The organism is Neolewinella agarilytica (assembly GCF_900110645.1).
In the GTDB taxonomy this organism is placed as follows: Bacteria; Bacteroidota; Bacteroidia; order Chitinophagales; family Saprospiraceae; genus Neolewinella; species Neolewinella agarilytica.
The window spans coordinates 57,672-115,137 of the sequence record NZ_FOFB01000021.1 but is presented as its reverse complement, the minus strand read 5'-3'; the positions used below and the strand labels follow the sequence as shown (position 1 = coordinate 115,137).

44 protein-coding genes (1 of these 44 running past the window's edge) are annotated in these 57,466 nt (G+C 52.5%); 19 read left to right on the top strand and 25 right to left on the bottom strand.

Annotation, left to right across the window (positions count from 1 at the left end; all coding sequences use genetic code 11):
- Window positions 1-521 precede the first annotated feature (521 nt).
- Window positions 522-1,775, top strand: a complete 1,254-nt coding sequence (locus tag BM123_RS17450; protein ID WP_090171072.1) for a proline dehydrogenase family protein — start codon at window positions 522-524, stop codon at window positions 1,773-1,775.
- A gap of 40 nt (window positions 1,776-1,815) precedes the next feature.
- Here the strand turns inward: BM123_RS17450 and BM123_RS17445 are convergent, their stop codons facing one another.
- The 4 genes from BM123_RS17445 to BM123_RS17430 all read right to left on the bottom strand — a co-directional run bounded on the left by BM123_RS17445 (window position 1,816) and on the right by BM123_RS17430 (window position 7,150).
- The gene (locus BM123_RS17445; protein WP_090171069.1) at window positions 1,816-2,400 is read right to left on the bottom strand and encodes a hypothetical protein; all 585 of its coding nucleotides are present in this window, start codon (window positions 2,398-2,400) and stop codon (window positions 1,816-1,818) included.
- A gap of 180 nt (window positions 2,401-2,580) precedes the next feature.
- Window positions 2,581-5,298 carry a TonB-dependent receptor gene (locus BM123_RS17440; protein ID WP_090171066.1) on the bottom strand — a complete coding sequence of 906 codons (2,718 nt, stop codon included), beginning with the start codon at window positions 5,296-5,298 and terminating at the stop codon, window positions 2,581-2,583.
- 133 nt (window positions 5,299-5,431) lie between these two features.
- The gene (locus tag BM123_RS17435; RefSeq protein WP_090171064.1) at window positions 5,432-6,184 is read right to left on the bottom strand and encodes a GLPGLI family protein; all 753 of its coding nucleotides are present in this window, start codon (window positions 6,182-6,184) and stop codon (window positions 5,432-5,434) included.
- A 183-nt stretch (window positions 6,185-6,367) separates the two neighbouring features.
- Window positions 6,368-7,150, bottom strand: coding sequence for a GLPGLI family protein (locus tag BM123_RS17430; RefSeq protein ID WP_090171061.1), 783 nt, complete (start codon window positions 7,148-7,150; stop codon window positions 6,368-6,370).
- A gap of 304 nt (window positions 7,151-7,454) precedes the next feature.
- Here BM123_RS17430 and BM123_RS17425 point away from each other — a divergent pair, with 304 nt between their 5' ends.
- From BM123_RS17425 to BM123_RS17405, 5 genes are all read left to right on the top strand, one after another.
- Window positions 7,455-8,819 (top strand): sensor histidine kinase, encoded by a 1,365-nt coding sequence (locus tag BM123_RS17425; RefSeq protein WP_175489443.1) that lies wholly within the window; start codon window positions 7,455-7,457, stop codon window positions 8,817-8,819.
- Window positions 8,820-9,072: 253 nt separating this feature from the next.
- The gene (locus BM123_RS17420) at window positions 9,073-9,810 is read left to right on the top strand and encodes a response regulator transcription factor (protein ID WP_090171055.1); all 738 of its coding nucleotides are present in this window, start codon (window positions 9,073-9,075) and stop codon (window positions 9,808-9,810) included.
- A 272-nt stretch (window positions 9,811-10,082) separates the two neighbouring features.
- On the top strand, window positions 10,083-10,331 hold the full coding sequence (locus tag BM123_RS17415; protein ID WP_090171052.1) for a NifU family protein: 249 nt from the start codon (window positions 10,083-10,085) through the stop codon (window positions 10,329-10,331).
- Between the two features lie 25 nt (window positions 10,332-10,356).
- Entirely contained in the window at window positions 10,357-11,061 is a 705-nt protein-coding gene (locus BM123_RS17410) for an RsmE family RNA methyltransferase (RefSeq protein WP_090171049.1), read from the top strand.
- A 4-nt stretch (window positions 11,062-11,065) separates the two neighbouring features.
- The gene (locus BM123_RS17405; protein WP_090171046.1) at window positions 11,066-11,731 is read left to right on the top strand and encodes a DUF4159 domain-containing protein; all 666 of its coding nucleotides are present in this window, start codon (window positions 11,066-11,068) and stop codon (window positions 11,729-11,731) included.
- Window positions 11,732-11,803: 72 nt separating this feature from the next.
- Here BM123_RS17405 and BM123_RS17400 read toward each other — a convergent pair whose 3' ends face one another.
- Together BM123_RS17400 and BM123_RS17395 are read right to left on the bottom strand one after the other, a co-directional pair.
- The gene (locus tag BM123_RS17400) at window positions 11,804-12,802 is read right to left on the bottom strand and encodes a CotH family protein (RefSeq protein ID WP_090171042.1); all 999 of its coding nucleotides are present in this window, start codon (window positions 12,800-12,802) and stop codon (window positions 11,804-11,806) included.
- Window positions 12,803-12,828: 26 nt separating this feature from the next.
- The gene (locus BM123_RS17395; RefSeq protein ID WP_175489442.1) at window positions 12,829-13,431 is read right to left on the bottom strand and encodes a hypothetical protein; all 603 of its coding nucleotides are present in this window, start codon (window positions 13,429-13,431) and stop codon (window positions 12,829-12,831) included.
- Window positions 13,432-13,926: 495 nt separating this feature from the next.
- Here BM123_RS17395 and BM123_RS17390 point away from each other — a divergent pair, with 495 nt between their 5' ends.
- The 3 genes from BM123_RS17390 to BM123_RS17385 all read left to right on the top strand — a co-directional run bounded on the left by BM123_RS17390 (window position 13,927) and on the right by BM123_RS17385 (window position 17,828).
- The gene (locus tag BM123_RS17390) at window positions 13,927-16,437 is read left to right on the top strand and encodes a T9SS type B sorting domain-containing protein (protein WP_090171036.1); all 2,511 of its coding nucleotides are present in this window, start codon (window positions 13,927-13,929) and stop codon (window positions 16,435-16,437) included.
- Between the two features lie 247 nt (window positions 16,438-16,684).
- Window positions 16,685-16,852 (top strand): transposase, encoded by a 168-nt coding sequence (locus tag BM123_RS24035; RefSeq protein WP_139211929.1) that lies wholly within the window; start codon window positions 16,685-16,687, stop codon window positions 16,850-16,852.
- Window positions 16,853-16,964: 112 nt separating this feature from the next.
- The gene (locus BM123_RS17385) at window positions 16,965-17,828 is read left to right on the top strand and encodes a class I SAM-dependent methyltransferase (RefSeq protein ID WP_090171033.1); all 864 of its coding nucleotides are present in this window, start codon (window positions 16,965-16,967) and stop codon (window positions 17,826-17,828) included.
- A 310-nt stretch (window positions 17,829-18,138) separates the two neighbouring features.
- Here the strand turns inward: BM123_RS17385 and BM123_RS24755 are convergent, their stop codons facing one another.
- The 8 genes from BM123_RS24755 to BM123_RS17345 form a co-directional block, all read right to left on the bottom strand.
- Window positions 18,139-18,270, bottom strand: coding sequence for a hypothetical protein (locus BM123_RS24755; RefSeq protein ID WP_262490481.1), 132 nt, complete (start codon window positions 18,268-18,270; stop codon window positions 18,139-18,141).
- A 1,405-nt stretch (window positions 18,271-19,675) separates the two neighbouring features.
- Window positions 19,676-20,119 carry a hypothetical protein gene (locus tag BM123_RS17380; protein WP_090171030.1) on the bottom strand — a complete coding sequence of 148 codons (444 nt, stop codon included), beginning with the start codon at window positions 20,117-20,119 and terminating at the stop codon, window positions 19,676-19,678.
- Window positions 20,120-20,188: 69 nt separating this feature from the next.
- The gene (locus BM123_RS17375) at window positions 20,189-20,875 is read right to left on the bottom strand and encodes a YceI family protein (RefSeq protein WP_090171027.1); all 687 of its coding nucleotides are present in this window, start codon (window positions 20,873-20,875) and stop codon (window positions 20,189-20,191) included.
- A gap of 42 nt (window positions 20,876-20,917) precedes the next feature.
- Entirely contained in the window at window positions 20,918-23,296 is a 2,379-nt protein-coding gene (locus BM123_RS17370; protein ID WP_175489441.1) for a serine hydrolase, read from the bottom strand.
- Between the two features lie 81 nt (window positions 23,297-23,377).
- Window positions 23,378-24,628 carry a helix-turn-helix domain-containing protein gene (locus BM123_RS17365; protein ID WP_090171020.1) on the bottom strand — a complete coding sequence of 417 codons (1,251 nt, stop codon included), beginning with the start codon at window positions 24,626-24,628 and terminating at the stop codon, window positions 23,378-23,380.
- A gap of 68 nt (window positions 24,629-24,696) precedes the next feature.
- Window positions 24,697-26,631 (bottom strand): tetratricopeptide repeat-containing sensor histidine kinase, encoded by a 1,935-nt coding sequence (locus tag BM123_RS17360; RefSeq protein WP_139211928.1) that lies wholly within the window; start codon window positions 26,629-26,631, stop codon window positions 24,697-24,699.
- Window positions 26,632-27,155: 524 nt separating this feature from the next.
- The gene (locus BM123_RS17350; protein ID WP_139211927.1) at window positions 27,156-29,381 is read right to left on the bottom strand and encodes a glycoside hydrolase family 113; all 2,226 of its coding nucleotides are present in this window, start codon (window positions 29,379-29,381) and stop codon (window positions 27,156-27,158) included.
- 187 nt (window positions 29,382-29,568) lie between these two features.
- Window positions 29,569-30,405 carry a glycerophosphodiester phosphodiesterase family protein gene (locus BM123_RS17345; protein WP_175489440.1) on the bottom strand — a complete coding sequence of 279 codons (837 nt, stop codon included), beginning with the start codon at window positions 30,403-30,405 and terminating at the stop codon, window positions 29,569-29,571.
- 302 nt (window positions 30,406-30,707) lie between these two features.
- Here BM123_RS17345 and BM123_RS17340 point away from each other — a divergent pair, with 302 nt between their 5' ends.
- Complete coding sequence (locus tag BM123_RS17340; protein ID WP_090171005.1) at window positions 30,708-31,169, top strand: DUF2059 domain-containing protein; 462 nt, start codon at window positions 30,708-30,710, stop codon at window positions 31,167-31,169.
- 186 nt (window positions 31,170-31,355) lie between these two features.
- Here the strand turns inward: BM123_RS17340 and BM123_RS17335 are convergent, their stop codons facing one another.
- Window positions 31,356-32,981, bottom strand: coding sequence for a S8 family peptidase (locus tag BM123_RS17335; RefSeq protein WP_090171003.1), 1,626 nt, complete (start codon window positions 32,979-32,981; stop codon window positions 31,356-31,358).
- Window positions 32,982-33,292: 311 nt separating this feature from the next.
- Between BM123_RS17335 and BM123_RS17330 the strand changes: the two genes are divergently transcribed.
- The 4 genes from BM123_RS17330 (at window position 33,293) to BM123_RS17315 (ending at window position 41,409) form a co-directional block, all read left to right on the top strand.
- The gene (locus tag BM123_RS17330; RefSeq protein WP_090171001.1) at window positions 33,293-34,591 is read left to right on the top strand and encodes an amidohydrolase; all 1,299 of its coding nucleotides are present in this window, start codon (window positions 33,293-33,295) and stop codon (window positions 34,589-34,591) included.
- A gap of 87 nt (window positions 34,592-34,678) precedes the next feature.
- The gene (prmA, locus tag BM123_RS17325) at window positions 34,679-35,500 is read left to right on the top strand and encodes a 50S ribosomal protein L11 methyltransferase (RefSeq protein WP_090170998.1); all 822 of its coding nucleotides are present in this window, start codon (window positions 34,679-34,681) and stop codon (window positions 35,498-35,500) included.
- Window positions 35,501-35,509: 9 nt separating this feature from the next.
- The gene (locus BM123_RS17320; protein ID WP_090170995.1) at window positions 35,510-40,189 is read left to right on the top strand and encodes a hypothetical protein; all 4,680 of its coding nucleotides are present in this window, start codon (window positions 35,510-35,512) and stop codon (window positions 40,187-40,189) included.
- Window positions 40,190-40,353: 164 nt separating this feature from the next.
- Entirely contained in the window at window positions 40,354-41,409 is a 1,056-nt protein-coding gene (locus BM123_RS17315) for a hypothetical protein (protein WP_090170992.1), read from the top strand.
- A gap of 67 nt (window positions 41,410-41,476) precedes the next feature.
- Here BM123_RS17315 and BM123_RS17310 read toward each other — a convergent pair whose 3' ends face one another.
- The 3 genes from BM123_RS17310 to BM123_RS17300 are packed head-to-tail and all read right to left on the bottom strand — an operon-like array spanning window position 41,477 to window position 43,770.
- Window positions 41,477-42,361 (bottom strand): glycosyltransferase family 2 protein, encoded by an 885-nt coding sequence (locus tag BM123_RS17310; RefSeq protein WP_090170989.1) that lies wholly within the window; start codon window positions 42,359-42,361, stop codon window positions 41,477-41,479.
- 5 nt (window positions 42,362-42,366) lie between these two features.
- Window positions 42,367-43,092: a 5-oxoprolinase subunit PxpA gene (locus BM123_RS17305; protein WP_090170987.1), complete on the bottom strand. Its 726-nt coding sequence runs from the start codon at window positions 43,090-43,092 to the stop codon at window positions 42,367-42,369.
- A 30-nt stretch (window positions 43,093-43,122) separates the two neighbouring features.
- A complete protein-coding gene (locus BM123_RS17300) occupies window positions 43,123-43,770 on the bottom strand; it encodes a deoxynucleoside kinase (RefSeq protein ID WP_090170984.1) in 648 nt (215 codons plus the stop codon).
- A 142-nt stretch (window positions 43,771-43,912) separates the two neighbouring features.
- Here BM123_RS17300 and BM123_RS17295 point away from each other — a divergent pair, with 142 nt between their 5' ends.
- Both BM123_RS17295 and BM123_RS17290 read left to right on the top strand, forming a co-directional pair.
- A complete protein-coding gene (locus tag BM123_RS17295) occupies window positions 43,913-44,707 on the top strand; it encodes an Fpg/Nei family DNA glycosylase (RefSeq protein WP_090170981.1) in 795 nt (264 codons plus the stop codon).
- Window positions 44,708-44,734: 27 nt separating this feature from the next.
- A complete protein-coding gene (locus BM123_RS17290) occupies window positions 44,735-45,484 on the top strand; it encodes an FkbM family methyltransferase (protein WP_090170978.1) in 750 nt (249 codons plus the stop codon).
- On the opposite strand, the gene BM123_RS17285 is transcribed toward BM123_RS17290, so the two are convergent.
- The 3 genes from BM123_RS17285 to BM123_RS17275 are packed head-to-tail and all read right to left on the bottom strand — an operon-like array spanning window position 45,448 to window position 47,639.
- Window positions 45,448-46,347 (bottom strand): hypothetical protein, encoded by a 900-nt coding sequence (locus BM123_RS17285; RefSeq protein WP_090170975.1) that lies wholly within the window; start codon window positions 46,345-46,347, stop codon window positions 45,448-45,450. The genes BM123_RS17290 and BM123_RS17285 overlap by 37 nt on opposite strands.
- Window positions 46,344-47,216: a hypothetical protein gene (locus BM123_RS17280; protein ID WP_090170972.1), complete on the bottom strand. Its 873-nt coding sequence runs from the start codon at window positions 47,214-47,216 to the stop codon at window positions 46,344-46,346. Before BM123_RS17280 ends, BM123_RS17285 begins: the two co-directional genes overlap by 4 nt.
- A gap of 3 nt (window positions 47,217-47,219) precedes the next feature.
- Complete coding sequence (locus BM123_RS17275; RefSeq protein WP_090170969.1) at window positions 47,220-47,639, bottom strand: UPF0158 family protein; 420 nt, start codon at window positions 47,637-47,639, stop codon at window positions 47,220-47,222.
- Between the two features lie 469 nt (window positions 47,640-48,108).
- Between BM123_RS17275 and BM123_RS17270 the strand changes: the two genes are divergently transcribed.
- Together BM123_RS17270 and BM123_RS17265 are read left to right on the top strand one after the other, a co-directional pair.
- Window positions 48,109-49,872: a sodium:solute symporter gene (locus BM123_RS17270; protein WP_090170966.1), complete on the top strand. Its 1,764-nt coding sequence runs from the start codon at window positions 48,109-48,111 to the stop codon at window positions 49,870-49,872.
- A 205-nt stretch (window positions 49,873-50,077) separates the two neighbouring features.
- On the top strand, window positions 50,078-50,833 hold the full coding sequence (locus BM123_RS17265; protein ID WP_090170963.1) for a PPK2 family polyphosphate kinase: 756 nt from the start codon (window positions 50,078-50,080) through the stop codon (window positions 50,831-50,833).
- Window positions 50,834-50,949: 116 nt separating this feature from the next.
- On the opposite strand, the gene BM123_RS17260 is transcribed toward BM123_RS17265, so the two are convergent.
- From BM123_RS17260 to BM123_RS17245, 4 genes are all read right to left on the bottom strand, one after another.
- Complete coding sequence (locus tag BM123_RS17260; RefSeq protein ID WP_090170960.1) at window positions 50,950-54,177, bottom strand: TonB-dependent receptor; 3,228 nt, start codon at window positions 54,175-54,177, stop codon at window positions 50,950-50,952.
- Window positions 54,178-54,320: 143 nt separating this feature from the next.
- Window positions 54,321-55,061 (bottom strand): DUF4197 domain-containing protein, encoded by a 741-nt coding sequence (locus tag BM123_RS17255; protein ID WP_090170957.1) that lies wholly within the window; start codon window positions 55,059-55,061, stop codon window positions 54,321-54,323.
- 179 nt (window positions 55,062-55,240) lie between these two features.
- On the bottom strand, window positions 55,241-55,936 hold the full coding sequence (locus BM123_RS17250) for a DUF2490 domain-containing protein (protein WP_090170954.1): 696 nt from the start codon (window positions 55,934-55,936) through the stop codon (window positions 55,241-55,243).
- Window positions 55,937-55,944: 8 nt separating this feature from the next.
- A complete protein-coding gene (locus BM123_RS17245; RefSeq protein ID WP_090170952.1) occupies window positions 55,945-56,709 on the bottom strand; it encodes a DUF2520 domain-containing protein in 765 nt (254 codons plus the stop codon).
- Window positions 56,710-56,823: 114 nt separating this feature from the next.
- On the opposite strand from BM123_RS17245, the gene selD reads away from it, so the two are divergent.
- Window positions 56,824-57,466, top strand: partial view of a selenide, water dikinase SelD gene (gene selD / locus BM123_RS17240; RefSeq protein WP_090170949.1) — the 5' portion only. The gene runs 398 nt beyond the window's last position; the window shows 643 of its 1,041 coding nt (coding positions 1-643); its start codon is at window positions 56,824-56,826; its stop codon lies beyond the right edge, outside the window.

Genomic DNA, 57,466 nt, shown 5'->3' with positions numbered 1-57,466 from the left:
GCCCACTGCTTGGTCATATTCTGTATAGTTTGGCGACTTACAAAATACGACTGACAGCCTTTATATCGAAGAAATCATAATTTTAGACACGCTCTTAGACAAAGAAGGAGAAGAATGGCTAAAAACGCATATCGTCGAATAAGACTTTGCCAACCAACTTACTTATGCTTAGAATTATAATTGTATTCCTCTTTCTGGGTGGCCTGTTATTCCTGGGGAAATTGGTGGTAAACTCGTTGAACACCAAAAAATGTAACAACTGTAAAGGAAAAGGATATTGGATTGGAACGAGGGGCGACCGAAATAACTGCAAGGTTTGCGATGGGACCGGACAGCTGAAGGACTGATTGCGCACTCCGGTAGGAATCCGGATCTTCAACGGAGAAGCTCTCCTGCTTTCTCATTCAGAAGCCTGCACCTGCGTACTGCGCCCAAAGAATCTTTCAGCAGCACTATTGAAAACCCAACTTCGCGTTGTACGTTTACCCAATAGTTGATAACCTGCCTAGCCAAACCACCACATGAAAAAATCCGGAGGACCCGTCAAGCAATTCCCACTGGCTGAAGCTGCCCGGGACGCCTTTGTCAAAGCGGAAGGTGAACTTCCGTTACCTGATTTCAGTAACACAGAAGAAACGTTTCGCCACTTGTCGGACAAGGAGTTACGGGACGCCTCCCTGATGTTTTCGCTGATGGGAAAGGACTGGCTGACCAACATTATGTCTGGTCTGGGCGTCTCGGCCGTCAAGTGGGGGATTCCCGGAGCTGCCTGGGGTGTGAAGAACACCATTTACCGACAGTTTGTGGGCGGAACCAGCCTGGTTTCCGCCTTACCCAAGATCGAGCGCCTGCACGAGCGGGGGGTAACCAGCTTACTGGATTACGGTGCTGAAGCAAAGAGTACGACCGAAGATTATAATAACTTCATGAAGGAGGTACTGCGGGGCATCGATTTTAGCGCAGAAGCTCCTGCTGCAATTGCCGTTGTGGTAAAAATCAGTGGCCTGGCCCCTGATGACATGTTGATTCAACTCAACGACAAAAGCTTTGAGTACGACACGACCGACGGTGAATTGCAGGCGACCCTTCGACGCCTGGAGGCCATCTGTGCTCAGGCTGAAAAGAAAGGCGTTCAGGTCTACATTGACGCCGAAGAAAGCTGGATGCAAAACAGTATTGACACTTTTGCTGACCGGATGATGGCGCAGTATAACCGGGAAAGGGTAGTGGTGCTGAACACTTATCAGTTGTACCGGCATGACAGGTTGCAATTTTTGAAAGACAGCCATGAAAAGGCCAGGCGGGAAGGCTATAAACTGGGTGCTAAGTTGGTGCGTGGCGCTTACATGGTGAAAGAAAACGCCAGAGCGGAAGAAATGGGATATCCTTCGCCAATCCAGCCCAGTCTGCAGGCTACGCACGATGATTATAATGCTGCGGTGGCCTACTGTATTGACAATATCACGAGTATATGCGCTTGCCTTGGTACGCATAATGAGGAGTCTACCCGCCTGGGGACGGAGTTACTTAAGGAAAAAGAAATTCCCCGGAACCATCCCCACATTCACTTTGCCCAGTTATTGGGAATGAGTGGTAATCTGACGTTTAATCTGGCAGCAGGAGGCTATAATGTGAGCAAGTACCTGGTGTACGGCCCCGTAAAGGAAGTTTTGCCTTATCTCGTGCGGCGGGCGCAGGAGAACACCTCGGTAACCGGAGAAATGGGCCGGGAGTTGAAAATGCTGCGGGAAGAGCGGGCGAGAAGGAAGGTGTAAGAAGAGAAGGCTTTCCTGATTTAGGTACCGCTAAACGGGTTCAGACCACCCGAATGGGGAGCCCCATATCCCGTTCTGCCTCGGCTACGAATAGTTGAGCCGTTGGTTCAAGCAGGCTGGACAATGCCTTGCGGGTAGCTTCATCGTAATTATCAGGTTCCTCGGGTGTTTCCATCCATAGAACGAAAACGATATTTTCGGGCTTATTTGCCCGGCGGAAAGCTTCCGACCAGAACCAATAGTTGGACTTCCCATCAGGCCGGATACGTTCCAGATACCAGAGCCAGGCTCTCCGCCACCAGACCCTTCTCAGGGACGAATTGACGATTCGGATAAGCCGACGGGTATCACTAAATTTCCGTGCCACGTGCTCCGCCAGTTCCTGCGGCCGACGGCGAATGGCACGATGTTCGCGCCCGCTCTCATCATTTCTGGGGCGGTAATTTTTGACCTCCATCAACCATAATTTGCCATCAGGAGAAAGGGCAATAAAGTCTACTCCCTTTAATCCATGACCACTCAGGCTTTGGTAGGCGACCGTATCGTCGAACTTCCTGATTACCCATTCGGCGGGAAAGGAAAAGGTGAGATCGCTCTCTATGAAAATGTTGGTGGGTTGGCTCATTGGCACGGCGGGCTACCGCAGTAATGCACTAAAATAGGGGCAACGAGAGCTAAAAAACGAATGCGTGAACGGACACCAGGGTCGTTCACGCATTCGCAGGAGTAATTATCAGGCAGAAGGGGCTGTGCCGCGGATTAGTGGCGCATTCTTCGCCGGGCTTACTTCATTTCTTACACTGTACTAGATCTTGTAGTGGAAAGTAGCCAGGAAGTAACGCCCCAGTCCGTTGGCCGTTGTCTCCGTCGTAACGAATGGCTGGACGTTCCGGTTAATGATGGTGTTCTGGTTAAATAAGTCAGAGGCTGAGATGCGGAGGAAGTGGCGCTTCTTACGGAAGGGGCGAAGCTCCAGGCTCAAACGTAAATCCGGAATCGACTGCTCTGCTGCGAAATCTGACTCCGGGAACAGGCTGTAAAGGAAACGGCTTTCAAACCGCCACTTGGGGCTTACTTCCAGTTCGAATTGGGTAAGGAAGTTGTGGGTGAGCTGAGAGGTGGTGATTCCTTCGTCTCCGGAAAAGCTGTTGGTGAACTCATTGAGCGTATAGCCGACTTTGATGTAGCTATCTTCGTTGAGCTCGGTGGTAATGTTAGCGCCAACGTTGTATCCAATACTGGTATTGATGCGGCTTTCAGTGTCAACGAAACCTTCGCCACGGCTACCATTGAGACTACCTTCTACGCGGAGTTCTCCGTTGATGAAGTTCATCCCGATTGTTGTTCCGGTAAACAGTCCTCCCTGCCAGGAGTGCCCAACGTTGATGGCCTGGTAAATCTGCTGGCCGTCAGTGAAGGTAATCGCATTACCAAAGGCATTGTCGGTGTATGTCGCATAAACATTAGCGTTAGCACTGATGGCCCGGAACTGATCGTTGTACCAGAGGTAAGTATTGAAGCTGTAGTTTGTTGCCGGCTCCAGGTTAGGATTACCAATAGTTACCCGCCCGCTCACGCCTGGCTCGGCAATGGTCTGTAACTGGGTAATGGAAGGAGCATTTGCGCTGCTGTTGAAGTTAGCACTGAAGAACCCTTTTTTCAGTCGCTTACGGAAACGTACGAAGGGTAGGAGGTAACTAAAGGACTCGTCCCGTGCGTCATCACCTGACAAGGTGAGCTGGTTACGTTCATAGTTAGTACCTATGGAAACATTGCCACCCTGACCAATAGTGCGGATCAGACTCACTTCCCCTTCCAGGGTTGCCCAGTCTCGGTTCAGCAGGTTAATGGCGGATTGTTCTTCAAGTTGGAAGCGATAGTCTCCTTCGTCAGAATCCAGACCATAGCCGGCACCTACGCGCAGGCGTAAATTTTTGGACAGTGGCTCCGTCACGCTGCCGGACACGCCGTAGTTTAATGTATTCGTTCTGCGGTCCTGAGTTTGTGTGCCGTTGGCGAGTGCACCGACGAACATCTGCCCCCCTTCATTCAGGTCAGCTACCGTCAGGTCCAGGTCGGACTGGTTTTCGGTGTAACTGGCGTTGGCATTGAACTCAAAAGTACGGGCAGGTTTTCCGCTTGGCGGACCTCCAAAGCCACCTCTTCGCCCACCACTATCTCCACGATTGTAGCGTAAAGAGATATTGCCGCCTGGGCGCTCATTGCGGTCGAGTTGCCGGACGGTGTAGTCATCAATAAGAACCCCTTCGTTATTGATGGTGGTCGTAGCATTACTCAGGTTGTCGCCACCAATCAGCGTGCCGGCACCATTGATTCGCAGGCGGGAGGTACTGTCCAGCTTGTGCCGGTATTCAAAGCCCAGCCGGTGGCTGTAGTTGGCAGTGTTATTCCCCTCCAGGGTCTCTACTATCCGTCGGTCATTCGCCCGGTTGAAGGCCTGCAGGGTGGTGGCGTCCTGGGCTTGCTCACGGTCAAAGAGCGCGTAGTCAGCAGTCAGCTGACCGTTCTTACCGATGGACCGGCCAAAGTTGATACCGCTGGCAATACTTCGGTTGTCTCCCGTAGCATTACCGCTGTCAAACGCCAGGCGGCCATCTCCTCCTCCGCCCCAACGGAAGCCACCGCCACGCCCGGAGCTGCCGTTAAAGCCGGAAATTTCATCACCGGAGAAACCAACTTTGTTGATGTTGTTAATGGTTCCAAGAACGCCGATTTGTGTCGCATCGCTGATGCGGAAAATCTTACCTCCCGTCTGGTATCGGTCGGTGGTGCCGATGCCAGCGTAGACTTCCCCGAATACTTTTGCTTTGAAATCCTCCTTCATTTCCAGGTTAACGGTCATATTTTCATTGCCGTCATCGATTCCACTGATTTCTTCGGAGTCTGTTTTTTGATCGTAGACCTCGACGTTTTTGATGGCCTTAGCGTCCAGGTTTTGTGTCAGCAGGGTAGAGTTGCCGGCAAAGAAGGGCTTGCCGTTGATCATTACCTCACTGATGGGCTTCCCCCTCCAGGTGATGTTTCCTGCGGCGTCAACACTCATGCCCGGCAGACGGCGAATGAGGTCCTCCACGACGGCATTATCTCCTACAGCAAAGGCGTCGGCGTCATACATCATCGTATCTCCTTTCATGCGGATCGGAATACGATCCGCCGTAACCTCAATGCCATTGAGGAAAAAGCCGGCGGGGTACATCTTAAGCTCACCCAGGCCGAAATACTGGTCGTCACTCGTGACGGTGATGTCCTGATCAGGGCGCTCATAGCCCAGGAAGGTAACCCTAAGGAGGTACTTGCCAGCAGGAACGTTCTGCATCAGGAAGACACCCTTGTCGTCAGTGGTGCCAAAGGCAGTTAGCAGGCTATCCGAAGATCTAAGCAGTACTGCGTTGGCGCCGGGCAGCGTAAGGCCGCTGGAATCAATTACGGTAGCAGAAATTTCTGCCTGAGCAAAAAGGAAGCCGGAAAAGGCCAGGAGTAAACAGGTAAACAAGTGTTTCATATGGAAAATGGGCTACGCCAATCAGGCGATCTGGAGAAAAAAAGAGAATTTTACCGACCCTGGTCCACAATGGCCAGGGTCGGTAAACTGCCAGGTGATCGGCAGTTTTCAGGTGTTTGGTCAGTCAGGGAGATTAGCCACGGCTTCGCTCCCAGCCTCTGCGGCGGCGCTCCATCATTTCAGTGGCGCGCTTCATTTGCTTGTCAAACTCTTTGCGGTCGATAACGTCCTTACTTTCGGGAGGAGTGATTTCCAGCGGGGTGCCACTGGGCTGCATGGTGGTCATGGTGTATTCTACGGTACGACCGTCACGCTGTACTTTCAGATAAACGATTGCACCGGGCAAGCCCCCGTAGCCCTTCGGGCCAATACCCAGCGGAATGCTGGGGGTGAAGTAAGCCGTTAAGGTGTCACCTTCAATACTGACAGCAGTAGCAAGTTGGGTGGGCAGGGGAATCTCCTTCATGCCTACTTTCATGTTGGCAATGTTCCACTCCGGCGCGATCCACTTATCGTGCATCACAAAGGCACGGTCCATTACGTTTCGGCGGTCCGTCACCATTGAGTCTTTCATATTAATGTAATAGAGGTCAGGGTTTTCCTGCTGACGGTTCCACCATCCGCCGGCTCTTCCTTTTGACTCGTCAGGCGGAAGCTGGCCGTAGGTGAAGGCCTCTGACGTGAAGGTGAGCTGACCCGTCCGGTCAAATTCTCCTTCGGCCATTCGCTTTTCCATTTCCTTTTTCCGGTCGGCTGGCATCCAGTCACCAAGGTCAAAAGTGAAGCTTTCGTTATAGTTAATAGTACCGCTGGTAATTTGAGCGGATAAGGGCTGAATGGCAAGGATGAAGAGTGCCATCAGGAAATAAGAGAAAAGGTTGCGCATACAATGAAGGACTTAGTTTATGCTCACTTAAGATGCATTGGGATCATAATGTTCCGAAGAAGAGTCTACTTATAGTATTCTTTTCGACCATTCCTACGGTTAACTCGACGATCTGAGAACGGAAACGTTTAAGCCTTCGCACCCTGAGCGCTGTTAATCATTTGTGAATAGATGGAAAAGCCCTTATCCCCTTACGGTCCTTTTGGTTTTTCTCATCGTTTTATCGCGCTTAATTTTCTCCGCCCGGAACTTTTCGAGACTGATTTTTTTGCCATCGTCCGGTTGTGAAATGGGCAGAGGGTCGGGGCTTAAAGTAATCTTGGTAGCCCGAAATACCGTCTTTGATTTGCCATTGGGGATTTCCAGCGTAATGATGGCGCCAGGAAGACCGTAATAGTTTTTCGGGCCAACCTGAACGGGGACGGAGGGGGCAAAACCGGCAATGAGGGTGTCACCCAGGGGCGTGACGGCCGTAGCAATCTTCAGATCGAGTCCTACGGTGGCTTCGCTGGGAGCTACCTTTTCGTCCGTGATCGTCCATTCCAGCGGCGCTTCCTCTCCTGATACAAGGAAAGCTTTGTCCATGATCATGTCCTTGTTAAGGATGGTGTTGTTTTCCGTTTGGGTGTAGTAGTGTAGCGGATCATCACCGCCGGTCATCACGACCATTACGGCTCCACCTGCTGATTCCGTGCGCATTTCCGCTGGTGGTTTCACTTGTTGCACACAGTTGAACTCCGTAGGCGAGAAGGTGGCGGTGTAGTTTTTATTGAAAGCACCCGAGGCAGACATCTTGGCGATCATCTCCCGTATTTGCTTATTCTGGGCTTCCGCTTCTTCGTCCTCTTCTCCATCCATGGAAAAGGACATCTCGTTGGTTTGCAGGTATTCGATTTGCCCGTATTTGACCTGGCCGAAAAGGCTGACACAAAGGGCGAGTAAAAGCAGGGTGGTAAAAATTCTCATAGTAGTGGATTTCGGGCCAGACGTAGTGTTTTATCGGCTGGCGCGCACGCAGGTGCAAAGGAAGGTTGAAAAAAGCAAGGGCTTCACCCCCTTACAGACACAAATTTACCCTGCTGGATATTTGAGCAAGGTTACTCCTTCCCAAACAAGGTTAATAAAGGTTAATTGGCTTGGAATCAGGTTTTTAGCCGCCTTTCTTTGTGGAGCAATCATTAGTGAATACCGGAGGCGATCGTTTTTTATCCCTCCGGTGTTCTTCTTGCAGAGGCCATCCTGCCCGACTAAAAAACGGAATGCTGTAATTATGAAAAGATTATTATACACGTTCTCTTTTATCATGATGCTCATCGCTGCCTTTTTGGGTGTGTGGTGGGTGCAATCTTTCAATAAGGATATGGCCAGCCTGCGGGATCAGGTGGAGGCAGAGATGAACAGAATGGTTACGGAGGATTTTGTCTATGCCTCCATGCGGGCCATCTTATTTGATGAAGAATACCATAAATCAGGTGTTCGCCTGGGAACGGTTAAATCCGTCTCCTCGCCCCAGGGAAGTTTCCATATCGAACGCATTGAAAGAAACAGAGATGGATCGCCGGAAAGTGCAGCGATCACCGTTTTTGTGGACGGCCGGGAGCAAGCGACATCGCATTTTTTCTTCGAAGACAAGAAGATCTCTCTGGAAAAGTTGCCGGAAACGGTTCGGGACAGCATTCAGCGAAAGTTTGGCATTAATCTCCAGCCTCTCTTTTTCCCCAATAATGCCGGTGCGCTGAAAAAAGAAGACCGAATGGTACAAATCAGCCACGTTGGGCGTGGGTCTGAAGTGAAGGCGGCCTTCATGATAGCTGACTATTTCCCGTCTTTATTATTGGGCTTACTGCCGGAGTTTCTCTTTGGTTTTGTCTTGTTTGGGGCTACGGGCTTTGCTTTCTCTTCTGCCTATCGTAATCTTTTCGAGCAGGAGAAGCAGCTCCGGCAGAAAGATGCCCTGGTGGCCAACGTTGCCCACGAGTTAAAAACCCCCATCGCAACGGTTGGCGTTGCGCTCGAAGCACTCAACAGTTTCGGGGCGGATGCTGACCCCGGTCGCCGGCAGGAGTACCTGGCCATCGGCCAGGCGGAGCTCAGGCGCCTGAACCACATGGCCGACCGCGCCATTGACTCCCTGCAGGCCGGAGACCTGAGCCAACGTATTCAGCCGGCAATTACTAATTTGTCTACCTCTGTCTCAGAGGCGTGGCGGGGCCTCGCCCTGCGCTACCACCTACCAGAGGAGGCCCTTCACCTGGCGACCTACGGAGATGTCCGTTGCAACGTAGACCCGCATTACTGGCATCACCTCGTCTATAACCTGCTGGACAATGCCTGCAAGTACGGCGGCCGGCCACTCAATATCGACGTCATGGTCTCCGGTCAGGCGCATGAGACGGTGCTGACCATTACCGATAACGGACCGGGTATTCCTCCTGAAGAGCGGGACAATATTTTTGAACGCTTTTACCGGATCTACCGCCCGGGAGAAGGGCATGCGGTCAAAGGACACGGTCTCGGACTTACTTTCGTTCGTCAGGTCGCCCATGCTCACGGCGGTCAGGTTGAAGTGGACAACACCGCGGATGGCGGTGCCCGGTTTACGGTTAGAATACCCCGGCAAGAGAGTTATACCTAAGTCAAACCAGATCAGCTACAAGTTAGTAGACTACCACATTTTAGTAGCGACAATGTGTAATATTTCCGATATTGCCTCCAGCACCTCCAACGCCTCCAACGCCTCCAATGTGCGGTAGCCCAAAGAACCAAAGAACCAAAAGGCCAACGCCTCCAATGTGCGGTAGCCCAAAGAACCAAAAGACCAACACCTCCAACACCTCCAATGTGCGGTAGCCCAAAGAACCAAAGAACCAAAAGACCAAAGAACCAAAGTGAAAGTCCTATACCTAGAAGACGAATCTCTACTTGGCCGCATCGTAAAAGAAAGTCTGGAGAGCCGGGACTGTGAGATCGATTGGTTTGTTGATGGCAAGCAGGCCCGGAAGGCTTTGGCTAATGCCGGAGAATACGACATTGCGGTATTAGATGTTCAGTTGCCGGGGGAGGACGGTTTCTCGATCGGCAATCGCCTGCGCAAAGAGTTTCCCAATTTGCCAATCCTCTACCTGACGGCCAGAACTCAGGCCAAAGACGTACTCTCCGGTTTCGAGGCAGGGGGGAATGACTACGTACGTAAGCCCTTCAGCATGGAGGAGTTGTTAGTGCGGATGCGTAACCTGGTCAGTATGCGGGAAGGCACGGCTCCCTCAACTTCCCCTGCACCTGCGGCCGCGCCCCGGAGTAGTCAGGAGGAATACTACTCGTTTGGTCGCTTTACCTTCGACTATCCAAATCTGCGACTCACTTTTCATCCCACCTCCGGCACTCCTAAAGAGCATTCCCTCAGCCATCGGGAGGCCGAACTGCTACGGCTGTTCCTGCGGGCCCGCGGGCAGTCCGTCATCGAACGAAAAACGATTCTTCTCGAACTCTGGCACGATGATGGCTTCTTCAATTCCCGCAATCTGGACGTCTACGTCCGCAAGCTACGCAGCATGCTGGAAGATGACCCGGCCGTTCGAATCCTGACGCTGCGTGGGGTGGGGTATCGCTTTGTGGTAGAGAGGTAGGTGGTCTTGTAGTCTCGTGGTCTTATAGGCTGCCGCATTTTGTAGGCGGTACAGGCGGCAATGTGGCAATGCGTGATTTTGCCTCCAACGCCTCCAACGCCTCCAACGTGCGGAGCCTACAACACCTCCAACACCTCCAACGTGAGGAGCCTACAACACCTCCAACACCTCCAACGTGCGGAGCCTACAAGACTACCAGACTACAAGACCACCAGACTATAGAACTACCACACCACCTATTTGTTACCTTTGCAACAAATAGTAAAAAGCCCATGACGCCGGACGAAAAACAAGACTGGATATCACGAGTAGATGTCGCCCTGGACGATGTTCGGCCACACCTGGCAGTAGATGGTGGCAACATCGAGGTGGTGGATGTTTCCGATGGCAAAATTGTGGAGATAAAATGGCTGGGCGCTTGCAACGGCTGCTCCATGACGGCCATGACTATGAAGGCTGGCGTAGAGGAAACCCTCAAGCGCAGGCTCCCCGAGATTAACGGCGTTGTCGCCGTCAACTAGCCCCTGATTCTTAGGCCCTTTTTGTATGCAATTGTTTTATGACCCCGATCTGAAAAGCGGCATTCACGCACTGCGCGATGAAGAAGCCCGTCATGCATTTCAGGTGTTGCGCAAGCGGGTAGGGGATGTACTCGATCTGGTAGACGGCCGGGGAGGGTGGTTCTCCGCCGAAGTGAAAGCCATCTCCAAACGGGAATGCTTGCTGGACGTGACCGAGCTCCGCCGCGAAGTAAGCCGTGCCGGCCACCGGACAACCTTGCTCGTGGCGCCTACCAAAAATATCGACCGTTTTGAGTGGATACTGGAAAAAGCGACCGAAATCGGTGTGGACCGTATTCAGCCAATTCTGACCCACCATTCGGAGCGTAAACGTATTCGGCTGGATCGCCTCAACCGGATTCTGGAATCTGCCATGAAGCAGAGTCTCCGCGCCTGGCTGCCCGAGCTGGGCGAGCTCCTGCCCTTACAGCAGGCACTGGAGGAAACTCATTTGAACGATCTACGTCTGCTTGCCTACCTCGGAGAGAAAGAAACTCCTCTATTACGGAACAACTACCAACGGGGCGATAACGTTAGCATTGCAGTCGGCCCTGAAGGAGGCTTCAGTCCGGAGGAAGCTGCCCTGGCCCAATCACTGGACTACGGTTTCGTTTCCCTTGGCCCTAACCGACTCCGCACAGAAACGGCCGCCATTGCTGCCGTGCACACCATCGAACAGCTCAACTGGTAACCTTATGTTTCGTCTACTTTTTGCCCTCGTTTTACTTGCCTTTACCGCTACGGCTGTCGCACCCGCGCCACCCACGGAGGATCTGCGACTGGGCCTTCTGAAATACAATGGTGGTGGTGACTGGTACGCTAACCCTACCGCCTTACCCAACCTCGCCGCTTTCTGCAATGACCAACTGGGTACTGAACTGTCCATCGACTACGGCACGGTAGAAGTCGGCAGTGCCGAACTCTACAATTACCCCTGGATACACATGACGGGCCACGGCAACGTCGTCTTCAGCGCCCTGGAAGCGGAAAACCTCCGCAACTACCTGATTGCCGGAGGATTCCTCCACATCGATGACAACTACGGTATGGATGTCTACGTAAGAATTGCCATGGAGCAAGTCTTCCCCGAGCTGAAAATGGTCGAGCTTCCCTTCGATCATCCGGTGTATCATCAAACCTTTGACTTTAAGTCCGGACCGCCAAAAATCCATGAGCACGATGGAGAGGCTCCGGCTGGATACGGCATCTTTTATGAAGACCGGTTAGTGGTCTACTACTCCGTTCAGAGTGACCTGGGAGATGGCTGGGAAGACGAAGCCGTACACAAAGACCCGCCGGAAATCCGTCAGGCAGCACTTCGCATGGGAGCTAACCTGATTGAGTTTGCCTTTAAACAGTAATGTAGTAATGTAGTTTTGTAGTAATGTATCCGGTAGTACAGCACTACAAAACTACATTACTACAAAACTAGCTTACCCCTTCAACAGCCGCAATAACTTCTTCTCATTTTCCATCACGTTGTAGAAGGCGTCCAGCCGCTTGAGCAGTCGCTTTCTGTCTGAGGCCGAAAGCGTAGGGTAGCCAGAGATGAAGCTGGTAACTTCTTCTTTTCTGCTGATGAAATGTGCCGCGCCACGTTTCATTTCTTCTTCAGTCACGTCTTTCCCCAACCACTTTGGTTCATTGACGGACTTGATGCCCAGGCTTTCGAATGGGACGGCATAACTGGTGCCTACGAAGCCGGAGTAATCAAAATCGTAAGGGATGGGAATAAATTTGAGGTTCCCCTTCGGATTGATGAACTCTACATTGTGTAAATTAAATACCTGCCAGTCGGTGTTCAGAATGAGATAGTTAAACAGACACATGTTTACGTAAGATTCCCGATCTAAACCGGCGGTACTGGCACGCTTGGCCTCCAGAATACGGGCTTCGTATCGCTGAGCCAACTGTTCCTCATCTTCTACGAACATGGCTTCGATATACGCGTCTTCTCCTCTGAGTCCTTCGGACGGTGTTAGCCTGATGGGAATAACCCGATGGTGAAAATCGCTAAAGATCGGGTGCATTTCGTAGACCATCCGCTCTCGTTTAAGGTAACTCTTACCGAGCGAGCCCCTGGAACACTGTAGCACACATTTCATGTCGTTGAGTTCCGTGAAACCGGCGGCGAGCAGGTCCCGCTTCTTCAGCTTGATCTTGAGGGAGGGGTTCTGACACACCTGAAGGCGCATATGACCACGGGTTCTCACTTTTCCCCTCAGGACGATGACTCCTGTAGGACGATTGATCGTAAAGGTGATGGGTTGGTATATCTTTTTCTTCTTGTTCTTGAAGAGGCCTTTCCAGTCCGTCTCCAGTCCGATTTCAACGGTGTCCTTAGTGGTGTAAAGGGCGTCAAAAAGAGACGATTGTGCGCCTAAAGCCATAGAAATGCTCAGGCAAAGGAAGAGTAATATGGGCTTTTTCATCGCCTGAAAGATAAGCCTCCGGATAATTATGGAACAAGCCATTGGAACTCCCATGTTCTGAATGGCTGTCTTTTGGCGCTGAGGCGTTGGTGACCGTCCCGGGAAAGAAACAGTATTTCAACCTCAGTAAGGTGGGTGATGAGCACCCCGAAATTGTCTGCAGCGTAGTTGGTGGCAGCAAGGTTCCTCTTTTTCCAGTCGGTGGGTAGGCCGCTGTCTCCTTCAACTGCCGGACTACCCGGAGCGGATAAGGTTGCATAAGCTTTACGGGAGTGACGGGGTAGTGCGGCAAAAAGCTGCTGACTTTCTTCGGCTCCAAGCCAGTGAGACCTCCCCGAGCCATTAAACTGAATATTGTGGCGGGGAGACCAAAAGGTCCAGCTCAGGGTGTCTCGTCCGGCATTAACGGCCTCCGCTTTTTCTGAACGTTTGTCGGTGTAGCACCAAAGCTCCCCCTCCTCTTCCAGTGCTTTCCGTAACACAAGGGTGCGCGAACGCGGGTGCAGGGAAGCCGTAACGGAGCAAAGAACGGCAAGATTGAAGTCGTGACGCTTGTCTACGGCGCCTCTTTTTAGCAGCTCCCAGCCTCTTTTCCATAGCTTTTCACCTCCTAAAGTCAATACACTCATGATTGGGCAACCAATTTTATAAAATAATTGAAAAATTAAATTTTGATTTTGAAGAAAATGCAAAATTAAAAATCCTAAAATCGACATTTTGTTGTAAAAAGTGTCTTTTTAGGGGTGTTTTTTAGAAGTGTAAAACCTCTTAACGGTTTAATAACGTAAGTAGGGGTGTTACTAAATGAAAATCTGTTCGTCAGAAATGTGTCTTCCGGAGGGAAACGCTGCTGAATGAAGCAGCATCCGGGCAAAAGGCAAAAAAACAGGTTTTTCATGATATGAATATGGGTTTTAGGTGTTTTTCTAGGAGGGTACGATCTCAGATCGGGCCCTCTCTTTTTTTGCCTGAAGGCTAAGTGAAAATTGCTTTTGCTCAGGTCGCTTTGCGACGATTTATTCACGCGGAGGGATTTTTCCTAATCATCCTATTTCAATCCGACAAATCCAATCCTCCCAGTTAATATCCTTACCCAATCCCATTCCGTATCTTGTCACGGAATCATGTTACCTGCATTACGTACACTATTCCTGGGGCTTATGCTTTGGCCGCTCATCCTGACGGCTCAAATGGGAGATGGATGTACCGGAGAAACTTTTGCTCATTTCTTCAGGGACGATACCAGCGCGGACGTCCGCGTCTCCAGCATCATTCGCTATACCGGCGGGAGTGGCGATGTATTGCTGGGCGGAACCGTTGGCGGAGACCTCTTCTTTTCCCGTATCAGCGCCACCGGTGAACTGCGTTGGCGACGCACCATCAGCCGGCCCAGCCTGAGCACGGAGCTGTCTACCATCGGTGAGGTCATCATTGACCGGCAGGGGATGATCGCCGCCGTTGGTTCCGTCTTCAACGATCCTAATCTGCAGCAGGCTTTTCTGCTGCGCTATGATCCGCTGGCGGACCGGGTACTGTATCTGCGGGTAGCGGACTTTTCCTCCCAGGGAACGGGCATCAAGCTCACAGCCAATGATGAATACCTGATCAGCGGCAGCCGTTTTGGTACGCCCGCGCCGGTGTTCAACTCTGCGCTCCTGATGCGGGTGGATCCACAAACCGGGTTGGAGGTAAGCCCAAGCCTTCGCTACGATCACCTGGGAGACGAAGGCTTCATCGACGTGCTGCAAACGCCAGATGGTGAGTTGTACGCCTGTGGCAACATCTCCGGTGTCGGCCGCTCGCGCGATGCCCGCGCGGGCATCAGCCGCCTTAACGCGGAAGGTATGCCTCTATGGACCAGAAGCGGCCCCGCATCCGGCTCCGTTACCGCCCGCTTATTGTCCTTCGACGTGGAAGTCGTTAACGACGTAGTCTACGTCCTCCACTGGGGAAACATCGGCAACATTACGGGGTCCACGAATACCTCCATGCTATTAGCAGCCTTCACCACCGGCGGGACGGAGCTGTGGACCCGACGCTACGACGTCACGAACTACACCGGAGAAGAGGCCGTAGAGCTGGTTCCCTATCGCGGAGGACTATTGGCCTACGGCTTCCGTCTCATCGGAAAGCGGGATCCCTTCCTGATCCAACTTGACGCTTCCGGACAGGTCGTCTGGGCCCGCGCCTACGAGCCGCCGGGCAACGCCACTATCTACCTCCGCGCCAACCAGCAGTTGCTGGCTGACGATTTCGGCATCAGCATTCTGGGCTCCTATGGCTTCAGCGAAGGGCGGCCCCGCGAAGGAATGCTGTTGCAGCTGGATGCCCTCGGCAATACGGATAATCCCTGTCTAAGCACCCAGGACTTAAGCATTGCGGTCAGCACCCTCTCCGCCGTCTGGGAAACCATCCCCCTGCAGGTTGCCGAGCAGGCCGAAGACTGGCCCTCCCGCAACTCAGCCTCCGGCCCCGGCACGATAACGGTCTTTGACGATTGTGATGTCTCCTGCGAAGACTGTTCCATCCGGACCTTCGGACGGACGGCGATCTGTCGGGGAGACTCCGTATTTATCGGCAGCCGCTGGCGAACGATTTCCGGGGTGTATGCGGACACCACCGCCGGGCTAATCCCGGGCTGCGACTCGATTCAGCAACTGGAGTTGGCGGTTTCCGACGGGCCGGAGGGCCGTTATCAGGTTGTTCGCCGTTGCGGGCTGCGGACGGCCGAGGTGCGGGTAGACGTTACGGGCGGAGAATTCCCCTACCGATACACCTGGTCTGATCCCACCGCCAATGGTCCGCTGGCTAACCTCCTGCCCGGGAATTACCAACTCACCGTTAATGATGCCCTGGGCTGCAACCCCACTACACTCAATATTAAAGTCGAAGAAACGGGTGGTAGCGGGATTGATTTCTCCGTCATACCACCAACTTGCCCTGATGGCCATGACGGCCGCATCGTTGTCACGCCTCCGGGCGCTGGCAGTCTGAAGTTGCTGCCCGACGGCCCCTTTCGGCCCAACCTTGCCGACAGCCTTCCCGCCGGCAACTACCAGTTCGTCTTACGGGACTCCACCGGCTGCGAGGTCTTTCGCCAGGTGACGCTGCCGGAGGCAGCGCCGGTGCGAGTGGAGATCGTTGGCCCAGCCTTCGTTCGCCTCGGAGACGAGCTCTCCCTGACCACGGCCCCAACCTCCTCGACCGGACTTTCCACCTATCGCTGGAGCAGCCCCGACTCGCTGACCTGCGCCGATTGCCCGACCGTCCGCCTGCAGCCGCTGACCTCCGGCAGCGTACATCTGGAAGCCACCACGGCGGCGGGCTGTGTCGCTACCGACAGCCTGTCCTTTTTGGTGTCCGACAGCGCTCCCCGCTTGTATCTGCCCACCGCCTTTAGCCCCAATGGCGACGGGGTCAACGATGTCTGGCGGCCCGGCCTGGGGCCGGAGGTCGCCCGCCTCCTCGAGGTGGAGATCTATGACCGCTGGGGGAACCTCGTCCACACCTCCAGCCAGGGCGCCGGCTGGGCGGGGGAGGAGCACGGCACGGGAACCTACGTCTTTCAGCTGCGGGCAGAGTTGATTAACGGGCAGGTAATCGATCGGAGAGGGGAGGTGGTGTTGGTAAGGTGAAGGTTTTCTGTATGCTTGCGGGGCACAACACTCAAGGGATTAGAATGGTAGAATTCTGGAGCCGAGGGCGCATTCTCTCATTCACTCATTCATTCCCTCATTCTATTAAAGGCCAGGGGAGTTGGATTTTCAGGATGTTGATAGGATACTTAGGAGTTGCCGGATGCACTGTACGCTTCCCATTGAGCGCAACCAAAGTTTAGTAGAAAGATAACCTTATCTTACTCATCTTCTAAATCGCGCCAACATGCGGAAAAGTAAATTCACAAAGTCTCAAAAACTTGAGGTTCTGGCTAAATGGGACGCCGGAGCAAAAATCGATGACCTGTGTCGAGAATACCAAATCAGTGCTGCTACGCTCTACTGTACACTTCCCCTAAGCCCCGACCACTCTAAAGCAGAAATTCTGATTTAAATTGAGCCCTTCCCCTAAGGCGTAATCTTCAAAAAACGCCCTAAAAAAGCAAAAAACAACCAACCATGCCCCCCACCAACCCAACCCAACAGAACGAAAAAAGTGGGACGCCTTGGCGAAAAACGGCGTCCTCTGTTCCCAGCCGAAGCTGGAGCTGACGGTAGAGGAGGCGAAGGCGTACATTAACCGGAGGGGCTTTTACGCGGAGGAACTGAGGGGGAAGAAGGTGCTTTGTCTGGCGTCGGGTGGGGGACAGCAAAGCATTGCCTTTGCTTTGTTGGGGGCGGAGGTGACGGTGGTAGACTTTAGTGAGCTGCAGCTGGAGAAGGACCGGCTCGTCTCGGAGCAATACGGTAAGGAGATGCGGGTTGTTAAGTCGGACATGAGAGACCTGTCCTTTTGCGCGGACGAGGAATTCGACGTGGTATATCAGCCCTACTCGATCAATTACATCCCGGAGGTGGGGCAAGTCTTTGATGAAGTCGCCCGGGTGCTGAAGCAGGGAGGTTTGTATGACATCATGTTTCACAACCCCTACGTACATGGCTCCTGGAAAAACGGTTGCTGGGAAGAGGAGTGGGCTACGGAAGAACTATGGGAGGGAAAAGGTTATCCCATCTGGCAGCCCTATAAAGACGGTTATCCCATCCGGACGGTGGATCCCCACTGGCGTTTTACCTCGTCAGATAACGAGCGGGTGAAGCTGGAAAGTCCGCAGGAGTATCGGCATACGATGTCTACCATTGTGAACGGCTTGATTGCCCGAGGACTGGCGGTTGAACGCTACGAGGAGGAGACGGCAGATGGGGCGGGGCACCCGCCGGGAAACTGGGAGCATTATAAGTCTTGTTTGCCGCCCTGGATTTATCTGTTGAGCCGCAAGAGAGGAGGATTGGTTTGCCCGTGCAGGCAACCACGGCAAAAGAACGATACACGCTCCGGGAGCCTTCGGCCCCGTTCGCGTTTCGACGCATAGCGTCTCCACCAGGGTTAGTCATTGGTGGAGACGCTATGCGTCGAGCCGGGCAAGGGAGCGGAAGCGACTTTGCCCGTGCAGGCAACCACGGCAAAAGAACGATACACGCTCCGGGAGCCTTCGGCCCCGTTCGCGGTTCGACGCATAGCGTCTCCACCAGGGTTAGTCATTGGTCGAGACGCTATGCGTCGAGCCGGGGAAGGGAGCGGAAGCGACTTTGACCGTGCAGGCAACCATGGCCAAAGAACGACACACGCTCCGGGAGCCTTCGGCCCCGTTCGCGGTTCGACGCATAGCGTCTCCACCAGGGTTAGTCATTGGTGGAGACGCTATGCGTCGAGCCGGGCAAGGGAGCGGGAGCGACTTTGCCCGTGCAGGCAACCATGGCAAAAGAAGGAGACACGCTCCGGGAGCCTTCGGCCCCGTTCGCGGTTCGACGCATAGCGTCTCCACCAGGGTTAGTCATTGGTCGAGACGCTATGCGTCGAACCGGGCAAGGGAGCGGGAGCGACTTTGCCCGTGCAGGCAACCACGGCAAAAGAAGGGGACACGCTCCGGGAGCCTTCGGCCCCGTTCGCGTTTCGACGCATAGCGTCTCCACCAGGGTTAGTCATTGGTCGAGACGCTATGCGTCGAGCCGGGCAAGGGAGCGGAAGCGACTTTGCCCGTGCAGGCAACCATGGCAAAAGAAGGAGACACGCTCCGGGAGCCTTCGGCCCCGTTCGCGGTTCGACGCATAGCGTCTCTACCAGGGTTAGTCCTTGGTGGAGACGCTATGCGTCGAGCCGGGCAAGGGAGCGGAAGCGACTTTGCCCGTGCAGGCAACCATGGCAAAAGAAGGAGACACGCTCCGGGAGCCTTCGGCCCCGTTCGCGGTTCGACGCATAGCGTCTCTACCAGGGTTAGTCCTTGGTGGAGACGCTATGCGTCGAGCCGGGCAAGGGAGCGGAAGCGACTTTGCCCGTGCAGGCAACCATGGCAAAAGAAGGAGACACGCTCCGGGAGCCTTCGGCCCCGTTCGCGGTTCGACGCATAGCGTCTCCACCAGGGTTAGTCATTGGTCGAGACGCTATGCGTCGAGCCGGGCAAGGGAGCGAAATCGACTTTGACCGTGCAGGCAACCACGGCAAAAGAAGGAGACACGCTCCGGGAGCCTTCGGCCCCGTTCGCGGTTCGACGCATAGCGTCTCCACCAGGGTTAGTCATTGGTCGAGACGCTATGCGTCGAGCCGGGCAAGGGAGCGAAATCGACTTTGACCGTGCAGGCAACCACGGCAAAAGAAGGAGACACGCTCCGGGAGCCTTCGGCCCCGTTCGCGGTTCGACGCATAGCGTCTCCACCAGGGTTAGTCATTGGTCGAGACGCTATGCGTCGAGCCGGGCAAGGGAGCGAAAGCGACTTTGCCCGTGCAGGCAACCATGGCCAAAGAATGAGACACGCTCCGGGAGCCTTCGGCCCCGTTCGCGTTTCGACGCATAGCGTCTCCACCAGGGTTAGTCATTGGTGGAGACGCTATGCGTCGAGCCGGGCAAGGGAGCGGGAGCGACTTTGCCCGTGCAGGCAACCACGGCCAAAGAACGATACACGCTCCGGGAGCCTTCGGCCCCGTTCGCGGTTCGACGCATAGCGTCTCCACCAGGGGGTGTCATTGGTCGAGACGCTATGCGTCGAGCCGGGCAAGGGAGCGAAATCGACTTTGCCCGTGCAGGCAACCATGGCCAAAGAACGACACACGCTCCGGGAGCCTTCGGCCCCGTTCGCGTTTCGACGCATAGCGTCTCTACCAGGCAGCGACGTTAACCGTGCAGGCTCTTTAACCTTCCCCTGCACCTGCGTCCGCGCCGCCTTATTGTGGCTCGGCTAACTGAAGCTCAACAATACTGGGAAAATCTTCTTGCATCACTTCCCCGGCACCATCGTATTGTGGCGCGACGGAGAACCTGGCAATTGCTTCCTGCCCAAGTAATTCGTCGGGTAATTCTCCTAAGGCCTCCCATTCGGCGCATAGGGGCGTGGAACAAAGGGCGTCCTGATTATGACCGCCGTTGACCAACGGCGTGTACTGCAGGTAGCAATTGTCGCCACAAGTGTAGCCATTGAGCACAATGCGGCGGATTTTGCTGGTATCTCCTTTTTCCGCCATCGGGGGCAAGCCCGAAGTGGGAGCAGCTGCAAGGGTGTCAACCTGCTCCGTCCTGTTTTGCTCAGGTTCTTCCCCAGGAGGAGTATCTGGCGCACAGGACGTTAGCAAGAGGGAGAGTACGACAAAGAGAAAATGGGGAGCTTTCATGATGATCTGCTTGGTGAATAGTCTTCTCTGAAACCGTACTCCCCCTGATTGGTTCGGCAGGGCGGGTGCTTACTCCTCCAGGGTAGCTTTTACCATCACGGGAACCTCGTCTTTAGGTCCGTTGCCGGTAAACTTAAACTTCCGGCGGTTCACCGTGGCGTGGGCATCGAGTTCGTAAGGGCCATCTCCCGTGAGCGTGAAGGTGAGCGGTAGTTCTTTCGAAACGCCCTTCAGGGTCAGGGTCGCCGTGGCCAGGTAGTTACTGTCTTCCTGCATTTCTGCCCCGTCAATTCGGATCTGCGTAGTATTGAATTTCTTGCTGTAGAAGTAGTCTTTCTTTTTGTGCAGATTCCGTTCGAGGTCTTTCCAGTCGCAGGTGATGGACGTCATGTCAAGCGTAGCCGTAACGGCGATGTTTTCGGGGTCGGAGAGGTTCTCCAGCCGGTCAAATTTCCAGCTGTTAACGGTAAAGAGGTTGTCGCCGCCGGCATTGCCGATGAAGGTGATCTCCCCAGGGGCCTCCGTCGGGAATGCGATGACGGGACTGGCCATGTAGAGGGTCGTGAAGGTTACCATGGTTGCGATAAGGAGGTAGGGTAGTTGCAAGCGCGGACGCTCGAAGGTCCTTTCAGGACGCTTCGAGGACCGCTTAGTCCAGTTAAAGTTAATTGGACCTGGTAGCGTCGCGGAGCGACCTACTAGCGTCCCAGCGAAGAGCTTGCAATTGGCAAAAAGGAGGGTAAGGAAACGTTGCATAATTGGGTTGAATTTTGACTGTTTAAGAATATGTCTTGTGGTTTATTTTGCCGCAGGGGCTAAGCTCAAAGCCGCCCGAAACCCCAGCCGTCGCCGGATGTCGTCCGGCCCGTCCGGGCCGGGGCTGCCGAATACGCTCCGGAAGTCCAACTCGAAAGTGGCGGAGGCGTCCATCTTACCGGAAGCCTCCGGGGTGAAGGCTGCGGCAATGCTTATGGGGTAGGTCTTTCCCCTAACGGTGAGTTCTGCCGGGATGGTCAGTTGCTTTGCCTGCCCGGCCACCCAGTTACCGGTTACGGGAACATTGGTGAAGGAGAGACTGGCCTCTGGGTATTTCTTGCTTTTCAGAATGTCGCCCAGCACGTAGGTGTCCAGTGAGCCGGATCCCGTGGCGATGGAGGCGGTGGGCAGGACCACCTCGCCGGACAGGCTGGTGCCCGTGGCGTTGAACAGGAAGTTGGCCGTCAGTTCCCGCACTTCGCCGGAATAGCGGTCCAGTGGAGAGGGGAAGCTGAAAAAGAGTCCGGGCTTGTCTTCTTCAGTGAGGGAAACCCGGTAGTTGCCGGAGATGGCCATTGGCGCAGCGTACAGGCCAGTGGCCTGACTGGCACTTACTTCGGGGGAGAGGTTCCAGCCCAATGCTTCCCAGCTGCTGAGCGGGGTATCGGTTGAAACGAAGCCAGGCACCAGGCCGGATTCGGGCGGCAGCATTTTCTCCAGGTTTCCGTTGATGGCCGTAGCTAATGCTTCTACGCCCTTGCCCATATCTCCGATCAGTACGGGGTTGCCAAAGTTATCCGCCACCTGGGTGTGGCAATTGAACTGGGAGAAGAGGGCATAGCTCATGGCGTAGCTGCCGTCCGCATTCCGGTAGGGGTGGAGGTCGAGGTAGATGCGGCGGTCCAGCGCCGTCAGGGAAGCCTCTTGCATTTGTCGAAAGCCAGTAGCCTGCTGCAAGGCCGCAGAAATCTGCCGCTGTAGCTGTTCGGGAAGGGCATCTGCTGGGGTAGTGCCCGTCGGGGCTGTCCATTTCAGGGGCAGGGAGACGCGCTGCCGTCCGCGCTGGAGAACTAAAACCTGCTGCTGCTCGTCGGCCACCATCTTTCGAGGCTCCAGCTGGCTGCTGCGAATAAACTGCTCAATGGCCTTGGGGCTGTCGTGGCGTCCGCTGTAGATGGCGCGTCCGGCGGGAGATTGGTAAACGTAGGCCGGCGTAGCGGTAATCTCAGCGGGGAAGCCCTGCTTGGCCATTATCCGCTCGGTCCGGATGCCTTTGTAAAAGGCATAGTGTTCGATGGCCTTCAGGGTAGGGTCGTCGAGGTCCGTTGGCTGCAGGAAGAGACCCAGCTGGTCGGTTGATCTCCATTGCTTCGCCAGCAGTCCGGCCTGGCCGGCTACCGGGCCGCCTAATTGCCAGTTTAACTGGCGGTTCATGGCCACGACGCTGATCCAATTTTCTTTGGCATTAACCATCAGGGTGAAGTAGTAGCCCTTAGCGTTGCCGCCCCAGTAAGGCTCTCCGTCCTGGCCGACGTGAAATAACAGGCTCCGGAACCCATAGGCTCTTTTCATGGCCATTTGAAGGGTGGCGGGTTGGAGGATGGAGTTAGTCTTTCCATCACGAATGTCGAATAAAGCGCGTACGAACCGGGTGTAATCGAGTGGCGTCGTCCACAGGCCATGACTGCCGGTGGCGACGTAGCGTTGATATCCGCCGGGCCAGGGAGAGCCGTCCTTGTCGTGGCCGGCAGGAGCTCTGCTGGCCAGTTCGTCCGGGAGCTCGCTGGCGTAGATCATGCTTTCCAGGCAGAGTGGGGTGAATATCTCCCGGTCGGCGATCGTTTGTAAATCCTCGCCGTAGTAATCTTCCAGCAGTAGCTGCAGGAGAATCCAGCCGCCGTGTTCCAGGCTTTTATCCGGTTTGCGGGTGCCTTTGGGGCTTAGCTGGCGGGCTTGCTCCAGTAAAGTCGGGCGGGGTTTCCCGGCGGCGAAGCCTCTGGGTTTATAGCCTGAGCCTAGTTTGGGTTTCATGAGCAGGAGGTCGCGGACGGTAACCTCCTGGCCTTGATTGAGGGGGAGCTCCAGGCTCGTCAGGTAATCGTTTATCGGAGCGTCGAGCTTGATTTTGCCGGCTTCCACGAGCTGGAGAATGAGTACGATCATGGGGGCGGAGGAGGCGGCTCCTACGGGGAAGAGGGCGTCGTCCGATAGTTCCTGCTCGGTAGTGCTGGCCGTGAAGGTGGTGTCTCCTGCACCGTAATCCAGGGCGACACTCAAATAAGGCGTATGGGTTTCCTGCATAATGGTGAGCAGATCAACGGTACGATCGTTGTGCTCAAAGCGGAAGGGAGCGTATAACTGGGCGGAAAGGGGAGTAGCCAGACAGAACAGGAAAGAGGTCAGCATCGTAATGGCTCGCATGGTACTTTGTTTTTGTTGATCACAAAGCACCGGCATTTCGGAGCGGCCTGCGCGTCAGATTAGCTTTCGGGACGGCTCAAATCATGATTCGGGCCCGATTTCCCTAACCATTTGCCCGGGGCTTTTACCCGCATACTTACGGAAAGCCCGGTTGAAGGTGGATTTGGAGTTAAAACCGCAATCGAGGGCCAGGCTCAATAAAGTGTGGCGTAGATGCTCTCCGGCCCGGACTTTGTCGAGAAAAACTTCGCAGCGAAGTCCGTTGATGTAGTCGTTGAAGTTCTGCCCGTGTACGGTGTTGATCACTTTGCTTAAGATCGAGGGATTGGTCCGTAGCTGGCTGGCGAGTTCCCCCATTTTCAGGTCCGGGTTGAGATAGTCTTCGTGGGAGTCCAGTCGTTGGGTGAGTTTTTCTGCCCATCGTTGCAGGTCTTCGTCTACCACTGCGGCGGAGGCCGCGGGGTTGGAAGCGGGCTTTGGGTTGCTGCTGTCAGCCGGTGTGGTAGTTGGGGTTTGCTTCTCAGGTTCAAAGCGTAGCGCCCGGGTGGCCGTTGGGGAGATCGTCAGGAATTGAATAGCGACCAGGAAGGTGAAGACCGACATGACGAAAAAGCTGTCCCAGCTATCGATGTAGCTGGTGCTGTAGATTAAGTTGCCAAGTTCTAACAAAAAGGTCAGGCTTACACCAAACAGCATTAAGTAGAGGGTAAAGCGCAGGTGGGAGAATGATAACTGGTTGGCGTTAGAGAACTCAGCGGCCAGATACTGGCGGTAATGGCGATAGTCTTTCAGGGTTTTAACCAGGTAGAAAATGAGGTGGCAGAAGCTAAAAGCCGCTACGCCGTAATACCAGAACTGGAAGCCATTGTCGTTGTTAGCCCACTCTGCGGCCGGACCACGGGTGCCGTAGAAAAATTCAAAAGGAGCTCCTTTGATTAAGCGCCAGAAGAACCAGTCATAGAGGAAAACGATGATGGGCTCGAGGAGCACGATAAGAAGGGGGACAAAGTGCCACCAGTAGCGGCGCTCCCAACGGAAATCCGTGTTGGTCAGTGCCCGGAAGTAAAGCCAGATGAGCGGGCCAAAGGCCAGCAGGTTCTTCCACTCGATGTAGAACATAAGGGTCGTGCGCCAGTCATGGGCGTCGTACCAGCCGGCGAAGCCGAGCATCCATTGGCCGACGTACAGGCTTCCCATCAGTAACAGTAAGGCCGCCAGGTAATCACTGATCCGTTCTTCGCGGTACCCCCGCAGCGCGAGTATTACCGCAAAGACTAATCCCTGTAAAAAGCCAGGTAGTAGTGGCCCGGACCATTCGTTGAATTCAAACACGAAGGTAATTTACGGGCAATTCGTGGATCAGGCGGCAAATATTAAGCAGCAGGCCAGAGCACCAGCAGCTACCGGAATAAAGAAGGTGAGCTCTGCTCAATCTTGGTGTCTGCTTTAATAATGGGCAGAATGAGCGTCACCCTCGTGCCACAGGCCTCCCCGTGATGATACAAATCTTCGATATCTATTCGGGTATCTTCATATCCGGAATCACGGAGAAAGTCGATACGCCGGTCGGCGATATCTGATGCTACCGAAAGGTGCTCCGATTTATGCTCGTTTTTTATCAGGTTGGCGGCCACCCGGCCGCGGCCATTGTCTTCCACGATACAACGAATATTGCCGGGTAATTTTTCGAGGGTGATGGTCAGCCTGCCTTTTCTGGGCAGTATTGAGAGGCCATGAACAATCGCATTTTCTACGAATGGCTGGATCATCATACTCGGAATAAGTACATCACAGGTTTTCAGTTCTTCGTCAATAATAATCTCACATTCAAATTGCTGCCGAAATCGAAGTTGTTCCAACTCAAGGTAGGTGGTTAAGAACTCAATTTCTTCCTGAAGACCCGTAAAGAAACTGGCCTCACTTTTCGTAATCACCCGCAGTAAATCCGCAAATTTCCCCAGGTAGTTGTAGGCTTCAATGGAGTTAGACTTCAATATCTGATTTTGAATTCCATTGATAGCGTTAAACATAAAATGGGGGTTCATCTTCTCCCGCAGTAATTTTAGTTTTACCTCGGCTAATTGTGTTTGCTGAGATGCTTCCCGAATCCGGGTTCGGCCCATCTTATAAAAAAGCCACAGTATGATCAGGAAGCATATTCCGAAGGCGATAAACAATCTTTTATTTAATTTCGACCGCTGTTGAAATTCCTGCTCCTTACGTTCTTGCTCCAGGCGACTGATGGTCCATTCTTTTTCTTTTTCGAGCTGAGCGATCTGGATGGCCCGCATATCTTTTTGGGCGTCGTCGTTGAGGGCTAATTCCCGATGAGCGTAGTAGTCTCTGAGCCGCTTGATGGCCTCCTCTAAATCACCTTTCTTTTCGTAAAAATCCACTAACCCTTTTTTACAATAGGAAATGGAGAAGAAGAAGCCGGATTTTTCCGAAATCTGACAAGCGATGTCTAAAGCTTTTTCTGCTTCCTCAAATCTTCCTAAAGAAAGGAAGGACTCGAAAAGCACAAGCTGCATGAAGGCCGTAGCATCAGTTAAATGGTTCTTGCTGGGAATAAAATCTCTGTGCAACAGCTCAATGGCTTTTTTTGGCTGCCCCATGAAGTTTAATGCATAAGCGATATTGGTCAGAGAAAGCTGCTCATATTTACTGAGTCCATGTTCGCGGCTAAGCGCGAGCGCCAACTGATTGAAATCATATAGTCCTTCTATGTGCCCTACGTAATGGTGTGCTGCCCCGATATGAACATAAATTGAGGCTTTCAGGCCATAGTTTTTGGTTGCGTCTGCAAAAACGAGGGCTCGCCTTAGGTATCCCATGGCACTGGCAGAGTCGGCGGTGAAGATGAAAGAGTCAGAAGATTGAGACAGGGCCCAGCCCATGGAGGAGGTGTCTCTGTTCTCCCGGGCTATTTCGTAAGCCCTGTCGTTGAAAGAAGTTCCCAGCAAATGGTCACCTTCCGCATTGCAGAAATGGCCTAATGCCAAAAACAACCGGGTAGCAGAGGCCACATCGCCGGCTGCCAGGTAGTCGTCCGCCGTAATACTAATGTTGTATGCCAGGCGATCATAACTACCAAAAACAGGTTCCCATATTCCCCGCATTCCTTGCAGATCGCGGGCTGGTCGCTCTGCGGGGTCTATCAATAATAATGGTTCGAAGGCCGTAATCAAAGAGTCCCATACACGCTCCTGTTCCTTCCCGGAAGGAAGCATTTGAAATTCTTCATTACTGAACATTTCCTCTTCTGGATAATAAGCGACGGGCTTATCTGCCGGCACTTCCTTTATTTCATTACAGGAAATAGTTAGGAGAATCAAAGAAGCGAGAGAAAGAAAATAGATTCTAAAGACTGGCGTTTGCACAATTGCTGAAATAAAAAGAGGTTACTCTTTAGCATGAGAGATAATACCCTTGCAAAGTACAAAAAAATAAATGGGGCGCTCACCGCAGGTGCAAGGTGGACTAAAGGGGCAATGGGGAAGTCTTAGCCTGCTTCCCCTCTGCTGTTCAACGGTTGCTTGCACCTGCGTGAGCGCCGCTACCTTTTTTTGGTCAAACTTTTCCAGAACCTGCACAAGCTCACCAGCCGGAGTCAAACGAATCCTGGTACAGTATAACATAAGTTTACACCTATTTGTATTGAGGCCCTCGGCGTACTTCTCGGCTGGCTTCTCCTTCGTCGAAGCTCGCTCGAAGTTTGCTCGGGCACGGGCCATTTGGGGGCTGTTCGTCCCCGAGCAAGTGCCGAGCGAGAGAAGCGAGCCGAGGTACACGTTCGACAAGCTCAGTGGGGTCGCACCGAGGGGGGGGGTAAAAAAACAAGAATTTATGTTACACTGTACTAATTCCAGCCACCATAAAAGCCGGCCAGTACTTCCGCTGCTTCTTTTCCGCCCGGAGAGAAATTCCGTCCGGGAGACCTGCTGCCTTCATCCGCGCCGAGGTAGGAAGGCCATTTCCAGATAAAGATGGCTTTTAGCTCCGGTGTCTCGTCCGCAGCAGTTACCAGCGCGCGGTAGCAACGGGCCTGGGCCCGTTGATCAGGGGCCCGGTCTCCTGCCTCCGCGTGCGGATTTTTCCAGGGGGTGGAAACGGAGCGGAAGCCTGTTTCCGTTAGCCAGAGCGGTTTTCCCGTTTTTTGGCTTATGGCCTGGGCCAGTTTCATCCAGCGACGGGCTCCCGTCAGTAATTCTTCGTCGGTGGGGGTGTCACTGTCCGAGATGGGGTAGTAGGAGTTGAGCCCAATAGCATCCAGCTCATCCCAGAAAGTAAAGCCTTCGAATTCGTCTCCCCAGTTGGCCGCGTAAGTAACCTGGCCGCCGTAGATCATTCGTACTTTGCGGATGACCTCCCGCCATCGTTCGGGGTGCTTCAGCGTCGTGTAGCGGAGTTCCGTGCCAATGCACAGCGCGCCAACTTTTTCCTTTTCTGCCAGCAGTGCGTAGTGCAATATCCAGTAGGTATAGCGTTCAAAAAAGTCGCCCCATTCCTCTTCAGTTTCAAACTCGATGTCTCCCGGCCAACTGCCCCGCCCAACCCAGATCTGCGGCTTCAGCATCGTGAACCAACCGCGGGAATGCGCCTCCCGGATAGAACAGGCCGTGGCCCAGTCGTTCTCTCCTCCGGCACTGTCGCCGATGGGCAGGTCGCCCACTTTATTCGGATCCCGCTGAAAGGTGTAGGGCACAATGGCCAGAGCATTGACGTTCAGCTCGGCCAGGCTGTCCAGCGATGGCTTGATCTTCTCTCCGCCATACCCGTTGTGTACCCGGTAGCCCTGGTGCGCAAAGGTCATACCGGAAAGTGGAGCAGTGGGCATTGGACGAGACTCAGGGGCGGATATTGGGAAGTTGCGAAGGTCGTATTCAGCCAGTAACTCCGCTGGTATTGTCTTGTTTTTGGTGCGGAGGATGGCCCGATAGGCCGCAGCGGGGGAATCAAATTTGTGGCCAAGGGTTAAGGCTCTGGCGGTAGCTTCTTCAATAAAGCCTGATCCGTTTTCCTTCGACAGGTTTTGCCTGCTGATCTGCTCTCCCGTTAGCAGGAATTGCAGGGCGGTGTTACGTTGATCTTTCAGGAAGCTTTCGGGAGCATAACGATCAGCACTGGCTTGCAAGGCGCTCGTTAGCAAGCTGAGGTTTTCACCCGTCAAACTTCCCCCCGCTATGTGTTCCACAAACGGTTGCCAGCTTGTAAATGAAGTCAGAATGTCGGCTTCGCTCATAAAGCAGGGCACGAGATGCAGGACTTTCTTATCCGATGCATACTGAACCGGAGCCATACTCCCGGTCCGCAGCCCGATCCGTTCCAGGTTAGGGTAAAAGCGTACTTCAGGGAACCAGTCCGACTGCTGGCCGGTAATCGTATCCAACAGCGCCTGTACCGTTTTTAATGCACGGACACTACGGGTAAGCTCTTCTTTTTTTACCATTCCGTCATAGGCAAAAACAGTCAGTTGCCCCTCCTGATACACGGGGTCCTCCGGCGAGGCCATCGTCATCTCTTGTGCAGGATCAAAGGCCCAGGTAGTATCCGCGAAGGAGCCCAGTATCCGGTCACCGTTGGCCCGGTGGATCTCGTAGGCCCAGCTGGGGCGGAAGAGGCGCCCCCAATTGTCTTCAAACTCCGTATTGAGGCGTTTAATCAGCGAGGCTGTGTTGGCGGAGAGGTAGAGGCCGGAGACGGTGCTTTTGTCTGACCAGGGGTTGGTGTAGTAGGGCAAGAGGAAGACATCATCGTAAGCGAACCCCAGCCGCTGATCAAATTGCCAACCGTCTCCGCCCCGTTGAATGGGAAGCTCTTCGCCACCTTCGGGAATACGGTCCCCAAAGAGGATGATGGGGCCGCTTCCGAGCGTGTCAGCGGACAGTTCCCCGCAACTGTAGACCTCGATTCTTTTGCCGAAAGGCTGCTTGCTGGCAACATCTTCCAGGAAGGCTTTCAGGTCGGAGGATTCAGCAGGATCCTGCAGACAGTAAACAAAGCGCCAGACGGAGGCCCGCATCGCCTGCCGCGTGAGCTGTCGGCGGTTGGGCTCGGGTTCCGCTTCCGGAACTGGCTTTGACATGCTGCAACCTGCATACAGAAGACTCATGATGGCCAATGAAATGAAAGCGAGCCACGTTCTTGGAGAGCTATGCATCTAAGTTGTTTATTGGAAAAGGGTAAGTAGAAAACTAAAAGTTAGGTGTATTTATTGATCAATTTCCCTGCGGTGAGTTGTCATTCTACCATTACTACCGAAAGATCGACACTTACTGCAAAGCTTCCGCTATCCGGTCGGGGTAATCCGTGATGATTCCATTAACGCCCAGCGCCAGAAGTTCTTTCATGCGGGCAGCATCATTTACCGTCCAGGGCACCACCTGCATATTGAGTTCGTGGGCTTCTGTCATCAGCGCCTCATCAACGTGAATTTCATAAGGGCTGTAAATTGGCGGAACGAAGCCAATGGCGTCCATTTTTTCCTTCAGCCCGCCGGGGAATTCGTCCAGATAAGCGAGTTGAATCTCGGGCCGTTTGTCGTGAATAACCCGCAGCGTGGGCGGGTCAAAGCACTGTAAGGTAACGAGTTCCGGGTGGTTCCAGGCGTCAAGGTCTTCGAGCACCAGGTCAACGAAGGTCGAACGATTGGGGACATACACCCCTTCGTGTTCCGCCTCATACTTCAGTTCAATATTGTAGCGCGGAGAGGACCGTTTGTTCTGTACGCAGTAGCGGTCAACGGCGGCGAAAACGGCGGCGAGGGTGGGCTTGGTGGCAGGCCGTTTGGCCTGCTGGGGGAAGCGGGGGTGGGGGAGTTGCCCGCAATCGTAGGCTTCTATTTCTACTGCGGTGAGGTCCATGATCTTTATCCGATCAGCCTCGGCTTCAGAAAGTTTGTTTCCGTCGGGCCCGAGACAGATCTCGGCAGACATCCAGGGCTCATGGCTGACAATTACCCGCCTATCGGCCGAAATGACAACGTCAAGTTCCAGCGTTTTTACTTCGGGGTAAGACAGGGCCCGCAGAAAGGCCGGAATGGTGTTTTCAGGTAGCAGACCGCGGCAGCCACGGTGCCCCTGCCAGTCGATTAAGGAGGTTGCAGGCATAGTTGATGGGGGTGTTACTTCCTTTTCCTGATCAGTCTGGGGCGACGGAGCGCAGGTGCAAAGGAAAAGTAAAGGGAGCAGGAATCGGAGATACATATAGGGTAAAGGTAAGGAGCAGGGCAATCGCAAGCTCGGGTAACGTGGACGCTCGAAGGTCCTTTCAGGACGCTTCGAGGTCCGCTTAGCCCGGCTCAAGTGACCTCGTAGCGTCGCGGAGCGACCTTCGAGCGTCCCTGCGTGAAGCTTACTATTACCCTGAGGTAAGGAGCAGAAAACCGCTTCTCAACCCTTATCTTCACCCCATGAAATACCTTCCCCTACTTCTCCTGTCCTTTCTTTTGGCCAGCTGTACAGTCACCAAACCCGTTGCCCTCAGCGGAACTAAATCTGAAAAAGTGGACAAGCTCCTGGAGCTCACTAATCAGGCCGGTGCATTCGTTAAATCCGTTGAGCAGCAGATCGAAGCACAAAAGAATTCCCCGATTGCCGCACAAGTTCCTCCGGGCTTTTTTGATGCCTTCCTTAAACGGGTCAAAACCACGGGGTACAGTGATTTGCTGCCTGAATTCAAAAAGGCTTACATGGACACGTTCACGGAAGCAGAAATTGACCACCTGCTGCGCTACCAGATGGACCCGATGACCCAAAGCATGATCGAAAAACAAACGGACCTTCTGCTGAAAACAACGGAGGTTGGCCGCAAGTACGGCGAGAAAGTCGGGACGGAAGTTGCGACGGAATTGATGATGAAGCAGAATAAGTAAAACGCTGACCGCCATGCTTGCCTTCGGGTAAAGTGACAAAGGAGGTGCAGCCCTCTGCTCCTTAATCTTTCCCTTTGCACCTGCGGTGAGCGCACAAAAAAAGCGATCAACGATCAGCTCCCGGGTCTTGTCGCCCCAATACTGATCGTTGATCGCTAGTGAATAGTGATCCTTAGAAGATGACGTTTAGTACATCTTCAGCGCTTCATCACGCTTAGCCACTTTCTTCTTCTTGCCTTTGGTTCTTTCTGCCATTTTCACGGCAGTGTAGGCGTTGGCCAGGCCACCGGTAGCGGAAAGATCCGCAAAGCTGATGGTTTCTTCTGACCCTGGCTTGGTAACCTGCAGATTGACGGGGATGGCAGATTCGAGAATGATCTCCCGAACTTGCTTCGCCTTCAGGTCAGGGAAGTAGCTGCGCAGCAAAGCCGCGATACCCGCTACCATCGGTGCTGCCATTGACGTACCGCTGTTGCTTTCGTACTCATCACCCGGTGTGGTGGAGTAGATGCCACGGCCCGGAGCAAATACATCGACCATCTTCTTATTGTAGTTAGAGAAGCTGGCGGGCAGGCTCTCATCGTAAGAAGCACTGGAAGCACCTACGGTGATGTAAGTCTTGATGGTCTTCTTTTTGCCAAGGTAGGTGTCGTTAGGGTAGTTGTTGGTCAGCGTCAGCATCTTACCGTCGTTTCCGGCGGCGTGCACCAGCAGCACGTCGTTCTTCTCCGCGTACTTCATGGCCGCATCCACGGCTTTCTTGTAAGGGCTGTAACCTTTACCGAAGCTCATGTTGATGACCGAAGCGCCATTGTCAACGGCGTAGCGGATGGCATTGGCGACGTCCTTGTCCCGCTCATCACCGTTAGGTACGGTACGGATAGACATGATCTCGACGTTGGCTCCGCCTACGCCATTGACACCGATGTTGTTGTCGCGCACCGCAGCAATAATACCGGCCACGTGTGTACCATGACCAGCGTCAGGGCCTTCCACCTCGTTGTTACCATAATTACGGTCGTCGAGGTTGCCGGGGTTGTCACCTACGATGTCACGAGCGTCAAAGTCTTTATTGTAGTTGAACTCCACCTGGCTCTTGAAGTAGTTCAGTGCGCCTTCCAGCTCACCGTGCAGATCAGCCACGGAATTACCCTGAGCTGCCTGGTTGGCGATGATTCCCTTGATCTGGGTAGTCGCCATATCTTTGGTTTCGATGGCCGCAACGTCTTCCGCCGTTACGTCTTCCACTTTTTTACCGGTGGCCTTGATGATGCCCTCGAGCCCGTCCATAATAGCAGTGTACTGCGCGTAGGTAGGAGCAAGACTTTCTATCTTTTCATCGATGATCGTTTCGTACTCTTTGTAGGCATCGTACTCTGCTTTCTCGGCCTTACTCAAGCCATCACGGTTACGATTATTGTACTTCTTGTGGTAGGTATTGTAGAGCCGTACGATTTCCAGGTTTTCGTAGTTGACGTTTTGTCCGTCTTTACCACCGATGAAGTTCCAGCCGTGCATATCGTCGACATAGCCGTTGTTATCGTCATCGATGCCATTGCCGGCAATCTCGCCCGGGTTGGTCCAAATAATGTCCTTCAGGTCTTCATGCTCCACATCGACGCCAGAGTCGATAACGGCAACGACCACCTTTTGGCTGGTCTTGCCCGCCAGGTAATCGTGGGCTTTCTTGGCGCTTACTCCGGGAAAGCTATCGTCTGTCCGGTCCAGGTCCCACCAGTTCTTAGGGGTTTCCATTTGGGCGCTAAGACCCGTAACCATAAAGGCGAGGGCTAAAATGAGAATCTGTTTCATTTCTGTAGTTTGATTAGAATGGCTGCAAAGAAAAGGAATGTTCTTCGCAATCTTCAATGTTTACGCAGGCCCTGACCGCTTTACGGAAGGTGGCCGACGATAAGTTGGTTTTTCGTTTAACGCAGGAAGGCGTAGTTTGATTCTTAAAGCTCCCTTAAAAGTTATTTGTTCGACCCCTGGCTTTTAATGACAAAAAGGTGGCGAAGCCCTACGAAGGGTTCAGGCGCGGCCGCAGGTGCAGGGAAGGTTAACGGGCAGGGGAGGTTAAACGAATTTTGAAACACTATCTTTCCGCCAGAAAACCAACCAACATGAAATATCTTCTCTTATCCGTGGCCATTGTTCTGTCAGCTTTGGTCAGTGCTCAGTCGGTCAACTACGAAGCTACCAGGAAGGCTTCGGCCAGCATTGAAGACAAAGTTATCGAGTGGCGGCACCACCTGCACGAAAACCCGGAACTCAGTAACCGGGAGTTTGAAACGGCGAAGTACGTTGAAAAACACCTGAAGGCCCTCGGAATGGAAGTGCGCACTGGCGTAGCTTACACGGGCGTCATTGGCATCCTGAAGGGAGATAAGCCTGGTGGCGTTATCGCTCTGCGGGCTGACATGGATGCATTGCCCGTAATTGAAAAGGTTGACCTGCCTTATGCCAGTAAGGTAAAAACAACTTACCTCGGGAAAGATGTTGGCGTCATGCACGCCTGCGGTCATGATACTCACGTGGCCATGCTGATGGGCGCGGCGGAAATTCTCTCTGCGCGGAAAGCAGAAATTGCCGGCACGGTCGTCTTCATCTTTCAGCCGGCCGAAGAAGGCGCCCCCAAAGAAGAAGGTGGTGGCGCAAAAATGATCGTGGAAGAAGGCATCTTTGATGACTATAAGATTGAAACGGCTTTCGGAATTCACATCAATTCTCAGACGCCGGTAGGCCAGGTTAACTACAAGCCGGGCGGCGCGATGGCTGCTTCTAATCCTTTCAAAATCACCGTGAAGGGAAAGCAGGCGCACGGTTCTGCTCCCTGGGCTTCCGTTGACCCCGTTGTTGCGGCGGCCCAGATTATCCTGGGCTTGCAAACGATCGTCTCCCGGCAGATGGATCTGACTAAAGAACCCGTCGTTATTACCGTCGGTAAAATTGAAGGTGGGGTAAGGAACAACATCATCCCCAATGAGGTAACCATGATTGGTACCATCCGTACGTTAGACCGTAAGATGAAAGCGGAGGTTTTTGAACGGATTAAAAAAACAGCCACCAGCATTGCCGAGTCCAGTGGTGCGGAGGCCATCGTTGAAATACAGGACGGGACGCTCATTACGTACAACGATCCGGAGATTACCCGCAGGCTGATGCCTGCAGTGGTAGCCACCGCCGGCGAAGACAACGTTAATCTCGTGCGGCCGATCACTGGTGCGGAAGACTTTTCTTACTACGCAGCCAAGGTGCCCAGCCTGTTTGTTTTTCTGGGTGGCATGGATCCGGCAATGAACCGGGCGGATGCACCCGGGCATCATACCCCTGATTTTCGGGTCGATGACCGGGGCCTGAGGCTTGGTGTGGAGATTTACACCAATATTGCTCTGGATTACCTCAGCGGCCGAACCAAGTAACCGCATCCCCTTTTTAAGTCTGTGTTTGTGTTCTTTAGCATCCGCTGCTGGAACCCTTCTTTTATGTTCTCTTAAAACCACTCTGCTTTGTTTCATCAGTATACCCTTGATAATGATCCGGAATTGCACCCCATTCTGGTGGCATTTCTTAGTGAGGCCGGATTTGACAGCTTTCAGGAAACCGATGCTGGTCTGCTGGCGTTTGCCGAAGCCGAACGCCACGAAGAGTGGGTTAAAGCATTAGATGAGCTCAAAGCGCAGTTTTCCTTTGATTACAGATGGGAAGCTATGCCGGAGAGGAACTGGAATGAAGAATGGGAGAGTAATTTCTCACCCATTCGGGTAGGTAACCGTTTGCTCATCCGGGCGGACTTTCATGAAGCGGATCCATCCGTTGAACAGGAGCTGATCATAACGCCTAAAATGGCTTTTGGCACCGGTCATCATGCTACAACCTACATGATGTGTGAGTTAATATTTGAACAGTCGATGAAGGGGCTCAGGGTACTGGATTACGGTTCCGGAACGGGAGTGTTGGCCATTTTAGCCAAACGCCTGGGAGCCGGAGACGTTGATGCAGTCGATATTGAGCCTCCTTCGGCAGAGAGTACCGCCGAGAACGCCCAGACGAACGGCGTGGAACTGCATAATGTGGTGTTGGGAGAGCTAAAGGATGTGCCTGCTGAATCCCCATACGATCTCATTCTGGCAAACATTAACCGAAACGTAATTTTGGACACTTCGGCGGCGTTATATCAGCGCCTGAAGCCAGGCGGCACTGTTCTTTTCAGTGGCATTCTGGCTCAGGACGAACAATTACTCGTTTCCCGCCTTGTGGAACTTGGTTTTGCTCACCAGGAAACCCGTAGCCGGGAGGATTGGCGAGCTTTCGTTTTTACCCGTGATTAAACCGCTTGCATGCGCTTCTTTCTTATCTCCAGCCTCTTTTTGATTTCGCTGGCACCACTATTTTCTCAAAATCTTGCGGAGTTTGACCTTTCTTCCAATGATTTGACGGCCTTCACCGAAGCGCTGGAGAAACACATGAACGATTCTGGAAACAAAACGGCAAAAGACGCTTTTGCTAATTTCTCCGGTGTATTCTTTGGAGGCGGATTCTCCGAAGATCACCAAAAAAGAATCGCTGCCACGGCCGTTAACCTGGCTAAAAAGCGTATTAGCCCCACCAATGGCTTTCCGCAGTACCTTGATCTGCTGGCTAATCTGAGCGGACTGGAAGGTCCGGCAGCGGAGCGATTTGTTGAATTCCATGATGCTTTTGACCAATTACTCTTGCTCGAAGGTGTTCGCACCGCGAAAATCGTTAAAACGCTTTCAACGGCAGAAGCCTATTTGCGGGCCAACAGATTCGTACCTGCTGAAAAAGAAACACGATGGGAAGTAGTGGGCGGAACACCACATTTTCTCTTCGACGAGGGAGTGATGATGAAAATTGATACGGTCAGGCAGTTGAAGGCTTTTGGCAAAAGCGATACACTTACCATTCAGGAGACAGAGTTGCTGGTTGATCTTTCAGAAGGCACCGTCCGGGGGAAAGGTGGCAGGACTGACTGGCAGCGACAGGGTCTGTCAGAAGATATTTTCGCACTGTTGGTAAGTTACTCCCTCAACGTAAACCGGATGATTTACAAGGCGGACTCCGCTCACCTGCAGTATCCCGAATACTTTGAGAGTGTACTGGTGGGGAGCTTCTCCGATAAAATTCAGCAGGGTGGTGCCAGAGCAGGCTCTGAATACCCCCAGTTTATCTCTGATGATGGTTTTGTTGAAATAGAGAACGTAGGAGAAGGGATTGACCTGATGGGCAACTTCGAACTACGGGGAGCAACGGTGTATGCCATCGGGAGCAAGGGCCGGAAATCACAAGTAACGCTGAAAATTGAAGTTGAAGGGGAAAACAAAACCGTTCGGGGAGAAGCTGACCGATTCACAATTAAACAGGGAGAACTAATCGCCGGACAAGGCGTAGCCACCACTATTTATATTGGTGAGGACAGCCTTTATCACCCAAGTGTAACCATGCGCGTTGACGTGCCGGAACGGATAGTGGGCCTTACCCGCACGGAATCCAGTTCCGATCAGAGTCCGTTTCACCATAGTCTTAACCGGATGAACATTTATGCTGACCACCTAGACATCTACCTGGATGCGGACAGCGTAGTGGTGGGCAAAAAGACCGTTTCTTTCCAGGAAAAATCTGATGTGATTTTTGAAAGTGAAGAGTTTTACAGCGAAAGAGAGTATGATTTCGTTCGGGATATTGCCCGCTCGAACCCATTGGATATTATCTATGCCTACCGGCAGGGGCCAGAAGGAGGAAACGATCTTATTGATGGCAATGTCCTTGCTCAAAAATTCAAACCCAACTTTACGGTTGCGGACATCCGGCCACTGCTCTTTGATCTTCAGTCAAGAGGCTTTTTATTGTACGATGCAGACACTGACTTAGTAAAGCTTCTTCCAAAGTTGGCTCATTTTGTGCAGGCCAGCCGGGAAGAAATTGATTACGATAAACTTCGCCTGATTAGTCGTACCAGTAAAATCAACGCGGTTTTGAACTTGAAAACCGGGGAGATCAGAATTGATCAGGTACAGCCCGTTCAGTTCAATCGGGAAAAGCAAATTGCCATTAAACCTTTGGGAGATCAGTTGATCGTTCGCGGAAATCGGGATTTTGATTTCTCAGGAGAAATTTACGCCGGGGGGATGGTGTTTACGGGTAAAGACTTTCACTTTAACTACGATCCTTACTACATCAAGATGGACTCTGTCCGGTATTTTGATTTATTCCTTCCGGTTGATGACATTATCGGTGAAGGAATGGAGCGCCAAAGTACCGGGAGTAGAATTGAGCACCTGAGCGGATACTTATTGATCGATGCCCCAAAAAACAAGAGTGGTACGGAAGACATCGCTTACTTTCCCAGTCTGCAGACAAAATCCCCCAGTTATATCTATTATGATCGGGCAGACTCTTCGGCGCATTACAGCCGGGACAGCTTCTATTTCGAGTTGGCGCCGTTCAGTCTCAATGGTATGGACAGCCTGTTAGCCGGAGAAGTTGAGCTGAAAGGTCAGCTCAATAGTGGTGGCATCTTTCCTAATTTTGAAGAAAGCCTGACCATCCAGGAAGACGGAAGCCTTGGGTTTATTACGGAAACAGAAGCGGGCGGACAAAGCACCTACGGCAACCGGGGTAAATACGAGGGTGAAATCGTTTTGAGTAACCGCGGGCTTGAGGGGAAGGGGAAGCTGAACTACCTGGAGGCTGAAATTGAAAGCGAAGACCTTAGTTTTCAGCTTGACCGAACTACCGCCAGTGCACGTTCCTTCGCCCTGGAAGAGAAAGTTACGGGCGCCCGCGAAGTACCGCAGGTTAGAGGTACTGAGGTGAATATTGAGTTCAAACCTTATGGCGATTCCCTGGTGGTTAATTCAGTTAAGGATGCTCCTTTTGAAATGTTTACCTCCAACGAACATTCTTTTGACGGTGGCCTGGTATTAACCCCCGAAGCCCTGAAGGGTAATGGACGACTTGACTGGCCGGCAGCTAACATGAGCAGTAAGGATATGGACTTTTCCACTTTTGGCGCCAGTGCTGACACCGCCAGTGTAGGAATTAAAAGTTTGGAAAGTGATGACCGATTAGCGCTCAGAACGAGTAACGTAAAGGCGAACATTGACTTTGAAACTCAGGTTGCCTCCTTTGAAAACAACTCCACTGAACTGTCCACCGCATTACCCTATAACCAATTTAAGACAAGCATTGACCGCTTTGATTGGGACATGGCCGGGGGAAATATCACTTTCCAGGCGGAGATTGGAAAAAACCGTTTTACGAGTACTCATCCGGATCAGGATGAACTCACCTTTACGGGTACAGAGGCTACCTACGATATCAACACCAGTATTCTCGATGTGGAAGGTGTTCCATTCATCATGGCTGCGGATGCTAAAATTTTCCCTGGAGACGGCAAGGTAAAAGTAGACCCTGGTGCCAAAATTGAGGAGCTGACGAACGCCAGAATCGTTGCCGATACGCTAAACGAATACCACGTAATCAATAAAGCCACCGTTCAACTTTTAGGACGCAAAGAATACCGGGCGTCAGGTTTTTACGAATACAATGTAGGCCCCCACACCCAGGAGGTAGAACTACAGGAAATCATCGGTACCAGAATTGGTAAAGGTAAACGGGGAGAAAAGGCCACTGCTACCCGTGCTACGGCTACCATCAATGAAGGCACTACTTTTTACGTAGATAACAAGACCCGGTTTTACGGCACAATGAACCTTGATGCAAGCAGCAAGACGCTGCTGTTTGATGGCTATGCTAAAATTGAGGCGGACAAGTTCCCTGGCGCACGCTGGTTTACGGTACGTTCAGAAGGGGATAAAAAAGATCTCACGCTGGCTATTCGCTCGCCGAAGGACCGGGATGGGGTTCCTCTGTTCACCGGAATTTATCTCAGTAAGCCCCGCAGAAGGGTTTACCCTAGCATGGTGGAAATTCTGGATTTCCGTAAAGATCATCCCATCCTGGACGCTAATGGTTTGGTCAATTACGACGAAGAAAATGATGTTTTCTCCTTTGGGGACAGCCTCCGGATTTTCAACCCTGATCACATTGGCGGCAACCTGATGAAGTTTGATAATGCCAACGGGACGATCAGCGGTGATGGGGAATTGGGCCTGGGTGGACGATTAAAGTATATCTCCATGAAGTCCTACGGCTCCATCGCGATGGACATGCCGAGCCAGGCGAGGGGTGGGGTAGAAGCCGATCCGGAACCAACACCTGACCCGGAACCCGAAACCGAAAAGGAGAAGAGCGATTCGCCCAACAATATGTTCCTGCTGGAGGAAGAGGTGAAGCCTAAGGAAGATACTCCAGCAAGCGGTGTTGGAGCGGAAATCACTATCGATGCCCCCATTGAAGAGGCTTATCCTGATGTGGTGATAAAGGCAATGACTGCGATTGACCTGGTCTTCCCGGACAAGCTGGTGAACATGATGGCAACTGATCTGGTCTCCGGCGCCTACGCCGCTCCGGGCCTCAACCTGGTGACCGACGCTAAATTCTATAAGGCAGGCCTTAAGACGCTTTTCCCCGCGGGAAAGGACCTGGAGACAGCAGAAGCCAGCCTGGCCGCAGGTGTGCTTAATGTGCCGCGGAAGATTAACGAACACACTTTCCTGTTCAGCCAATTGAACATGAAGTGGTCAACGGACTATCAGTCTTTCGTGACGACGGAAAAGTATTCCGGCCTGGCCTCCATTCGTGGTAACCAGATCAGTAAAATGCTGGAAGTCCATGCAGAGGTTAAAATGCCTTCTGGTGGAGATGATCGTCTGTACATCTACATTAAGTCACCCAGTGAGTTGTACTATTTCTTTGGCTTCAAGGATGGAATCCTCAACGTCGTATCCAATAACACTCAATTTATGAATGAGCTGGAAGGAATGAAGGCCAAGGATATGGTGATGAAAATGAAGGATGGTGAGACCTATGAGATCCTCCCCGTCAGCCCGGGGACGGCACAAACATTTCTCAGAAGGGTAGAGTCTGCATTCTAGCGGAGAAAAGTTATCGGTCTTCCCTGCTCAACTATCTGCCGTTTGCACCTGCGTGCGCGCCACTACAATGTCTTGTCTGTCCGGCGAGACTGTGGACTCGTCGAATTATCTGCTGCTTTTTTCCCGCGAAAACACTACATTGGGAACTGAAAACAAAATGAACTATGTCAGTATTCGGAGATCTTAAGAAGCTTTTTTTTGGTGCGAAGTCAGTCGCCAAACACCAGGCAAGTAAAGCCGGCGAGGCAGCAAAGGATATTGGCGAAGACTTAAAGTCGCAGAGCGATGACCTGTTGGACGCTACGAAAGATGCTGCCAAGGAAGTGATGGATAAAGCCCCCGAGTATTTCGAGAAAGGAAAAGAAGCGCTGGAGGGGCTGACCGATAAGATCTGGGAAGAGGCTGACTCTGCATTGGACAAAGGAAAAGAGCTGAAGGATAAAGCTAGTGAAGTCATCAACGAAAAGCTGGAAGACCTGCGCCCGGAGGCCGCTGAGAAGCACCCTTTCGATGTTATGGACGAAGAAGGGCTGGACCTGAGTGACCTGACGGACACCCCCGCTGCGGAGGCTCCCAAAAAAGTCATTGATTTCGAATCTGACGTTGTGGAAGACACGAAAGCCGCAGCCGGTAAGTTAGCGGATAAAGCTGCTGGTGCTGCAAAAACCGCAGCTGCCGCCGTTGCTGGTGCTGCCGGGCCCGCACTGGACGCCGCCGCAAAAGCAGGAGCTGCTGCCAAAGACGTAGCCGGAGATGTTGCCGGAAAAATTGGCGACGTAAGCGAAGTTGTTGGCGCTAAAGTATTAGAGAAAGGCGATGAATTTCTCTCCGCTGCCGCCGAAAAAGGGGCAGATCTGAAGGGCAAGTTTGATGATTTCGTTGACCACGCCAACGTGGAAGCAGAAAAAATGAAACTGGAAGACTCCATCGAAGCGGCTAAACGCGCCGGAGAACAAGCGGAAGCCCGTGCCCGTGCCTTTGATGGGGACGAAGCCAGCCGGAACACCTCCGAGTCTATCCTCGATGGCACTGACTCATTCTTCGATCGTGCCGCTCGTTTCGCGGAAGGCGATTACCACAATGAAGGCGGTAAAGAGATGACCATTCAGGACAATCCTGACGCTACTGCAAAGCCCGAAGGAGGCCTTATCTCCGGCTTCCTCGACTCCGACGGTGACGGTGACTCCCTGATTGACGACGCCATCATTGAAGAGGAGTAGGCAACTGCTCTGCGGTAAGCCCAAAACGGAACTACTGTAAAAACAGGAAGGGTTACCAAGGGGGGATTTACTTTCCCGTACTAATCATGACGAAGGTCCTGCTCACATTTCGCCAATCGCTGGCGGAGGCATAGGATATGCCTTCTTTCCAGATTTTCATCGCACGATAATTCTTTCCGCCTCGGCACAGAACGCGGCAACAGTGCATATACTGATGAAGGACCTGCTTGTGGTAAAACCGATAGTTTACCCGTTCGGAAACGCCAGGGAAATTATAAGCTTCGGCTAAGCGTTCGACGTTCTGCCTGAGCAGCTCTTCGTTTACGTAGGTAGCACTTCGCTGTTCCGGGTGCAAATTCACAATAGCGGTGTAAGCCTCTACCTGATAAAGGCTTGCCTGAATCAAAATACGATTTAGCCACAGAAAATCATCCAGCAAGAGGTGGCTTTCATCAAAGATGTTGGCTTTCATCAGGTCGGCTCTGAAGACCATCCCAAACATTCCCGTCACTTTTTCCCAGTACTGCCGTAAAATATCCGGGCCATTCTCATAGTTGGGCACCCAGGTGGTTTTACCGCCTCCTTGCAAAAGCTCTCCGGACCGGTAGATGTCGCTTTTGAAATTGTCGGTCGCCATCCCACTCTCAAGTACAGATAAATGGTCGGGCTTGAACAAGTCGTCGTCGTCAAGAAAACCGATGTAACGACCGGTAGCCAGCCGGACTCCGGTATTTCGGGCACCATTGAGTTGTCGGTTTTCCTGGTAATGGTAGCGGATTCGTTGATCGGTGAAAGACTCGGCTACCGATCGGGTATTATCGGTAGAGCCATCATCGATGATGAGGAGCTCCCAATCCTCATTTTTCTGTGCCAGGACACTTTCAACGGCCACCGACAACCGCTCAGCACGGTTATGGGTGGGAATGATAATGGTAAACAGTGGTGACGACATGTGGCTTAGGTGTTAAGAAGCTGGCGGATGGCCAGCGCCCGGGCAGCCGCGCCTGGATGATCACCGTGTAAACAGACCGTTTTTACTTTGATTGGATAGATTTCGCCGTCAGTCGCCCGGACTTTCCCGGACTGAAGGAGCCGTACTTGTTCGACGGCCATAGTGGTGTCATTCAGGCAGGCACCGTCTTTTTGGCGCGAACGCAGGTGCAAAGAAGGCTCATAGGCGCGGTCCGCAAAGCCCTCCGGCCAGAACTCCAGACCGTGAAACTCCGTCATCACCCGCAGCTGCCCCGTCGGTGGCCCGTAAACAATGGGGATGTTACTTTTCGCAGCCGCTCTGACAAAGGCCTCCGCTCCGGAAATACTGCCATTGAGGTAGTGATAGAGTGCTCCATGAGGCTTCACGTGGTGGACGCTTCCGCCCAAGCCCTCCGTCATCCCCTTTAGAGCACTGATTTGGTAGAGCATCAGCGCAAATAAATCGGGCGAAGGAATTTCCATGGTTTTACGGCCAAAGTTTTTCCGGTCCGGGAAGCTGGGGTGAGCGCCAATAGCCACTCCGTGCTCCAGCGCCAGCTCAATGGTTTGTCGCATCGTTATGGCGTCACCACCGTGGAAACCACAAGCAACATTGCAACTGTCGAGCAGTGGCATGAGGTCTGCGTCGTTACCGATAGTATTGCCATACCAGGATTCTCCCAGGTCGGCATTAAGGTCAATTTTTGTCATTGGCCGAAAGATAGATAGTCCTTATCTAACTTACATCTCTTCAAACAAGCCATGAAGTTTGGCCTGGACTTTATTGATGACTTCGCCCAGGTCTTCTGGCTTATTGGCAAAGTCAACCTGCCCTACGTCGATGATCAGAATGTTGCCCTCGTTGTAGGTTGAGATCCAGTCTTCGTAACGTCGATTAAGTTGCTTGAGATAATCAAGGCTCATGCTTCCTTCATAATCTCTTCCCCGGCTTTCGATGTGGGCCACCAGAGTGCCGATACCGGCCCGCAGGTAGATGAGCAGGTCAGGGGGGGAGATCCGCTTCGTCATGGTGTTAAACAACTCCATGTAGTTGTCGAAGTCGCGCTGTGTCATCAGTCCCATCCCGTGAAGGTTCGGAGCGAAGATGTAAGCGTCTTCGTAGATCGTCCGGTCCTGAATAACGGTTCGGTCACCTTCCTGAATGCCGAGGATTTGCCCGTAGCGATTGTGCAGAAAATAGACCTGGAGATTAAAACTCCAACGTTGCATATCATCGTAAAAGTCACTCAGGTAGGGGTTGTCATCGGCACTTTCGTAGTGAACGTCCCAGCCAAAGTGCTGGCCTAATTTTGTACAAAGGGTAGTTTTACCTGCTCCGATATTTCCGGCGATGGCAACGTGCTTGATCTGTTTGGAATTCTTCTCCATTCTTAACTATAAAGGGATGTGGTATGCGTTCGGGCTAAAGGTAGGAAGTAGGAGAGAGAGAAAAGAAAATCAGCCAAAGAAGATCGAAGAATGAACCGATTATTTGTGTCTGGGTTAGAGACGAGGAGTTAAAAAATGCACGATGCCGGAATTACCTGAAGTCCATAATTTCAAGCAGTACTTTGATGCCGCCGCTACGAATCAGGTCATTGATCGGGTTACGGTTCACGATGATAAGATCATACGCAATATGAGTGGACCTGTTTTCGCGGACGTACTGACCGGACGGAAGATTACAGGATCCATCAGGCGGGGAAAGTATCTCTTTGCTCAGTTGGATAATGGACATGACCTCCTGCTGCACTTCGGTATGAACGGAGACCTGAATCTCTATCAGGACGAAAGCGACCGAGGCCGGTTTGAGCGTTTTGCCCTTCATTTCACAGACGGCAATACGCTCGGCTTTGAAGACTCCAGAAAGTTCGCCCGTATCCTTTACCTCGAGGACCGGCTCGATTACATTGAGCAAATAAAACTCGGCCCCGATGCCTTAGAGCTGGAAGAAGCTTATTTTCTCCAACAACTGGAAGGGAGGAAAACCACCCTCAAGGGCATACTCCTGAACCAATCCGTGGTAGCAGGATTGGGTAATTTATACGTGGACGAAATTTGTTACCGCACGCGATTACACCCCGCCAGCCGGGTAAACGCCATGACGCTGGAACAAAAGAAATTGATCTATCGGGAAATCCTTGCCGTTATGCAATACGCTACTGAGAACGCGCCCTATTACCGTGATTACCCCGAGAATTGGTTTTGGCATACCTGGCGGCATGAAGGAGGTCAGGACCCGGAAGGGGAGGGGGAGGTAAAGATTACCAAAGTCGCAGGCCGAACGACTTACTATGTAGAAGGAAGACAGAAGCTGGTGGAATAAAGCCCTGAAGCTTTTACCTTGTGCAACATGAAAGACCGTATCCGCCAGTTCCTTCTGGGAGAAAAAAAAGACTTCCAAAGGCTTTGCCGCGAGAGTGGGGTAACCTTGGATTATCAACTTAACCGCCAGGGCGTCTCCGTTGCCAAAGCTATCTTCAGAGGCAGGGAATATGCTGATTACTTTCCCTTTTATGAGGAAGCTACCGTAGTGGATATTGGTGCTCATTTTGGCTACTTTGCGCTCTTTGCGGCTGGAAACCTTGCCCCTTCGGCAAAAATTTTTGCTGTAGAGGCGGAGGAGAGTAACGTGGAGGTACTCAAAGCTAACGTGACAACTAATAATTGCCAGAACATTTCCATCCACCATTTGGCCATGGCAGGGAAAAGTGGTGAACGAACGCTGCACAGGAGCCGGGCGGAGAATAATTCTCTGCTGCAGAATTATGCCCTATTGGACGGAAGGAGCGCAGGAGTTCCCGTTCGTGCCGTTAGCCTTGGAGCATTCATGGAGCAAAACGGCCTGGACAGGATTGATTTTCTCAAGATGGACTGTGAAGGTGCTGAATATGAAATTCTCCTGAACGCGGATAAAGAGCTGCTGGCTAAAATAGAGACCATCTCGATGGAGTTTCACGATATGAAAGCCCTGGAAAACAGTTCCTGGAAACTAGTGGAGAAGCTCCGGTCTTCCGGCTTTCAGATCGTTAAATACGTACACGAACCTACCCGGAGGAACCTGAATTATGGAAAGCTGATTGGCACCAGGCGCTTGTCTTGATGCTGATAGTAGTGTAGCCTGCTGGCGCCAAATCCACTAAAAAAGCTGGCTACTCCCGGAATGTCCGATCCCTCAAAATCCAGCAGTATATCTCTGCTGGCATACTCTCTGATGATGCTGTCAATTATTACCGCCATAGCATTTTGCTTATAGCCCTCCTTCGTGCTTGCCGCCATAAGGTTGACGATACGCGATCCATTTTTTGCCAGAAAGAGAGCGCCCAGCATTTCACCACTGTCTTCGGCCTTAAGGGCGTAGCAGGCCCCTTCGCCGTACTTCCGGTCGGCCAGTAAAAGCGAATGTACAACCCCTTGATTTTTATAAGACATGGAGATCTTCTCTCCCAGGGTATCGAGGTAGAACCGGATAAAATCCTCCGCAGAAATTTTTACGGGAGCGGAGAGTTTGTTCCGGCGTAGTTTGCGTCGGAGGTCTGCCCGGTAGCCCTTCGAGATCCTGCCGTAGCCCGGCAGGAGATTGAGCTCATAATTGTTGCGGGAGGTGATCCTGAAGCGATTCCCCGGGGCCTTCACGAGAGTAGATAACTTGCGGACATACCGGAGCGTGGAAACCCGACTTACAATTGCCTGCTTTTCTTCCGGACTACCTTCGCCAAAGGGCCCCAGATGCTGAGTGAACGGTGCACCATTTACCAGCGCTAAGGGCCCAACCTTCAGGAAAAAAGGGATGGGCAGAACGAGCTGATAGTCTCCCATGATAAGTCCTTCCCAACTGGAGTCCGTCACAGCATCTAACCACCAGCAGAGGCCGTAGGGAGAAGGGTATTGCTCTGTGTTTACCGCCAGGTTCCATTTTTCCCTGTTGATCTGTTTGCGGGGAATGCGCCGGATGGTAGTGCTCATTCCACGAAGAGGTAGGGGCGACTTTCGGCGCCGAAGCTTTTGAAAAAGGCCGCGATGCCCGGATTGTCCGATCCTTCAAAATCCAGGAGCTGAGCGTCATCGAAGTGCCGGTCGAGGATGGCGTCCAACAGCCTGGGCATACCCCCTTGTTGGTAGCCCGCTTCGGTGGAGGCGGCAAAGAGATTGATGATTCGCCCCCGGTAAACGGGGAAGAACCCTGCGGCGAGCAAACCATGCTCCGGATCGTCATAGCGATAGCAGTAGCCTGCCCCGTGAGAAAGACAGGCGGAGGCTATTCGATGGATGCTGCGGTAGTGTTTTTCCTTCAGGCCGGCCTTCGGACCGGCGGTGAGGCGGTACTGCGCAATAACGCTTTCGATGGAGGCGGGCGAAAGTTTCCCCCCGCCATCGCTTTTAAGCTGTCGGCGGATACTGCGGGAGTACCCGGCCCTTACGTCTGCCATTGTCGTCGTAAGAGGCAACACCAGGTTGTTCCGGGAAAATGCTTTGCGCCCAGCCGGAGGGCTGGCGAGGTTAAGTTGTTCCCGAAGGGGCAGGCTAAAGCGGAGAACCGACTTCGGTATCCCGGAAAGCATACATTCTGTATCTCCGGGCAAAAGCCGGCCGAAGGGGCCACCTTGCTGCGTAAAATCCGCCCTTTGCACCTGCGTGAAGCGCCCCAAAGATCGTCTTCGTGGTAAGGGCAACACTACGCGGTAATCATCCAATATGATTCCATCCCAGCGGCCGTTTGTCGCGGCTTCTAACCACCAGCTACATCCGTAGGGTAAACAAGTCGTATCTGTCGCAACGGCCGCATCCCAGCGTTGACGGTCAATGTCTTTCCCGCGGAGGTAGGAAAGCTCCATTCTTTATTGCTCGGTCAGGCACTTTTGAACATACTGCTGGTAACGCGTCTGGCGGTAGCCTCGCCATTTTTCGTAGTTCTTTGGGAATTTTGCCAACTCTCCTTTGAAGGTCTGGAAGGGGCGGGGACGCTTAAGGGCGTAGGTAAGTGCCTGCCACAATTCCTGATTACGAACCCGGTCGGTAAAATCTTTCATCACCTGAATAGCATCTGCTGTTGGCATTCGCTCAATGTGAATGTAGGCATCCGGATCAACGGAAACATCCTGCATTACCGCTTCAAAAACTTCCGGATCTGCCCGAACATTACGCTCCGGGTCATCAGCGACTAACATCCTGCCGTGCTCCCGGTGAACGTATACTTCCATACCGCGACGAATAGCGGTAGCGGCTTCATTAATTTCGGCTTCGCTTAGCTGGGCCATGACTTCATTGGTTTTTATGCGAATCAGGTAAAATAGGTAGCCGGCAGACAGCCTGCCAGTGCTGGGGCAAAGATGCGTCCGTTTTTGGCAACCGACAAACCATCTACGTAACCAATTTAAGTTTTCTTTCTTCCTGAGAAGTTCTCCGGTGCGTTAACCGACCGGCTGGCCTGTCCGGTTTTAGCGCTCAATGGTATTCATGATCTACCTTTCAAAGCAAGTAACAGCCGGCCTTCGTCCCCGCATAACTCACCAGTTTTGCATTGAATTATACCCTGTTTCAGCCCTTAATTTATTCCGTTTACGGTCTTAAATCTTTACCTAAGTTTTTAATGTGTATAATTGGGCAACGATTAGTGCCATGAATCAGGGGCTAAGATTAGCCCCGCGGTGGGCTTTGTTTGGAAGAAGGTATTCATTCATGTATTAACTTTTGATTCACGCTGGTAATATCCGCTTAAAGTAGATTATGGGAGCATTTGAATTGACAACGATTGACCTTGTGGTAATGGCGCTGTATGCCATTTTCATTATTGGATATGGGCTGTATAGCGCAAAAGCTCAGAGCTCAGAGGAGTATTTCCTGGCGGGGCGTAACATGACCTGGCCAATTGTCGGCATCTCATTATTTGCCGCCAACATTTCCAGTTCAACCCTGGTTGGCCTGGCTGGAGACGCCTATAAGACGAACACACAAGTGTTTAACTATGAGTGGCTTGCAGCGGTCGTTCTGGTGTTTTTTGCTATTTTCTTCCTGCCGTTTTATCTGAAGTCGAGGGTATACACGATGCCCGAGTTTCTGGAGCGACGCTACGATGTTCGTTCCCGCTATTACTTCAGTTTTATTACGATTGTTGGCAATGTAATGCTGGATACTGCCGCCGGACTTTACGTTGGTACGGTGATTCTCAAGCTGTTATTTCCAGACCTTTCTACTTTTGCCATCGTGGCCATTTTGGCCATTGCGGCGGCAGCCTACACGGTTCCTGGCGGATTGAATTCTGTGATTCAGACGGAAGTAATCCAGGCGGTATTACTGGTGGTAGGTAGCTGCATGATAACCTATTTTACCTTTCAGGAAATCGGTGGCTGGAACGAAATGATCGCCGGGCTCAACGAAATGGGAGCTGCCGGAATCCTTCCGGACAACGGAGCAGATTATAAGCCCGCTAATGCCGAAGAAGTGCTAAGCCTGGTGCGCCCCACCGGAGATACCTGGCGAGAATTTTTGTTGGGAACCGGAGGAGATGGCTTTATGCCATGGACCGGGCTCCTTTTCGGAGCGCCGATTTTGGGCTTTTACTTTTGGGCTAACAACCAGTTTATGGTGCAGCGGGTTCTGGGAGCAAAAGATATTAATCATGGCCGCTGGGGCGCTCTCTTTGCAGGTTTACTGAAGCTTCCCGTACTGTTCATTATGGTACTGCCGGGTACGGCAGCCATCATCTACATCCAGCAGCAGGGCGGCCTGGCGGACGGCTTTGACATCGCCAACATTAACTATCAACTCCCCGGAGGTGGCATTTGTAAAGACCTGGCGGATTGCCCCAATGCGACCTATCCAATGCTTCTGTTTCAGATGTTGCCCACGGGAATACTTGGGCTGGTGTTAGCAGGCCTGCTGGCAGCAATGATGTCATCGGTGTCAGCGACTTTCAATTCAGCGTCAACGCTGATCACGATGGATTTTGCCGTAAAGATCAACCCGAACCTCAGTAGTAAGCAATTGGTCAGGATTGGGCAAATAGCTACGCTGGTATTAGTGATTTTGGCTTGTCTTTGGGCACCTCAAATTGAACGATATGCCTCGCTTTGGGAATACCTGCAGCTGGTTCTCAGCTTCATCGCGCCTCCGGTGGCAGCGGCCTTCATTCTGGGTATGTTCTGGAAGCGCGTCAACGGAACCGGCGCATTCCTGAGCCTCATGGCCGGGGCTACGGTAAGTATCGTCTATTTGTTGATGGACTCTTACGGCGTAGACAGTTGGTTTACCGAAATGCACTTCCTGCACCGTACGGTTTATCTCTTTCTTTTCTGTGGCCTGGTGAATACAGTGGTAAGCCTGATGACCGCTCCGCCAGCACTGGAAAAGGTAGAAGGCAACACCTGGAATAAGAGCCTCATCAAGGAAGAAACGCTGGAGCTGGCCAGCTTGCCCTGGTGGCAGAATTACCGCATTCAGGCAGTATTCCTGCTGATCATCACTTTCGTTTTGGTGGGCTGGTTCTGGTAGTATTATTAAAGCCTGTTTGCTCAAATAGAATTTACTCAGGTGCGGGTGTGGCTCCTGAGCTTGCCGAGGCCGCAGGTGCAGAGGGAGTTTGCGGAGCAATAGCAAGCTTGAAACCGGACGCTGACCGCGTAACGGCCCCGATGGAGTAGGTGAAGCTGGGGGAAGTCCGCCAGTGATTCCTTACTTTGGCGGCAAAAGAACTACTATGCCCCTGATTGATCTCAATAAAATCCCCACCCAGGCCCCAAAAGACCTCGACAAGGACGAAGCCAGAAAGTTAACCAAACAACGTGCTGAGCGCATAGCGGATCTCCACCAAAAGCTAGTGGCAGAGGGTAAGCACTCGGTTCTGATCGTATTACAGGGCATGGACGCCAGCGGTAAAGACGGTGCTATGCGCAACGTCTTCGGGGAATGCGCTCCCTTCGGCCTGCGGGCCGTTGGCTGGAAGAAGCCGACCGATTTAGAGTTCGCCCATGATTTCCTCTGGCGCATTCACAAGGAGGCCCCTGCAAAAGGAGAAATGGTCATATTCAACCGCAGCCACTATGAAGATGTACTGGTCCAGCGCGTTCATGGCTGGATTGACGAAGAGCGTGTGGATCGACGTTTCGAGAGCATTAACGCCTTTGAGAAGTTGTTGGCTTATGACAACAACACCCTGATCCTCAAATTCTACCTCCACCTCAGTAAGGACGAACAGGAACAGCAACTGCTGGAGCGGGTCAATGAGTCCGATAAATTCTACAAGCACAACGACGGTGACTGGGAGGAACGTGAGCATTGGGATAAGTACCGTGCCGCCTACAACGAGGTCATTAACCGCAGCGAAATCCCCTGGCACATCGTTGGGGTAGACCAACGCTGGTACCGCGACTATCAGATGACGGAGATCATCGTCAATGCGATGGAGGGTTTGAATATGGAATGGCCGGCACTGGAAACAGAACGAACCTGGTAGTCAGGTTGAACTGCAGCCATTAGTTTTCCGGCCGCTCTGATTTAAAAAGAAAGCCCCCGCTCACAATCGTGAGCGGGGGCTTTCTTTTATTGACTAATCGTCAAACAAGGAAACCCTTATTCAAAGATGTAACGGATACCAACCTGGCCCTGGAAGCGGCTGGACTGAAGACCAGAATCGTCGAGGAAAGGCTCGAGTTCATTGTCTTCGTTCAACAGTGCAGGGTTGAAGGAGTAGGTAGGCGTAAGAGATCCGTCTTCGAAGCCTTCGAAGTTCAGGATCTGGTAGTCGCCGAAGTAGAACTGACGACGGCCCCACTTCTCGCTAAGCAGGTTCGTGAAGTTCAGAGCGTCAAAAGTTAACTGCAGACGGTTCTTACCTGACAGAGGAATGTCCTGTACGAATTTCAGGTCAACAACGGTAGACCATGGTCCACGGTCACCATTACGCTCAGCGTACTGGCCACGGCGCTCGCTGGTGTAGTCGTTGCTGCTCAGGAAAGCTTCGAAAGCTTCAGCCTGCTGTGCTGCAGTGTAATCAACACCACCAAAAGTCTCGTCCACAAAGTTCATCTCACCCATGTTGGCAGGGATGTAGATAAGGCTGCGCTCACGGCTGTCAGTGCGACCGTTGAGGTTTCCATTATCGTTGTAGATAAGGCTGTAAGGACCGCTCTGAGCAGTCTCGCTGATCAGGGTAACTGTAGTAGCGAATTGGTTAGACGCACCGTAAGAGAAACGCTTGCTGACTACACCAAGGAAACGGCTTCCACCGGAGAAATCAGAACGGTATACCTGCTGGTCGATGTTACGACCATTTACAGAGTAAAGTCCACGCCACTGGCTGGAGTTCTGGCTGCTGGTACCGTCGAAGACACTGTAAGCATCACCGTAAGAGTAGCTGGCCTGAACGAAGAAGCCATTAGAGAAAGGACGCTGGAGGCTGGCCGTCAGGTTGTAGCCATAGCCTTCGTTAGTGTTGTAGCCAAGTACTACACGACCGTAGGTGTCACCACCAGGAACGGGAGCATCGTCGCCGTTACCGAAGTAGTTGCGATTGTCAGGACCGTCAAGCTGGTCGGTAGGTGCACCAACGTTGAGGTTTTGGTAAGCAACGTTCTGAAGCGTCTTGTTGTAGAGTACGTCAAGCGTACCGATGAAGCCCAGTGGGAGCTTACGGTCAACAGCCAAAGACATTTTCAGGAACTGTGGTAGTTTGAAATCCTCTGCGAAAAGGTCAATGGCACCACTTGGGGTTACGTTGTTGGGGTCAATGTCTCCGGGAAGCTGGCCGTTGATGTCAGCAACAAAAGGAGTGCTGAAAGAACGGGTGTAACCAGCGTTAAGACCGTAGTTGTTGAAGGCGCCACCTACCCAAACGAGGGGAGCGCGGCTGGTGAATACACCAATACCACCACGTGCCTGAGTAGTCTTGTCACCGAGGATGTCCCAGTTGAAGCCAACACGTGGGCTAACGAGAAGAGTTGGCTTGATGAAGCTACCAGACTGAGCACCGCGCGTATCGTAGATTTCGCTGATTTGAGCAAGGAAGTTATCGTTCAGGTCATCATTAACGGGAGTGTCATCGTAGAACGGAAGGTCAAGACGAAGGCCAGCGGTGAAGCTGAAGTTGTCTGAAACCTGAATGCGGTCCTGGAAGTAGAGACCCGCCTGACCGGCACCGAAGCTGGCGATAGCGTCACTGTCATCACCAGCTACGTTGTCACGCAGTGAGTAGACACGCTGGAAGAAAGAGGCGTTTCCTCCGTTCAGGAAAGTTTCGAGGTCGTCGAACTGGTACTGACCGAAGTTGTAAGCCAGGAAGAGGTTCTCGGCTTTGTAGAGCTCGAGGTTAGCACCAATTGTGAACGTATGCTTACCCTTGAAGATCTCAAAGTTGTTGGTCAGAGTGATTACGTTCTGGTTCAGCAGGTTAGCCGTAGAGAAACGCTCAGAACCGAAAGTGAGGTTACCGGAACCATCTTCGATGGACACCCAGGGGAATGGGTCGCCATTCTGATCACGGTCATCCACTTGGCGGGTGAAGCCCAATACGAAGTTGTTGCTCATGTTAGAACCGATAATGGTGTTCAGTTCAAGGGCAGCACCGTACGTTTTAGCAAGGAAGCGCTCAGAGCTATTCAGGAAGTTAATGTTATTGTTGTTAGACTGTACACCTTCGAGGTTGTCAGCGCCAACATAGCTGAGGCGGAGAGCAAGCTTATTGTTTTCGTTCAGGTTGAAGTCAAACTTAGCGTTCAATTTGTCAGAAACAAGGAAACGCTCGTTGTCCGTGTAAGTACCAGGATCGTAGCCGTACTCGCTCTGCAGGAAGTTGCTAAGGCTGTTGATGTCAGAAGTAGTAGCGTTACCAGTGTAGTTGTCTTCGTTGAAAGGCAGGGGAGTGGTCTCGTCCTGACGCTCGTAGTTGATGAAGTAGAAGATCTTATCTTTCTTTAGTGCACCACCGAGGCGGAAACCAGCAGTGTAAGCAGAGTAGTCAGAGATCTCAGCACCATCAAGTGTACCACGAGTCAGTGACTGGTTACGGAAGAAGCCATAAACAGAAGCTTCCGTATTGTTAGAACCAGAGCGGGTGATGGCAGAAATCGAAGCACCACCGAAGCCACCCTGACGAACGTCATAAGGAGCCAGGTTAATCTGGAAAGACTCAATGGCGTCTACAGAGATAGGAGAAACACCCGTTTGGCCACCGTTCGTACCAGAACCGGCAAGACCAAATACATCGTTAGATACAGCACCGTCAATGAAGATGGCGTTGTAGCGGTTGTTAATACCACCGAAGCTCAGCTCAAGACCATCGTTTCCTTCACTGGTGGTAGACTGAGGCGTAAGACGCGTAAAGTCACCAATAGAACGGCTGATGGTAGGAAGTGCATTGATGGCTTCTTCGCCAACGTTGGTTTCCTGACCGGTCTTCTCACCATTAAAGATGTCCGAACGGCTGGAGACAACCTCAATACCGGTAAGCTCAACAGCCGCAGTACCCATTTTAGGGCTGAACTGGAAGGCCTGGCCCAAAGAAAGGTAGATGCCATCTTTTACGATTGGCTCGTAGCCAACGTAAGTAGCGGTAATGATGTAAGGGCCACCAACGCGCATACCTGGAAGACGGAAGAAGCCGTCAAGATCGGTAACGTTACCATAAGTGGTTCCGGATGGTGTGTGAACGGCTTGAACCGTAGCGCCAATCAGGGGCTCACCGCTGGTGTTGTCCTGAAGTTTGCCGAAAACGGAGGCAGTCGTCACACCCTGGGCGGCAACCGTCAACGACGTTGCAAGCACCAGAAAGAGTGTGGTGAAAAGTGAAGTAAAAATCCTCATGTAAAAGTGATTTGGATTAGTTGATTAAACCTGAAATAACCTTGAATTGGCCGCAAAGGTCATATACGGCGGCGAAGGTAAGGTTAAGTCAACGTTAAGTTCTCCAAATCAGCTAATTACCCCGGATTTTTTTACATTCTCTCCTATTTATCCTGGCGGGCAAAAACGTCCTTTAACAGTTGAGTATTCCGTAAAGCAGGGTTTTGGCGCAATTCGCTTTCCTTTACTTCCACTAATCCAAACATTCCTTCGAGTGCGCGTTGGGTGACGTATTGGTCTAACTCCGGATCAGTTTTTTTGACGAAGGGGATTTTATTGTAAGCGGTTACCGCCTTAAACCAGATTTCGTTGGCGTTTACCTCATCAAGCGCCGCTCTGATCACTGGTTGGAACTCTCCTGCCAAAGGAGAAGCGGTGTTGGCTTCCAGATAGCGGGTGGCAGCATCCTGATCGCCCATCAACAGATTCATGGCATCTTTAATGGTGAGGCCCTTGATGGCGTCTACGAAAATGGGGCCTGCTTTTGTCGCCGCTAACTCCGCCGCGCGGTTAATTCGTTCCGTCAGGTCCTGTTCCAGGTTACCAAAGCCGGGCAGGGCACTAACCTTGTTAATAACGGTTTGGGCTTCTTCCGGCAGAAGAATCTTGTAGGGACTGCCATAGTACCCATCCTGAGCCGATAGGGAAGTGACGGCTTTGTCTACTCCCTGGTTCAAGGCTTCCTTAAGCCCGTTACCAATGGTTTCTTCAGAAAGCGGACTTTTACCGCTTAATACTTCGTCAGCCTTGTCGGAAGCCTGCTTGAGGAGTTTGCCGAATTGAGCCTGAGCCGGGGAAGCCAGCAACAGGGCCGCAAATAATAGAAAGGAAGTAAGAATGCGCATGCTTAAGATTTTTTCTAACTCAAGGAACGGTGAGGATAGCCCAAAGGATGTATGGGAGTCGTTAAGATTTGCCTAAAGGTCGGCGGAACGCGGTGAGCCCATCCAATTGGGTCACTCAGAAAAGTTTAAACAGGTTCAGGACAGGAAAGCAAAAGAACACCGATGAGACCCAATAGTGTTTACCAGGTAACGCTTCTGCCAAAGGGGTGGCGATATTTCCAATCCCGGTTCCGATCATCCGGTAAGGTATAATCGAAATACAGCCCAAGTATGCGATCAGGTGTTTGAAGAGCAGAGGAGTTGATGCGCAACTCCTGCCGGTAAAAGAGCTCGATTTTTAGCCGTTCCGTGAAGGTGTACTCGAGGCCGAAGGTGTAGCGCCGTCTGGCCCATTCATTACGGGAGTCGAAGCGATAGCGCCCTTCAAACTCGGCAACGGCGGAGAGCGTATTACTGATATCAGCCGCAATACCCAGTCTGGGACGGATTGATACCCGACGTAAACTTCCATCTGCGCCCGGCGGGCGATCCTGCTGATAGCGAAGGCGACTTTCCAGCGTAAAGGGGCTTTCCCCCAGGGGATATTTGTAGTTCAAGTCAGAAAACAATCGCAGCGTACCGGATTCTCCGTTCCTGCCAGGCTCAAAGCGGGAGCCAAAGGTGATGCTCAGGTTTTTGGCTAAAGCCCGGTTCCCTGCCAGCAGGAAAAGCGCTGATCCATCAGTAAACTCATTGAATGGCCAGCGATATTCTGCCTCGATGACGTAGCCCCACTTGGGGCCTACCTCATGCTCAAAGGATACGCCATTCCAGCTTTCGAGTTGAGCGAACAGTACAGTGGGGGTAAGAAAAAGCAGGGTCAGAAACAGGCGCATAATTATTTTTAAGAAGGAACACCGGATTGAATAAAGTGGCTCATTCGACGGTATAGGTCCGCGTATTCTGGCTGGGAGTTGAGTAGCTCAAGGTGACGGTTCATGGTTATGGTGTCACCGCGGGCAGCGGCACCGGTCTGACTTAACCTCGGGGCGGTACCGTCCTGTTTCAGTGCGGTGTTCCTGATGATGGGGAGTAAAATATCGAAGGGGATACCACTTTGCTCGCAGAGTTCGTAGCTGATCTGATAGAGCCAGGTGACAAAGTTGTTGCTGAAAACAGCGGAGAGGTGGAGTTGCGCTCGCTGCTGATCGTCCAGGAGGTAACTAAGCTGGCTTAGCTTGCCCGCCAACTCCCCCAGCACCTGCGTCAGCGCCGCACTCGTGCCGTAATAGACGAGCGGAACGTCTTGCCAATCGGTGACCTCTTCTCCTGCCCGTAAGGACCGGATGGGCCATAATGCACCCCGATGCTCAAAATGGCTGTGAATCATGATGGCTGGCGTAGCTCCGCTGGTATGCACTACCGGCACATCAGATGGCAATAACTGGCTGAGGTGGGCAGATACCCGGTTGATGGCGTTATCCGGTACTGCAAGAAAAACAAGAGAAGGTTGAGCCGGCAGGTCCTCCATCGGGATCACCCGCACGGGCCATTCTGCTACGCGTCCCGGGTCCCGGCTTACGAGACTTACGTCATGCCCTGCCTGGCTTAGCACTTGCACAAGGTGCCAGGCCAGGTTGCCGGCACCAATAACGATCACTTCCTTCATAAAGGCGAAGGTACTTGGGCGCGGCCGCAGGTGCAAGGTTTTCCTGGTTGCCACGCGCAGCGCGACGTGATGGCCGGCTATTGCGTACTTTGCAGCCCTAAAATCAACTCCCCAATGGAAACCATCAAATTGACCGAATATTCCCACGGTGCCGGTTGTGGCTGTAAGATCGCCCCTGCCGTACTGGATACTATTCTGGCGCAGACGACCAAAGGTCCTAACTTTCCGAATCTGCTGGTTGGCAACCATGAGCGGGACGACGCAGCGGTCTATGATCTGGGAGACGGTACGGCCGTTATTTCCACGACAGATTTCTTCATGCCGATCGTTGATGATCCGCTAACCTTCGGCCGCATCGCCGCCACCAACGCCATCAGCGACGTATACGCCATGGGCGGCACGCCCATGATGGCCATCGCTATTCTCGGCTGGCCCATCAACCAGCTATCGCCCGAAGTCGCAGGCCTTGTAGTGGAAGGCGGCCGGCAAGCCTGCGCCGATGCCGGAATCCCCCTCGCCGGCGGACACAGCATCGATAGCCCGGAACCCATCTTCGGCCTGGCCGTTAATGGCCGCGTGGAAGTGAAAAACCTGAAAAAGAACGGTGGCGCAAGGGTAGGGGATGTTCTTTTTTTGACCAAGCCCATCGGCGTAGGTATTCTCTCTACCGCCCAGAAAAAGAAGAAGCTCAAAGCAGAACACTCGCTACTGGCGACGGAGCAAATGATCCGACTCAATAAGATCGGCGCTGTGCTGG

Excerpts from the sequence above, each read along its gene's own strand:
- BM123_RS17300 (WP_090170984.1), bottom strand. The coding sequence starts at position 43,770 with ATGGAGAAGAATTCCAAACAGATCAAGCACGTTGCCATCGCCGGAAAT.
- BM123_RS17295 (WP_090170981.1), top strand. The coding sequence starts at position 43,913 with ATGCCGGAATTACCTGAAGTCCATAATTTCAAGCAGTACTTTGATGCC.
- BM123_RS17290 (WP_090170978.1), top strand. The coding sequence starts at position 44,735 with ATGAAAGACCGTATCCGCCAGTTCCTTCTGGGAGAAAAAAAAGACTTC.
- BM123_RS17435 (WP_090171064.1), bottom strand. The coding sequence starts at position 6,184 with ATGCGCAACCTTTTCTCTTATTTCCTGATGGCACTCTTCATCCTTGCC.
- BM123_RS17405 (WP_090171046.1), top strand. The coding sequence starts at position 11,066 with ATGTTTCGTCTACTTTTTGCCCTCGTTTTACTTGCCTTTACCGCTACG.
- BM123_RS17395 (WP_175489442.1), bottom strand. The coding sequence starts at position 13,431 with ATGAGTGTATTGACTTTAGGAGGTGAAAAGCTATGGAAAAGAGGCTGG.
- BM123_RS17245 (WP_090170952.1), bottom strand. The coding sequence starts at position 56,709 with ATGAAGGAAGTGATCGTTATTGGTGCCGGCAACCTGGCCTGGCACCTT.
- BM123_RS17380 (WP_090171030.1), bottom strand. The coding sequence starts at position 20,119 with ATGAAAGCTCCCCATTTTCTCTTTGTCGTACTCTCCCTCTTGCTAACG.
- BM123_RS17260 (WP_090170960.1), bottom strand. The coding sequence starts at position 54,177 with ATGAGGATTTTTACTTCACTTTTCACCACACTCTTTCTGGTGCTTGCA.
- BM123_RS17315 (WP_090170992.1), top strand. The coding sequence starts at position 40,354 with ATGTCAGTATTCGGAGATCTTAAGAAGCTTTTTTTTGGTGCGAAGTCA.
- BM123_RS17280 (WP_090170972.1), bottom strand. The coding sequence starts at position 47,216 with ATGGAGCTTTCCTACCTCCGCGGGAAAGACATTGACCGTCAACGCTGG.
- BM123_RS17345 (WP_175489440.1), bottom strand. The coding sequence starts at position 30,405 with ATGCCTGCAACCTCCTTAATCGACTGGCAGGGGCACCGTGGCTGCCGC.
- BM123_RS17255 (WP_090170957.1), bottom strand. The coding sequence starts at position 55,061 with ATGCGCATTCTTACTTCCTTTCTATTATTTGCGGCCCTGTTGCTGGCT.
- BM123_RS17430 (WP_090171061.1), bottom strand. The coding sequence starts at position 7,150 with ATGAGAATTTTTACCACCCTGCTTTTACTCGCCCTTTGTGTCAGCCTT.
- BM123_RS17445 (WP_090171069.1), bottom strand. The coding sequence starts at position 2,400 with ATGAGCCAACCCACCAACATTTTCATAGAGAGCGATCTCACCTTTTCC.
- BM123_RS17390 (WP_090171036.1), top strand. The coding sequence starts at position 13,927 with ATGTTACCTGCATTACGTACACTATTCCTGGGGCTTATGCTTTGGCCG.
- BM123_RS17320 (WP_090170995.1), top strand. The coding sequence starts at position 35,510 with ATGCGCTTCTTTCTTATCTCCAGCCTCTTTTTGATTTCGCTGGCACCA.
- BM123_RS17375 (WP_090171027.1), bottom strand. The coding sequence starts at position 20,875 with ATGCAACGTTTCCTTACCCTCCTTTTTGCCAATTGCAAGCTCTTCGCT.
- BM123_RS17330 (WP_090171001.1), top strand. The coding sequence starts at position 33,293 with ATGAAATATCTTCTCTTATCCGTGGCCATTGTTCTGTCAGCTTTGGTC.
- BM123_RS17425 (WP_175489443.1), top strand. The coding sequence starts at position 7,455 with ATGAAAAGATTATTATACACGTTCTCTTTTATCATGATGCTCATCGCT.
- BM123_RS17400 (WP_090171042.1), bottom strand. The coding sequence starts at position 12,802 with ATGAAAAAGCCCATATTACTCTTCCTTTGCCTGAGCATTTCTATGGCT.
- BM123_RS17270 (WP_090170966.1), top strand. The coding sequence starts at position 48,109 with ATGGGAGCATTTGAATTGACAACGATTGACCTTGTGGTAATGGCGCTG.
- BM123_RS17285 (WP_090170975.1), bottom strand. The coding sequence starts at position 46,347 with ATGAGCACTACCATCCGGCGCATTCCCCGCAAACAGATCAACAGGGAA.
- BM123_RS17415 (WP_090171052.1), top strand. The coding sequence starts at position 10,083 with ATGACGCCGGACGAAAAACAAGACTGGATATCACGAGTAGATGTCGCC.
- BM123_RS17350 (WP_139211927.1), bottom strand. The coding sequence starts at position 29,381 with ATGTCAAAGCCAGTTCCGGAAGCGGAACCCGAGCCCAACCGCCGACAG.
- BM123_RS17335 (WP_090171003.1), bottom strand. The coding sequence starts at position 32,981 with ATGAAACAGATTCTCATTTTAGCCCTCGCCTTTATGGTTACGGGTCTT.
- BM123_RS17305 (WP_090170987.1), bottom strand. The coding sequence starts at position 43,092 with ATGACAAAAATTGACCTTAATGCCGACCTGGGAGAATCCTGGTATGGC.
- BM123_RS17265 (WP_090170963.1), top strand. The coding sequence starts at position 50,078 with ATGCCCCTGATTGATCTCAATAAAATCCCCACCCAGGCCCCAAAAGAC.
- BM123_RS17340 (WP_090171005.1), top strand. The coding sequence starts at position 30,708 with ATGAAATACCTTCCCCTACTTCTCCTGTCCTTTCTTTTGGCCAGCTGT.
- BM123_RS17275 (WP_090170969.1), bottom strand. The coding sequence starts at position 47,639 with ATGGCCCAGCTAAGCGAAGCCGAAATTAATGAAGCCGCTACCGCTATT.
- BM123_RS17450 (WP_090171072.1), top strand. The coding sequence starts at position 522 with ATGAAAAAATCCGGAGGACCCGTCAAGCAATTCCCACTGGCTGAAGCT.
- BM123_RS17250 (WP_090170954.1), bottom strand. The coding sequence starts at position 55,936 with ATGCGCCTGTTTCTGACCCTGCTTTTTCTTACCCCCACTGTACTGTTC.
- BM123_RS24035 (WP_139211929.1), top strand. The coding sequence starts at position 16,685 with ATGCGGAAAAGTAAATTCACAAAGTCTCAAAAACTTGAGGTTCTGGCT.
- BM123_RS17370 (WP_175489441.1), bottom strand. The coding sequence starts at position 23,296 with ATGCGAGCCATTACGATGCTGACCTCTTTCCTGTTCTGTCTGGCTACT.
- BM123_RS17410 (WP_090171049.1), top strand. The coding sequence starts at position 10,357 with ATGCAATTGTTTTATGACCCCGATCTGAAAAGCGGCATTCACGCACTG.
- BM123_RS24755 (WP_262490481.1), bottom strand. The coding sequence starts at position 18,270 with ATGCGTCGAACCGCGAACGGGGCCGAAGGCTCCCGGAGCGTGTCTCCT.
- BM123_RS17310 (WP_090170989.1), bottom strand. The coding sequence starts at position 42,361 with ATGTCGTCACCACTGTTTACCATTATCATTCCCACCCATAACCGTGCT.
- BM123_RS17440 (WP_090171066.1), bottom strand. The coding sequence starts at position 5,298 with ATGAAACACTTGTTTACCTGTTTACTCCTGGCCTTTTCCGGCTTCCTT.